Annotated in this window: 48 protein-coding genes and 2 pseudogenes (1 of these 50 cut by a window edge); 32 read left to right on the forward strand and 18 right to left on the reverse strand. The window is 70.8% G+C overall.

The features are described 5' to 3' along the window. Window positions 1-305: 305 nt before the first annotated feature. Window positions 306-1477, reverse strand: a pseudogene (locus VG296_RS32790) (lyase family protein); the annotation flags it as partial. Here VG296_RS32790 and VG296_RS11585 point away from each other — a divergent pair. The 4 genes from VG296_RS11585 to VG296_RS11600 all read left to right on the forward strand — a co-directional run bounded on the left by VG296_RS11585 (window position 1385) and on the right by VG296_RS11600 (window position 3574). After that, window positions 1385-1675 carry a hypothetical protein gene (locus VG296_RS11585; RefSeq protein WP_325565661.1) on the forward strand — a complete coding sequence of 97 codons (291 nt, stop codon included), beginning with the start codon at window positions 1385-1387 and terminating at the stop codon, window positions 1673-1675. The pseudogene VG296_RS32790 and the gene VG296_RS11585 overlap by 93 nt on opposite strands. A gap of 120 nt (window positions 1676-1795) precedes the next feature. Further along, window positions 1796-2101 carry a Gfo/Idh/MocA family protein gene (locus VG296_RS11590; protein ID WP_325565662.1) on the forward strand — a complete coding sequence of 102 codons (306 nt, stop codon included), beginning with the start codon at window positions 1796-1798 and terminating at the stop codon, window positions 2099-2101. Beyond that, a complete protein-coding gene (locus VG296_RS11595; protein ID WP_325565778.1) occupies window positions 2101-2673 on the forward strand; it encodes a Gfo/Idh/MocA family protein in 573 nt (190 codons plus the stop codon). The genes VG296_RS11590 and VG296_RS11595 overlap by 1 nt, the downstream gene beginning before the upstream one ends. Before the next feature lie 52 nt (window positions 2674-2725). Continuing rightward, window positions 2726-3574 (forward strand): bifunctional methylenetetrahydrofolate dehydrogenase/methenyltetrahydrofolate cyclohydrolase, encoded by an 849-nt coding sequence (locus VG296_RS11600; RefSeq protein WP_325565663.1) that lies wholly within the window; start codon window positions 2726-2728, stop codon window positions 3572-3574. Between the two features lie 41 nt (window positions 3575-3615). On the opposite strand, the gene VG296_RS11605 is transcribed toward VG296_RS11600, so the two are convergent. The 3 genes from VG296_RS11605 to VG296_RS11615 form a co-directional block, all read right to left on the reverse strand. Next, window positions 3616-4767, reverse strand: coding sequence for a hypothetical protein (locus VG296_RS11605; protein WP_325565664.1), 1152 nt, complete (start codon window positions 4765-4767; stop codon window positions 3616-3618). Between the two features lie 102 nt (window positions 4768-4869). After that, window positions 4870-5622 (reverse strand): DUF4239 domain-containing protein, encoded by a 753-nt coding sequence (locus tag VG296_RS11610; RefSeq protein WP_325565665.1) that lies wholly within the window; start codon window positions 5620-5622, stop codon window positions 4870-4872. Window positions 5623-5795: 173 nt separating this feature from the next. Beyond that, window positions 5796-6569, reverse strand: coding sequence for a DeoR/GlpR family DNA-binding transcription regulator (locus VG296_RS11615; protein ID WP_325565666.1), 774 nt, complete (start codon window positions 6567-6569; stop codon window positions 5796-5798). A gap of 79 nt (window positions 6570-6648) precedes the next feature. On the opposite strand from VG296_RS11615, the gene VG296_RS11620 reads away from it, so the two are divergent. Beyond that, on the forward strand, window positions 6649-7773 hold the full coding sequence (locus VG296_RS11620; RefSeq protein WP_414641087.1) for a carbohydrate kinase family protein: 1125 nt from the start codon (window positions 6649-6651) through the stop codon (window positions 7771-7773). Window positions 7774-7900: 127 nt separating this feature from the next. Here VG296_RS11620 and VG296_RS11625 read toward each other — a convergent pair whose 3' ends face one another. Next, the gene (locus VG296_RS11625; RefSeq protein WP_325565668.1) at window positions 7901-9244 is read right to left on the reverse strand and encodes a 6-phospho-beta-glucosidase; all 1344 of its coding nucleotides are present in this window, start codon (window positions 9242-9244) and stop codon (window positions 7901-7903) included. Window positions 9245-9460: 216 nt separating this feature from the next. Here VG296_RS11625 and VG296_RS11630 point away from each other — a divergent pair, with 216 nt between their 5' ends. Beyond that, entirely contained in the window at window positions 9461-10324 is an 864-nt protein-coding gene (locus VG296_RS11630) for an NAD(P)-dependent oxidoreductase (RefSeq protein WP_325565669.1), read from the forward strand. 29 nt (window positions 10325-10353) lie between these two features. Here the strand turns inward: VG296_RS11630 and VG296_RS11635 are convergent, their stop codons facing one another. Next, window positions 10354-11937: an ATP-binding cassette domain-containing protein gene (locus VG296_RS11635; protein WP_325565670.1), complete on the reverse strand. Its 1584-nt coding sequence runs from the start codon at window positions 11935-11937 to the stop codon at window positions 10354-10356. Between the two features lie 90 nt (window positions 11938-12027). On the opposite strand from VG296_RS11635, the gene VG296_RS11640 reads away from it, so the two are divergent. From VG296_RS11640 to VG296_RS11650, 3 genes are all read left to right on the forward strand, one after another. After that, entirely contained in the window at window positions 12028-13464 is a 1437-nt protein-coding gene (locus VG296_RS11640) for an aminotransferase class V-fold PLP-dependent enzyme (RefSeq protein WP_325565671.1), read from the forward strand. A 122-nt stretch (window positions 13465-13586) separates the two neighbouring features. Next, complete coding sequence (locus tag VG296_RS11645; RefSeq protein ID WP_325565672.1) at window positions 13587-14426, forward strand: alpha/beta hydrolase; 840 nt, start codon at window positions 13587-13589, stop codon at window positions 14424-14426. 33 nt (window positions 14427-14459) lie between these two features. Beyond that, complete coding sequence (locus VG296_RS11650) at window positions 14460-15239, forward strand: class I SAM-dependent methyltransferase (protein WP_325565673.1); 780 nt, start codon at window positions 14460-14462, stop codon at window positions 15237-15239. 11 nt (window positions 15240-15250) lie between these two features. Here VG296_RS11650 and VG296_RS11655 read toward each other — a convergent pair whose 3' ends face one another. The 3 genes from VG296_RS11655 to VG296_RS11665 are packed head-to-tail and all read right to left on the reverse strand — an operon-like array spanning window position 15251 to window position 18008. Beyond that, a complete protein-coding gene (locus VG296_RS11655; protein WP_325565674.1) occupies window positions 15251-16312 on the reverse strand; it encodes an ABC transporter substrate-binding protein in 1062 nt (353 codons plus the stop codon). A gap of 37 nt (window positions 16313-16349) precedes the next feature. Then, a complete protein-coding gene (locus tag VG296_RS11660; protein WP_325565675.1) occupies window positions 16350-17156 on the reverse strand; it encodes an ABC transporter permease in 807 nt (268 codons plus the stop codon). A 6-nt stretch (window positions 17157-17162) separates the two neighbouring features. After that, window positions 17163-18008 carry an ABC transporter ATP-binding protein gene (locus VG296_RS11665; protein ID WP_325565676.1) on the reverse strand — a complete coding sequence of 282 codons (846 nt, stop codon included), beginning with the start codon at window positions 18006-18008 and terminating at the stop codon, window positions 17163-17165. Window positions 18009-18172: 164 nt separating this feature from the next. Here VG296_RS11665 and VG296_RS11670 point away from each other — a divergent pair, with 164 nt between their 5' ends. From VG296_RS11670 to VG296_RS11690, 5 genes are all read left to right on the forward strand, one after another. Beyond that, on the forward strand, window positions 18173-19216 hold the full coding sequence (locus VG296_RS11670; protein WP_325565677.1) for a transposase domain-containing protein: 1044 nt from the start codon (window positions 18173-18175) through the stop codon (window positions 19214-19216). 81 nt (window positions 19217-19297) lie between these two features. Beyond that, window positions 19298-22027, forward strand: a complete 2730-nt coding sequence (locus VG296_RS11675) for a nitrate- and nitrite sensing domain-containing protein (protein WP_325565678.1) — start codon at window positions 19298-19300, stop codon at window positions 22025-22027. Between the two features lie 40 nt (window positions 22028-22067). Continuing rightward, window positions 22068-22484: a roadblock/LC7 domain-containing protein gene (locus VG296_RS11680; RefSeq protein ID WP_325565779.1), complete on the forward strand. Its 417-nt coding sequence runs from the start codon at window positions 22068-22070 to the stop codon at window positions 22482-22484. Window positions 22485-22555: 71 nt separating this feature from the next. Further along, complete coding sequence (locus tag VG296_RS11685; protein WP_325565679.1) at window positions 22556-22903, forward strand: DUF742 domain-containing protein; 348 nt, start codon at window positions 22556-22558, stop codon at window positions 22901-22903. After that, complete coding sequence (locus VG296_RS11690; RefSeq protein WP_349259527.1) at window positions 22884-23459, forward strand: GTP-binding protein; 576 nt, start codon at window positions 22884-22886, stop codon at window positions 23457-23459. Before VG296_RS11685 ends, VG296_RS11690 begins: the two co-directional genes overlap by 20 nt. Before the next feature lie 88 nt (window positions 23460-23547). Here the strand turns inward: VG296_RS11690 and VG296_RS11695 are convergent, their stop codons facing one another. Then, complete coding sequence (locus tag VG296_RS11695) at window positions 23548-24678, reverse strand: hypothetical protein (protein WP_325565680.1); 1131 nt, start codon at window positions 24676-24678, stop codon at window positions 23548-23550. A 259-nt stretch (window positions 24679-24937) separates the two neighbouring features. Here VG296_RS11695 and VG296_RS11700 point away from each other — a divergent pair, with 259 nt between their 5' ends. The 7 genes from VG296_RS11700 to VG296_RS11730 all read left to right on the forward strand — a co-directional run bounded on the left by VG296_RS11700 (window position 24938) and on the right by VG296_RS11730 (window position 33446). Further along, window positions 24938-26728, forward strand: coding sequence for a serine/threonine-protein kinase (locus tag VG296_RS11700; RefSeq protein WP_325565681.1), 1791 nt, complete (start codon window positions 24938-24940; stop codon window positions 26726-26728). Between the two features lie 270 nt (window positions 26729-26998). Continuing rightward, entirely contained in the window at window positions 26999-28240 is a 1242-nt protein-coding gene (locus VG296_RS11705; protein WP_325565682.1) for an ROK family transcriptional regulator, read from the forward strand. Window positions 28241-28518: 278 nt separating this feature from the next. Beyond that, window positions 28519-29583 (forward strand): ABC transporter substrate-binding protein, encoded by a 1065-nt coding sequence (locus VG296_RS11710; protein WP_325565683.1) that lies wholly within the window; start codon window positions 28519-28521, stop codon window positions 29581-29583. 5 nt (window positions 29584-29588) lie between these two features. Next, complete coding sequence (locus VG296_RS11715; protein ID WP_325565684.1) at window positions 29589-30434, forward strand: ABC transporter permease; 846 nt, start codon at window positions 29589-29591, stop codon at window positions 30432-30434. Continuing rightward, on the forward strand, window positions 30410-31162 hold the full coding sequence (locus VG296_RS11720; protein ID WP_325565685.1) for an ABC transporter ATP-binding protein: 753 nt from the start codon (window positions 30410-30412) through the stop codon (window positions 31160-31162). The genes VG296_RS11715 and VG296_RS11720 overlap by 25 nt, the downstream gene beginning before the upstream one ends. Continuing rightward, window positions 31159-32484, forward strand: coding sequence for an LLM class flavin-dependent oxidoreductase (locus VG296_RS11725; protein WP_325565686.1), 1326 nt, complete (start codon window positions 31159-31161; stop codon window positions 32482-32484). Before VG296_RS11720 ends, VG296_RS11725 begins: the two co-directional genes overlap by 4 nt. Window positions 32485-32498: 14 nt before the next feature. Then, a complete protein-coding gene (locus VG296_RS11730; RefSeq protein ID WP_325565687.1) occupies window positions 32499-33446 on the forward strand; it encodes a TauD/TfdA family dioxygenase in 948 nt (315 codons plus the stop codon). Between the two features lie 45 nt (window positions 33447-33491). Here the strand turns inward: VG296_RS11730 and VG296_RS11735 are convergent, their stop codons facing one another. Both VG296_RS11735 and VG296_RS11740 read right to left on the reverse strand, forming a co-directional pair. Next, window positions 33492-34745: a hypothetical protein gene (locus VG296_RS11735; protein ID WP_325565688.1), complete on the reverse strand. Its 1254-nt coding sequence runs from the start codon at window positions 34743-34745 to the stop codon at window positions 33492-33494. Between the two features lie 207 nt (window positions 34746-34952). After that, window positions 34953-35450, reverse strand: coding sequence for a GtrA family protein (locus VG296_RS11740; RefSeq protein WP_325565689.1), 498 nt, complete (start codon window positions 35448-35450; stop codon window positions 34953-34955). Between the two features lie 393 nt (window positions 35451-35843). On the opposite strand from VG296_RS11740, the gene VG296_RS11745 reads away from it, so the two are divergent. From VG296_RS11745 to VG296_RS11755, 3 genes are all read left to right on the forward strand, one after another. Beyond that, window positions 35844-36698: an acyl-CoA desaturase gene (locus VG296_RS11745; protein ID WP_349259529.1), complete on the forward strand. Its 855-nt coding sequence runs from the start codon at window positions 35844-35846 to the stop codon at window positions 36696-36698. Window positions 36699-37005: 307 nt separating this feature from the next. Continuing rightward, complete coding sequence (locus VG296_RS11750) at window positions 37006-37884, forward strand: ATP-grasp domain-containing protein (RefSeq protein WP_325565691.1); 879 nt, start codon at window positions 37006-37008, stop codon at window positions 37882-37884. A gap of 148 nt (window positions 37885-38032) precedes the next feature. Continuing rightward, entirely contained in the window at window positions 38033-38365 is a 333-nt protein-coding gene (locus VG296_RS11755; RefSeq protein WP_325565692.1) for a YciI family protein, read from the forward strand. Here the strand turns inward: VG296_RS11755 and VG296_RS11760 are convergent. Further along, entirely contained in the window at window positions 38300-38881 is a 582-nt protein-coding gene (locus VG296_RS11760) for a hypothetical protein (RefSeq protein ID WP_325565693.1), read from the reverse strand. The genes VG296_RS11755 and VG296_RS11760 overlap by 66 nt on opposite strands. A gap of 187 nt (window positions 38882-39068) precedes the next feature. Between VG296_RS11760 and VG296_RS11765 the strand changes: the two genes are divergently transcribed. Next, entirely contained in the window at window positions 39069-39542 is a 474-nt protein-coding gene (locus VG296_RS11765; RefSeq protein ID WP_325565694.1) for a carboxymuconolactone decarboxylase family protein, read from the forward strand. A gap of 229 nt (window positions 39543-39771) precedes the next feature. Here VG296_RS11765 and VG296_RS11770 read toward each other — a convergent pair whose 3' ends face one another. Continuing rightward, window positions 39772-41319 carry an FAD-dependent monooxygenase gene (locus tag VG296_RS11770; protein ID WP_325565695.1) on the reverse strand — a complete coding sequence of 516 codons (1548 nt, stop codon included), beginning with the start codon at window positions 41317-41319 and terminating at the stop codon, window positions 39772-39774. A 255-nt stretch (window positions 41320-41574) separates the two neighbouring features. On the opposite strand from VG296_RS11770, the gene VG296_RS11775 reads away from it, so the two are divergent. Genes VG296_RS11775 through VG296_RS11800 form a run of 6 tightly spaced genes read left to right on the forward strand, consistent with a single transcriptional unit; the run spans window position 41575 to window position 53821 of the window. After that, the gene (locus VG296_RS11775) at window positions 41575-44469 is read left to right on the forward strand and encodes an AAA family ATPase (protein ID WP_325565696.1); all 2895 of its coding nucleotides are present in this window, start codon (window positions 41575-41577) and stop codon (window positions 44467-44469) included. Continuing rightward, window positions 44466-45746, forward strand: a complete 1281-nt coding sequence (locus VG296_RS11780; protein ID WP_325565697.1) for a serine/threonine-protein kinase — start codon at window positions 44466-44468, stop codon at window positions 45744-45746. The genes VG296_RS11775 and VG296_RS11780 overlap by 4 nt, the downstream gene beginning before the upstream one ends. Before the next feature lie 6 nt (window positions 45747-45752). Further along, window positions 45753-50141, forward strand: coding sequence for a hypothetical protein (locus VG296_RS11785; protein ID WP_325565698.1), 4389 nt, complete (start codon window positions 45753-45755; stop codon window positions 50139-50141). Next, a complete protein-coding gene (locus tag VG296_RS11790) occupies window positions 50138-50599 on the forward strand; it encodes a hypothetical protein (RefSeq protein WP_325565699.1) in 462 nt (153 codons plus the stop codon). Before VG296_RS11785 ends, VG296_RS11790 begins: the two co-directional genes overlap by 4 nt. Further along, window positions 50583-51191 carry a hypothetical protein gene (locus tag VG296_RS11795; RefSeq protein WP_325565700.1) on the forward strand — a complete coding sequence of 203 codons (609 nt, stop codon included), beginning with the start codon at window positions 50583-50585 and terminating at the stop codon, window positions 51189-51191. Before VG296_RS11790 ends, VG296_RS11795 begins: the two co-directional genes overlap by 17 nt. Then, window positions 51188-53821 carry an Hsp70 family protein gene (locus VG296_RS11800; protein WP_325565701.1) on the forward strand — a complete coding sequence of 878 codons (2634 nt, stop codon included), beginning with the start codon at window positions 51188-51190 and terminating at the stop codon, window positions 53819-53821. The genes VG296_RS11795 and VG296_RS11800 overlap by 4 nt, the downstream gene beginning before the upstream one ends. Before the next feature lie 78 nt (window positions 53822-53899). On the opposite strand, the gene VG296_RS11805 is transcribed toward VG296_RS11800, so the two are convergent. Then, entirely contained in the window at window positions 53900-54133 is a 234-nt protein-coding gene (locus VG296_RS11805; RefSeq protein ID WP_325565702.1) for a hypothetical protein, read from the reverse strand. Here VG296_RS11805 and VG296_RS33185 point away from each other — a divergent pair. Further along, window positions 54044-54406, forward strand: a complete 363-nt coding sequence (locus VG296_RS33185; protein WP_414641088.1) for a hypothetical protein — start codon at window positions 54044-54046, stop codon at window positions 54404-54406. The two genes, VG296_RS11805 and VG296_RS33185, sit on opposite strands and share 90 nt — an antisense overlap. Before the next feature lies 1 nt (window position 54407). On the opposite strand, the pseudogene VG296_RS11810 reads toward VG296_RS33185, so the two are convergent. The 3 genes and pseudogenes from VG296_RS11810 to VG296_RS11820 form a co-directional block, all read right to left on the reverse strand. Next, a pseudogene (locus tag VG296_RS11810) lies at window positions 54408-56378 on the reverse strand (CHAT domain-containing protein); the annotation flags it as partial. Beyond that, complete coding sequence (locus VG296_RS11815; RefSeq protein ID WP_325565704.1) at window positions 56375-56809, reverse strand: hypothetical protein; 435 nt, start codon at window positions 56807-56809, stop codon at window positions 56375-56377. The gene VG296_RS11815 and the pseudogene VG296_RS11810, both read right to left, overlap by 4 nt. A 67-nt stretch (window positions 56810-56876) precedes the next feature. Continuing rightward, window positions 56877-57160 carry the end of an Fpg/Nei family DNA glycosylase gene (locus tag VG296_RS11820; protein WP_325565705.1) on the reverse strand. The gene runs 583 nt beyond the window's last position, so only the last 284 of its 867 coding nucleotides appear in the window; its start codon lies beyond the right edge, outside the window — the gene reads right to left on this strand; its stop codon occupies window positions 56877-56879.

Raw genomic sequence — 57160 nt, forward strand, 5'->3', positions numbered from 1 at the left:
GCACCCCCGTCAGGTTCCTGGTTGCCTCCGGTGCCAGGCGAGGAGAGCACCCCAACCGGCCCCACCCCACCAGCAACCAAACCCCAGCCCGACCAACCAACCCCCCTGCTCTCTGAGCCGGCCCGCCGGAGGCGCACTTGACCTTGACTTTGACGCACACCGAGCCAGGCGCAGCGTAAGGACGCCGACACGAAGCCAGCACAGCGCGAATCGGGCGGCGCCTCATCGTCACCGTCGCGAAGCGGCGAATTTCTTCACGCGAAGCGATGACTACATCGCAGACCCGACCCGCCTAAGCGGAAGCTCTAGCGGGGCATCAGGGCGCGGTCGACTAGGGCGGGGGCGGCGGTGTAGGTGGTGGGGTCGCAGAGGGCGTCTAGTTCGGCGAGGTCCATGACTTCGGCTTCGGCTGGGACGGTGCTGAAGGGGGCGCCGGTGCGGCGGACTTCGGTGGTGGTGGCGGCGATGAGGAGCTTGCGGGCCTCGGCCTTGCCTAGGACGGGCGTGAGCACGGCTGCGAGGCGTTCGGCGACGATTTGGCCGTCGGTGAGGCGCAGGTTCGCGCGCATGCGGTCGGGTTGGACGCGCAGGCCGAGGGTTAGTTCGACGGCGGTGTGGGCGGTGCCGCCGACGAGGCGGAGGCATTCGCGAGCAGCAGCCATTCGGACTGCCAGCCGTCGGCGGAGCGCTCGTCCTCGGCGAGTAGGGACTGGGTGAGGCCGACGGCCAGGGCCGGGACCTGGAGCGCGGCGGACCTTATGAGGGTACTGAGGGCGGGGGTGCGCTTCTGCGGCATCGCGGAGGAGATGCCGCGGGTGTTGGGGCCGGGTTCGGCGACCTCGGCGACTTCGGTGCGGGTTAGTACATGCACGTCGATCGCGAGCTTGCCGAGGGCGCCCGCGGCGAATGACAGTGCGCTGCCTAGGTCGGCGAGGGGGTACGGAGCGTGTGCCACGGGAGCTGGGGGACGGCTAGGGCGGTCTCTCTGGCAAAGGCTTGGGTTAGTCGATTTATGTACTCTGATACGTCGTCGTCGGAGACCTTGGCGGGGCTGGGGAAGTAGCCGTCGATGCGGGCGATCTCTAGGTAGCCGGAGAGGGTGCCCGCTGCGTCGCCCAGGGAGACGGGGAGGCTGGCTGCGACCGTTCGAGCCGCGTGTGGGCGTCCTGGAGGAGTTGGCGCCAGCCGGCGGCTTGAGGCTGAAGGTGGTTGGCACCGCGTGCAGGGCGAGGGTGCGGCCGGGCGTCAAAGTGTCGCGGTGCTGTTCGGCGAGCTCTGCGAGGGCGGCGATTGAGCGTTCGAGGTCTGAGGTGATCAGGCGCAGCGTCCTCGCGGCGATCAGCATCTCGGCGGTGGCGAAGACGTCTTGGCTCGCGGAGGCGCGGTGGACGTATTCGGCCGCGGCGGCGCCGTCCCGCGCTACGACCTCGGTGAAGGCACGGATGAGGCCGACGACGGGGTTGGCGGTCTCGCGGGCCAGTTGTGGGCCTCGATCGTCACCGACAACGGCCGGATCTCCATGTTCACCCGGGTGCTGACCGAGTACGCCGACGGCGAGCGCGTCTCCTCCCGGGTGCTGACCGACGACGCCGAGATCCTCAAGGTCTTCGAGGACACCTACGGCATCACGCTCGAGGACGTGCCGGACCTGCCGGTCACCACCGAAGGAGTATGAGATCTGTCCAGAAGGTCCGCTGGGGAGTGCTGGCGTCCGCGTCGTACGCCGACGTCGCCGTGCTCGCGAACGCGCAGTCGGCCACCGCCGAGTTCACCGCGCTGGCGAACGCCGACGGACGTGACTCGCGCGCGCACACCGACGGCTACGGTCTGCCGAAGAACTTCGACACCTACGAGGAGCCAGCTGGCCTCGGACGACATCGACGCGGTGTTCATCGCGCTGACGCCGAACAAGCACGCCGAGTGGGCGGTCAAGGCGCTCCAGGCCGGCAAGCACGTGCTCGTCGAGAAGCCGCTCGCGCTGACCGCCGCCGACGCGAACCGGGTGTTCGACGCCGCCGAGGCGCTGCTCTACCAGTACCACCCGCGCACCCAGCTGCTGCGCGACCTCGTCACCGAGAGACGCATCGGCAAGCTGAGGTAATCTACGCCGGCTGCACCGCCACCGTCCCGCCCGGCTTCTACCGCCGCGACAAGGCCACCGGCGGCGGCGCGCTGCTCGACCTCGGCGTCTTCCCGCTCAGCGCGGCGCTGCTGTACGGCGGCGCCCCGGAGCGGGTCTACGCCGAGCAGGTGCTCGGCGCGGGCGGCGAGGACGTGAGCTTCACGGCCACGCTGCGGCTGGCCGACGGCGTGCTCGCCCAGTTCGAGGCCTGGCCAGAGGTCGCCCGCGGCGACGACCTGCAGATCGTCGGCACCAAGGGCCGGCTCGTCGTCGAGGACCCGTGGTTCCACCGGCCCGACAGCGTGGAGCTGAGCCTGCAGGGCCCGCCGCCGCACGGCGAGCCGGAGAGCGAGCTCATCCCGGTCGACCCGGAGGACAAGCTCGGCATCCGCGCCCCGTACGCCGTCGCGCGCTACCCTTTCGACGCCTTCTCCACGGCCGTGGCCACCGGCGGCTCGCTGCCCTTCGGCCGAACCGACGCGGTGAACCAGGCGCGCGCGATAGAGGCGCTGTTCGAGTCCGCGGCGCAGGTGCGGCCCGTCTCGCTCTAGCTCTCGCTGTTCGAGTTCGGGGCTGTCGCGGTCTCATGGGAAGATCGTGTCTATGAAGACCGCGACACTCCTGGACGGCAAGGCCGCAGCGGCCGACATCAAGCGCGAGCTCGCGGTGCGGGTCGAGGCGCTCAAGGCCCGCGGCATCGAGCCCGGCCTCGGCACGATCCTGGTCGGCGAGGACCCGGGCAGCCGCTCCTACGTCGCGGGTAAGCATCGCGACTGCCAGCAGGTCGGCATAGCCTCCATCCGTATCGAGCTGCCCGCCGACGCCTCGCAGGCCGACGTCGAGGCGGCCGTGCTGCGGCTGAACGCAGACCCCGGGTGCACCGGTTTCATCGTGCAGCTGCCGCTGCCGCCGCACATCGACATGCACGCGGTGCTCGACCTGATCGACCCCGTCAAGGACGCCGACGGCCTGCACCCGACGAACCTCGGCCGCCTCGTGCTCGTCGCGGACGCACCGCTGCCGTGCACCCCGCGCGGCATCATCGACCTGCTGCGCCGCAACGACGTGCCGATCACCGGCCGCCAGTTCTGCATCATCGGCTGCGGCATCACCGTCGGCCGCCCGCTCAGTCTGATGCTGACCCGCCCCACCGAGCACGCCACTGTGACCCTGTGCCACGAGGCCACCCAGGACGTCGCGGCGCACGCCCGGGTCGCGGACGTGGTCGTCGCGGCCGCGGGTGTGGCGCACCTGGTCAGGCCGGATTGGATCAAGCCCGGCGCGACCGTGCTCTCGGTCGGCCTCACCCGGACGGTCGAGGGTATCCTCGGCGACGTGCACCCGGACGTGGCCGGGGTCGCGGGCGCGATGTCCCCGGCCGTCGGCGGCGTGGGGCCGATGACCCGCGCGATGCTGCTGACGAACATCGTCGAGTCCGCCGAGCGCTCGTAGGCCGAGTCCGGAGTCCGAGTCCGGAGTCCGTTCGGCGTGGCTCAGCGGTCGGAGGACCTGTTCGCGCGGGCGAGGCGGACGACGACCGGCACGAAGACCACCAGGAAGATCATCATCAGCCACGGCAGCGAGTGGCGGGCCCGCTTCAGCAGCATCGGGAAGCCCGCTCCGCTGTGCGCACTCGGGGCGCCCGGTCCGCCGCCGTTCAGCGCGAGGCCGGACTGCGGCTGAGCCGGGTTCGAGTTCGCCGCGTTCGAGTTCGCATTCGCATTCGAGTTCGAGGATGTCGCGCCGGAGTTGCCGCCGTGGCCACCGCTGCTACCGCTGCTACCGGAACCCGCGCCATGGCTGCCTCCGCCTCCGCCTCGGCTTCCGCTCCCGTGGGACGTGCCATCGCCGGAAGCACCGCCGCTCCGCACTCCGTGCGCGGCCACATTGCTCTGACTCAGCCCCAGGTAAGCCCCCTGAGCGCTCGACTCGACGGACGGCGCGGCCGCGAGCCCGCCGTCGCCGCCGAGCACCGTGATTTGGGGTGCGGCGCTGGCCACGACGTTGTCGACGTGCAGTCCGTTCGCGGCGCTTGGCGCGAGGGTGCAGACGAGTTGGCCGCCGGGCGGCAGTTCGGTTCCGGCCGAGACATCAGTGCAACCCGCGCCGTCCAGGGTGCTGTGCAGCGTGAGTCCGCCGAGCGGTACGTCGCCGGTGTTCGTGATCTGATAACTGATCTGCACGGGCGCCCCGACGGCGAGCGTGTCCGGCTTCCCCGGGTCGGTGCTGGCGCCCGCCACCAGTTCGTGCACGGTCAACGCGGCCTGATACCCGACGTAGCCGGTCGACGCGCTCGCCGAGGCCTGCGTGCCGAACCAGGCGAGCGTGCCCGTGGCGTGCACCGTGCGCACGCGGCTGCCGTCGGCGGCCGGGACCGTCGCCGTGCACTGGCGCGTGGCGAGCGGCGGCAGGAGTGCCGTGCCGCCGGCGCAGGAGATCGCGGCTGACGGGACGTCCGGATCGTTCACGTGCAAGTTCAGAATGCCGGCTTCGCTCGAGTTCACCAGCGTGTACCGAACGACGACCGGCGCGGTGGCGGGCACGTGGTAGCGCGTGGCCGTGGTGCCCGGGAGCGTGTCGGTCGCGACGCTCAGGCTCAGCGAGTGCGGTCCCGCGCCGCCGTCTCGCGGCACGGTCGCATGCACAGCAGCAGCGGCCATCATCACGGTCAAGATCTAGCAGGACTCGGTCACGGCGAGCGGTCCGACACTCTCCGCGGAGGGTGTGATCATCCGTCTGGAGCATTGTCAGGACACGATGGTCAGCTGCGCCAGCACGCTGCGCAGCGGCTCGGGGCTGACCGCGAGCAGCCCGTCGTACGGATGGAGCAGGTCCAGCACGAGCCACGCCGACGCGACGACGAGGCCGACCGAGATCGTCAGACCGATCACGCTGTGCGCGCGGATCCGGGGCCTGAGCAGGTAGGGCAGCAGCACCGTGGCCGCCGAGACGATGGCGAACGTCGCGAGCAGCGGCCCCGGCAGGCCCTCGGCGGACTTCGCGAGCCGGTCCGACCGGTTCTGCTGCACATCGGCCACCAGCGAGATCGCCTCGTCGCGCAAGGTCGTCTGCTGGTCGAGGCTGAACGTCGTGGCGAGATGCGAGATCGCGTTCTGCGACGCCTGCCACGCGGGCGCCGTGTCCGAGGCACTGCTCGCCGGCCACTCGTGCGCCAGCACGGCCGTCGTGTAGTCCTGTACCGCAGAGTGCAGCATGGTGTGGTCGGATCCGGGCAGCCGGTGCGCGATCCAGGTCAGCTGGCCGAGATCGGAGGCCTCGGAGCGCACGTCCGAGCTGATGTCCTCCTGCCGCTGCCAGAGCACCACGATGATGAACGCGACGAGTAACAGGTAGACGGCGGAGACCAGCAAGTTCACGTAGTCCGTCGCGGCGGCCTCGTGGTGCGCGTGCTCCTCGGCGCCGGCCGCGCGACGCGCCACGATCACGTGCGCGAGGATCGCCAGCATCGCCACGCCGAGGACGACCCATATCATCGTCATTCCACGGCTCCTTCCACCGCTCGCCCACGGCCACTGTGACTCACGGCCCTGTTCCGCGACGCGGTGTGCTGACCCGGACGAGCGACGTCCGCGGCACAACCACCCGTTCGGCGCACCTCCGAATGCCGCGGAAGCCGCATGCGCGTACGTCAGCGGATCGGCCCGTTTTCGGCTCAGTCCACCAGCGCGGCCGCGGTGGCCCGCACGATGGCCACGCCCGCCTCGCCCAACGCGGCGGCGGTCCGTTCGTCGACCGGGGCGTCGGTGACGACGGTGTTCAGCGCGTCGGGTCCGCAGACCGTGGCGACGCCGGTCCCCGGGAACTTCGCCGAATCGGCGAGCAGGACGACCCGGTCGCTGGCCGCGATCATGGCGCGCTTCACCGGAACCTCGACGACGGTCGTGTCCATCACCCGTCCGTCCGGGCGCACACCGCTCGTGCCGAGGAACAGGTGATCGGCGTGCACCTGTCGCAGGTTGTCCTCGGTCAGGAAGCCGACCAAGGACCGGTACTCGCGACGCAGCATCCCGCCGAGCAGCACGAGTTCGATGCCCGCGTCGTCGGCCAGCTCCTCGTACACGGCCATGTTGCTGGTCACCACCGTCAGATTCCGGCCGTGCAGCCGCCGGGCCAACCGATGCGCGGTGGTGCCGATGTCCAGCAGCACCGTCTCGCCGTCCTTGACCAGGGCGGCCGCGCGCGCGGCCACGGCGTCCTTCTCCTCGACCCGGACCGTGGCCACGTCGGTGAACGGCTCGTCCCTGTCCGAGACGGGCGACGCGCCGCCGTACACCCGCGTCAGCAGGCCCTCCTCGTCGAGGCGGACCAGGTCGCGGCGCACGGTCGCCGCGCTCACGCCGAGCCGCTCCGCGAGTGCGACGATGGTGGACGGTCCGTCCTCGCGCAGCGCGCGGAGAATCAGCTGGTGCCGACGTTCCGGAAGCATGCTGGGAGAATACCCTTTCAATCCTGTGCAGGATCCTACTCAAATATGATCGGCTTTTGCTAGGATTGCCCGACTTCAAATGCCGCGAAGGGAGGGCAGTGTGGAGCGCCCCGTGCCGCTGGAGCCGGCAATAGATCCAACGGAGCCCTTCGACGTCTTCCTCGCCGGCCTGCTGTTCTTCGACATCGTATTCACCGGGCTGGACCAGCCGCCGCGCCCGGGTGTCGAGGTGTGGACCCGCGGCATGGGCTCCGGGCCGGGCGGCATCGCGAACTTCGCGGTCGCACTCAGCCGCCTCGGCCTGCGCACGTCGCTGGCCTCAGCCTTCGGCGACGACGCGTACGGCGCGTACTGCTGGCAGGTGCTCACCGAGCAGGAGGGCGTGGACCTCTCGCACTCCCGGCGCTTCTCCGACTGGCATTCGCCGGTCACCGTCTCGCTCGCCTATGACCATGACCGCGCCATGGTGACGCACGGGCATCAACCGCCGGTGAGCGCCGACGAACTGATCGGCGATCCGCCCGCCAGCCGCGTCACGGTCGCGCACCTCGGCCCGCACCGGCAGGCGTGGCTCGAGCGGGCGCACGCGCAGGGCACGCTGGTCTTCGCCGACGCCGGATGGGACGAGGCGGACCGCTCGGCCGACGAGATCCTCAAGCAGTTGCCGATGTGCCACGCCTTCATGCCCAACGCCGCAGAGGCGATGGCGTACACCCGCACCGACAGCCCGGAAAGAGCGCTTTCTAAGCTCGGCGACCTCGTCCCCGTCGCCGTCATCACCCGCGGCGGGGACGGCGTGATCGCCGCCGACGCGACCACCGGGGAGAGCGCCTCCGTGCCCGGCCTCGTCGCCGACGTGCTCGACGCGACCGGCGCCGGCGACGTCTTCGGTGCCGGATTCGTCGCCGCCACACTCGCCGGATGGCCGCTCGTGGACCGGCTGCGCTTCGCCAACCTCGGCGCGGCGCTGGCGGTCCAGCAGTTCGGCGGTGCGCTCGCCGCCCCCGGCTGGTCCGGAGTGGCCCGCTGGTGGCGCGCGCTGCGCGAGGGGAGTGACGGGAGCGAGCGAAGCCACGGAAGCGACAGCGATGCGGCCGCCCTCCGCGCCGCCTACTCGTTCCTCGACGACGTGATCCCGGAAGACATCACCGCCGAGGTCCGTCACGCCTCCGCAACGCTCGGCGTGATGCAGGGCTTGGCGTGACGCAGATCTGAGCCGCAGTCAGGTCCGGCGCAAGCCCCACGACCATGGATAACAGGCCCACCGAAGTTCGACGAGACGGTGGTGCGAAAGGGGTCTCAGTGCGGGCGGCGAGGTTGTGGTGGTTGTGTTATCGCAGGTAGGCCAGGTCGGGAATGCGCTGCTGGTAGCCCTCGAACAGGCGGCGGGCGACGTTCACGGAGTCGACGAGCGGGTGCGTGGCCAGTGCGCGCACGGCCAGCGTCCGCGAACCGCCGGCGGCTGCGGCGATCACGTCGCGTTCCACCGCCTTGACCGCGCAGACCAGTCCAGCGGCGTGGCCGGTGAGTGGATCGGTGGCGAGCGGGCGCGGGCCGTTCGCGTCCACGTGGCAGGGTACTTCGACGATGGCGTCCGCGTCGAGTACGCCGAGCACGCCTCGGTTGCGCACGTTAAGGATCAGGGTCGTGCGCTCGTCCCTCGCGATCGCGCGCATCAGGCTCAGCGCGACCTGCTCGTAGCCGCCGGACTGAAGGTCGCAGGAATCGCGCTCGCCGGCGTCGACCGCCTCGCGGTTCTCCGCCATGTACGTCTCCTCCCGCTCCAGCCGGGTCCGGTCCCACGCGGCGAACGCGGAACCGTCCAGGTCGGCGGCGAGCCGGTCGTAGAAGCCGCGCTGCTGGTCGAGCAGGAAGGCGCCGCGGGTCTTGGCGGCGGTGCGCGCGGCGCCGACCGTTTCGCGGTTGAAGTAGTAGTAATGCAGGTATTCGTTCGGGATCGCGCCGAGCGAGCGCAGCCAGTCGGTGCCGAAGAGACGCCCCTCCTCGAAGGAGGCCAGTGCTCTCTCGTCCTCGAACAGCCGGGGAAGCTGGTCGCGGCCGCCCACGTGCAGGCCGCGCAGCCAGCCGAGGTGGTTCAGGCCCGCGTAGTCGAGCCGTGCCTCGGACGGGTCGACGCCGAGGGCTCCGGCCACCCGGCGACCGAGACCGACAGGGGAGTCGCAGATGCCGATGACGCGGTCGCCGAGGTGGGCGGCCATCGCCTCGGTGACCATCCCGGCGGGGTTGGTGAAGTTGATGACCCAGGCCTCCGGGGCCAGTTCGGCGACGCGGCGCGCGACCCGGGTCATCACCGGGATCGTGCGCAGGCCGTAGGAGATGCCGCCGGCGCCGACGGTCTCCTGGCCGAGCACGCCCTCGTCGAGGGCGACCCGCTCGTCGGTCGCCCGGCCCTCGAGGCCGCGCACGCGCACGGCGCTGAAGACGAAGTCGGCCTTCGTGAGAGCGGTCTCCAGGTCCGTCGTGACGGTCACCTCTGGCGCGTCCGGTACGTCGGCCGCCTGCTCCTTGAGTACCCGAGCGATCGCGGCCAGCCGGCCTGCGTCGAGGTCGTGCAGCGTGACGTGCGTGACCCGGCCCTCGGCGTGGTCGTCGAGGAGTGCGCGGTAGACGAGCGGAACGCGGAATCCGCCTCCGCCGAGGATCGTGAGTCTCATGTCGCCACTCTTCAAACCTAGTCACAGTCGCGCGAACATATGAAGGAATCTTGTCAGAGTCGAACATCTTGCCGCAATCTCATGCGCTGCGCGGCTGAGGGCTGTTGCGCGGCTGACGGCTAGAGCGAGCGAGAATGGGGATGAGGCACTGCGGACTAGATCAAGGAACCCGCGGAACTCGTCGGGAGCTCGCCGGAACTCTGGAGGACGAAGAGCATGGCTGCACGTGTCGCCGTCACGGGATCGAGCGGGAAGCTCGGCCGCGCGGTCGTCGGGGAACTGCTCGACCACGGTTGGGAGGTCATCGCGCTCGACCGGACGCCGCCGAGCGAGCAGGTCTGCCCGTTCACCCGGGTCGATCTGACGGACTACGGCCAGACGATCGAGGCCTTCACCGCGATCGACGACCGGCATCACGGCGTCGACGCGGTCGTGCACCTGGCCGCGATCCCGGCGCCCGGGCTGCTGACGAACTCGGCGACCTTCGCGAACAACATCACCTCCTCGTTCAACGTCTTCGCCGCGGCCCGGGCCGCCGGGATCCGCAACCTCGTGTGGGCGTCGAGCGAGACGGTGCTCGGGCTGCCGTTCGACACGCCGCCGCCGTATCTCCCCGTGGACGAGGAGTACCCGGCCCGGCCGGAGAGCGCTTACTCGCTGGTCAAGCACCTCGAGGAGACGCTGGCCGCGCAGTACGCGCGCTGGGAGCCGGAGATGAAGCTGGTCGGGCTGCGGTTCTCCAACGTGATGAACGTCGAGGACTACGCCGCGTTCCCGGGCTTCGAGGCCGATCCGACGCTGCGGAAGTGGAATCTGTGGTCGTACATCGACGCCCGGGACGCGGCCCAGGCCGTGCGCCTCGGCCTCGAGTACGAGACGCCGGGCGTCGAGGTGTTCATCATCGCCAGCCCGGACACGGTCATGAGCACGCCGACGAGCGCGTTGGCGGCGCGGGTCTTCCCCGACGTCGAGTTCAAGCGGCCGGTCGGCGAGCACGAGACGCTGCTGTCGATCGAGAAGGCGCGCCGCCTGCTGGGGTACAAGCCGCAGCACACCTGGCGGAACCACGCGCAGGCCTGAGGGTTCGCCGGCCGCTGGCTGCTAGCGGTTCAGCGTGCTCGGCACTTGCGGGCGAGGACGTACCAGGCGGCGGCCAGGAAGAGCAGGGCGAAGCCGCCGAGCCATGCCCAGCCCTCCGTCGCGGAGCCGGTGAAGGTGTTGCCGTACGAGGCGAGCAGCGGCGGGCCGAGCGGGGAGGTGCCGTGCGCCCACAGGGCGTCGAGGCCGATCCCGCGGCCCAGCGCCTCGTAGGCCCAGCGGTTCGTCATCGCCCAGCTGATCGCGGACCCGACGACGCCCATCTGCGGCACGGGCACGAACGCGCCGGAGAACAGCACCTGCGGGAAGCACAGCAGCGGGAGCATCAACGTGGCCTGACTCGGCTCGGAGACGGCCGCGGAGGCGAGCAGGCCCAGGGTGAGCGCGGCGGCCGAGGCGAGCACCGTCGTCAGGAATAAGGATCCGTAGACGCTCGCGGACGCCGCCGGGAGACGGTCCGTGGCCCGCAGCACCGCCAGCAGCAGGGCGTCGGCGGCGGCCAGTACCGGCAGCAGGAGGGCGATCTTCGAGGCCAGATACGGTCCGAGGCGCAGCACGGTACGCCGTTCCCGGCGCACGATCGCCAGCTCGGCGCAGATCTGCAGCAGCCCGTAGGTCAGCCCGAAGAAGAACCCGCCGAACGCGATCCAGAACATGATCATCGCCGAGCTGCCCGGATTGTCGTTCGCGGGGTCGAAGGCGTGCGGGCGGAAGAGCATCGCGAACATCGCGGCGATCATGACCGGCGAGCCGACGACGACCGCGGCGGACAGCCGGTTGCGGGTCAGGATCGCCGCGGAGCGCTGGGTCAGCAGCCACCATTGCCGGAGCGCGCCGGGCGCTTCGGATCCGGGCCGCGCGGCGGGCGCGGCCTCGGCGGCGCTCGCGGGCGGCAGGGAGGGCGCGGACGGCACGTCGGCGGGGTCGATGCCGTAGACCTCTTCGATACTCGCGACCTCGAACGCCGCCGCAAGTCTCCCTGGCTCGCCGCGGTAGAGCAGCTTGCCGGCGGCGAGGAACGCGACCGCGTCGGCGTGCGCGAGGTCGGCCGGATTGTGCGTGGTCAGCACGACGGTCGTGCCGCCGCGGGCCAGCTCACACAGCAGCGCCATCAGCCGAGCGCCCGCCGCGGGATCGAGCCCTGATGTCGGCTCGTCGAGGAACAGCGCGCGTGGCTGGGTCAGCAATTCGACGGCGATGCTCGCGCGCTTACGTTCGCCGCCGGACAACGAACCGACCCGCCGGTCGGCCAGCGCCTCGAGTCCGAGCGCGGCCAGCACCCGGGCGACGGCCGCCGTCACCTGCTCCCGCGTGGAATTCCGCGGAAGTCTCAGCCGCGCCGCGTATATCAGGGTCCTGGAGAGGGCAAGATCAAGGTGGACGATGTCGTCCTGCGGCACGAAGCCGATGCTGCCGGCCGGGTGCCCGGCCGCCAGTTCGCCGAGCAGGGTGGTCTTTCCGGCCCCGCTCGGTCCGGCGATCGCGAGCACCGCGCCCGGCGGCACGTCGACGTCCACGCCGTGCAGCAAGGTCCGACCGTCGGACCGTCGCGCGACCAGTCCGCGCGCCTCGATTCGCAGGCCCAGTGCGCCCATACCGGCGCCACCCACCTTTCGTACTCTGACAAACCAGCTCACACTATAGGCAAGAGGCGATTCCGCGTGAAGATCGGCGGGAGCTCCCGTATGGGCAGTGGCACGGAGAAATCAACAGGCTACGGACTACGTTCGACCCCCGAGCGCTTCGCCCGGCTGCGCGCCGACGAGTACGCGTATCTCGACGATCAGGGGCACATCTACCTCGACTACACCGGCGCCGGCCTGCCCGCCCGCTCCCAGCTCGTCGCGCACCAGGACCGGATCACCGCGGGCTGCTACGGGAATCCGCACTCTGAGAACCCGACCTCGTCGGCGTCCACGGAGCTGGTCGAGAGCACCCGGGCCCGGGTGCTCGAGCACCTCGGCGCCGATCCGGCCGAGTACGCGGTCATCTTCACCCCGAACGCCACCGGCGCCTGCCGTCTGGTCGGCGAGGCCTTCCCGTTCCGCCGCGGCGGCCGCCTCGTGCTGCCGCTGGACAACCACAACTCGGTCAACGGGCTGCGCGAGTTCGCCAGGGCCCGCGGCGCCGACGTCGTGTACGTGCCCTTCGACACCCCGGACCTGCGGATCGGCGCCGACGCGCTGGCCTCGGCGCTGGCCGGGAAGCGGGCGGGCCGCGCCGGGCTGCTCGCGTATCCGGCGCAGAGCAATTTCACCGGCGTCCGGCACTCGCTCGACTGGATCGACCTGGCGCACGAGCGGGGTTACGCGGTGCTGCTCGACGCCGCAGCGTTCCTGCCGACCGAGACGCTCGACCTGCGGCGGGTGAAGGCCGACTTCGTCACCGCCAGCTGGTACAAGGTCTTCGGCTACCCGACCGGCGTCGGCTGCCTGATAGCACGCCGGGAAGCGCTCTCCCGGCTGCGCCGGCCGTGGTTCTCCGGTGGCACGATCCACGTGGTCAGCGCGCAGGGCGGCTGGCACCAGATGGCCGAGGACGAATCAGCCTTCGAGGACGGCACGCTCAACTTCCTGTCCATCCCGGACGTCGCCACCGGCCTCGACCACATCGCCTCCGTCGGCCTGTCCGCCGTCGCCGCGCACGTCGCGGGCCTGACCGGTCGCCTGCTCGACGGGCTGCGCGGGCTGAGGCACGCGAACGGCGCGCCACTGGTCCGGGTCTACGGGCCCGAAGACACCGACCGCCGCGGCGGAACCGTCGCGCTCAACGTCCTCGACCCCGCCGGCCGCGTCGTCGACGAACGCGCCGTCGGCCGCGACTCCGCCGCCCGCGGCATATCGCTGCGCACCGGCTGCTTCTGCAACCCCGGCGCCGGCGAGGAGGCCTTCAAGATCTCCCGCCGCCTGCTCCGCGGCTCTACCGGCAAGATGGGCGGAGCAACCCTCGACGACTACCTCGCCGCCCTCGGCATGCCCTCCGGCGGCGCGGTACGCGTCTCCCTCGGCATCGCCTCCTCACCCGAGGACCTCGACGGCTTCCTCGCCTTCATCGAGGGCGAGTACCGCAACCGCCCCGCCGAAGCCTCCGCGACTTCTCTCGCGCCGAGGCTGCGCTGCTAGGGGCGAGCACCAGGGGGGACCGCCACGTGTATACGTCAGATGACGGATGCGACGTACATGAAACGGTCCTTAACATCCTCCTCATGCAGGTACGTCACAGGTGCCGGACATAAGGAGCCCCCATGAGTACAGATGTTTCCCGCCGTCGGGTACTGACGGCGGGTGCGGCGCTGGCTGGGTCGGCGGCGCTCGTCGCCAGTCCGTTGGAAACGGCCGCCGCGTCCGCGGACTCGAGCGGCGGTGGGAAGACGAAGCCGACGATCGTGCTGGTGCACGGTGGCTACGCGGATTCGTCGTGCTGGAACGGAACCATCGCTGAGCTGCAGTGCAAGGGCTACACCACGATCTGCGGGTCGAACCCGCTGCGGGGTATCCCCACCGACGCCCCCTACATCGGGAGCCTGCTGGACTCCATCGACGGGCCGGTCGTACTGGTCGCACACTCCATGGGCGGAACCGTCATCACCAACGCCGCTGCCGGAAAGGCCAACGTCAAGGCCCTGGTCTACATCGCCGCGTTCGTGCCCGATGTCGGCGAGACGCAGGGGGAGCTGATCACCAAGTTCCCGGGCAGCGAAGTCGCGGCCGTGAGCGTGCCGGTCCCCTACACCAAGCCCGACGGCACTACCGGAACCGACCTCTACCTGAGCCAGGACGGCCACGCGGCCTTCGCCGCCGACGTGCCCACGGCGACGTTCCGACTCATGCAGGCCACTCAGCGGCCGTTCGACGCGGACTCCTTCGTCTACCCGACCACGGCCGCCGCCTGGAAGACGATCCCGGCCTGGGGGCTGGTCGCCGGCCGGGACAAGGCGATCCCGCCGGCGTGCGAACGATGGATGTACCAGCGTGCGAACGCCCGCGAGATCGTCGAAGTGCCGACTTCGTCCCACGTCGCGATGATCAGCCACCCGATGATCGTCGCCGAACTCATCGAAGCGGCTGCCGAGGCGACCAGCTGACGCGGGTACGCCGCCGAACCGTACGATGCGTGTATGAATTCTGCGAAGGCGCGGGCGACGTTGTTCGGGGCGGCGGCGGGGGAGTACGACCGATACCGGGTAGGAGTGCCGGACGACGTGGTCGACCGGCTGCTGCCCACTGGCGCCGAGGCGGTGTTGGACCTCGGCGCCGGCACGGGGGCGATGACGCGGCGGCTGGTCGGCCGCGTGGAGCGGGTGTACGCGGTTGACCCGGACCCCCGGATGCTCTCCGTGCTCGCGGAGAGCTGCCCGGGAGTCGAGGCGCGGGAGGGGACGGCGGAGCGCGTGCCGCTGTCGGACGCGTCGGTGGACGCGGTGATCGTCGCCTCGGCGTGGCACTGGATGGACCCGGACGCGGCGATTCCGGAGCTCGCCAGGGTCCTGCGACCCGGGGGGAAGCTGATCATCGTGTGGAACCGGCGGGACCGTTCCGTGCCCTGGGTCGCCGACCTCGAGGGCGCGCGTATGCGGGTGACCGGCGGGGACGACTACGTCGAACAGCGCATCCGGCATTACCTCGACGACCCGTGGCTGCCGGAGAGCGCACTCTTCGACCGTGTCGAGATCGAGGACCTCGGCTGGAACGCGTCGATGACCAGGGAGGACGTGGCGCGGATGCTGACCACGTACGGCGCCTACATCTCGGCGCCCGAGGACCGCAAGCTCGAGATGCTCAAGCAATTGATCGAGCACGTGAACGGCGACGAGCGCATCACCCCGTCGGAGGACGGAGATGATGCGCTCGTGGACGTGCCTATGGTCTGTCACATGTGGCGCGCGGCAAGGAACTAACTGAGACCGCCTCAGTTGCTCGCGGACGCGGCTGCCTGGACGAGCGAGTCGGTGTAGGTCTGGGACAGGTCCACGTTGTGGCCTTCGACGTTCGGGTCGAAGGAGGAGAGCACCCGGTCCACGCTCTGCGGGCCGTCCGCGGGCATCAGGCCGGTCGGGCTGAACATGCCGATCTCGTTCGCCAGTGACTGCTCGTACGCGGTCTTGCCCGCCGAGCCGTAGTTCGCGGCCGGGACCACGGCGGCGATCTGCGCAGCCGAGTGCGTCTGGATGTAGTTCAGCGCCTCGACCAGCGCGTTCACCATCTTCTGCACGGCCGGCTTGTTGCTCTGCACGTATGAGGTCTCGAACGAGAGCGCGGTGCCGGGGTACGGGCCGCCGAGCGCGGCCTCGGTGCCGCTGACCGAGCGCATGTCCACGATGATCTTCGCGGCCTTCTTCGCGAGCAGCGTGGAGACCGTCGGCTCGGTGCTCACGCCGACGTCCACCTCGTCGTTCTGCATCGCGGCGACGAACGTGGAGCCGGCGCCGATGTTCACCGGGTGCAGCTGGTTGACGGGCACGCCGTTGTGCACGGCCAGGTAGTCGGCGACGAACTGGGTCGAGCTGCCGAGGCCGGTGATGCCGAGCTTCTTGCCGGACTCCTGGGCGGGCGAGGTGATCGAGGCGGCCTCGTCGGTGCGCACCAGCTCGACCATGCCAGGGGCCTGGTTCAGCTGGATCACCGACTCGGTCGAGACGCCCTTGGCCCGCAGGTCGATGTTGTGGTCGTAGAAACCGATCACGCCGTCGACCTGGTGGGCGAGCATGTCCTGCCAGTTCTGGTTGCCGTTCACGGTGCTGACGACCTTCACCGTGACGCCCTGCTTCTTGAAGTACCCGAGCTGCTGGGCGAGGACCAGCGACAGGTACGTCTGGTTGGTCGCGTTAGATACGGCGACGGTGATCGTCACCGGATCGGAGGTGGAGGCGGCGTTCGACTGAGGGCTCGAACTGCTGGAGCAGCCGGCGGCGGTCAGGGCGGTCGCGGCGAGTACGGATATCGTCAGGTTTCTTACACTTCTGCGGTGCATCGGTGGGCTCCGATTTTCTCGACAGGTGGTGGGTTCGTCAGGTGGCGGGTGCGGGAGACGGCCGGCCGCGCGGCTTCCACCGCAGCAGCCGCCGCTCCAAGAGCGTGATCAGGCCCTCCGCGACCGCGGCGAGCAGCGTGGTGACGACGAGCCCCGCGTACACGCCGTCCGGGTCGAAGTTGCCCTGGGACTGCTGGATGAGCAGGCCCAGCCCCTGGGTGGCGCCGAGGATCTCCCCGACCACGGCGCCGGTGATGGCCAGCCCGAAGGCGACGCGCAGGCTGGCGATGATCCAGCTGAACGCGGAGGGCAGCACGACGTTCAGCAGCACCGAGGCGCGGCCCGCGCCGAGGATCTTCGCGTTGGCGATCAGCCCGGCGTCGACGTCGCGCGCGCCCTGGAAGGCGTTGAAGAACACGGTGAAGAACACCAGTACGACGGCGAGCGCGATCTTCGAGCCCATGCCGAGGCCGAACCAGATGATGAACACCGAGCCGAGCACGATGCGCGGCACCGAGTTCAGGGTGCCGATATAGACGTTGAAGATGCGGGCGAGCAGCGGGATCCGGCCGAGCACCATGCCCAGCAGCACGCCGAGCACCACGCCGATGCCGAAGCCGATCAGCGTCTCCTGCAGGGTCACCCAGGCCTGCTGCCAGAGCGGGCCCTGCACCGTGCCGCGGCGGATCCACTCGTAGAGCTCGCGGAACGTGCCGGTGGGCGAGCCGAAGAAGAACTCGCTGATGCTCTTGGTGTCCACCGCGAGCTGCCAGGCGCCGAGCAGCGCGACGAGGATCGCGATCTGGATGACCGGGACCATGGAACGGCGAAGCAGAGTACGCATGTCAGATCAGATCACTGTCGTGGCTCGGTCGTAGGCGATCTGCACCTCGCCGCTGAGGCTGGACCAGATCTCCTCGTGCAGTTCGACGAAGCGCGGGTGGAAGCGGATCTCGCGCGGCGAGCGCGGCCTGGGCAGGTCCACGACGAACTCCTCCTTGACCGTGGCCGGGCGCGCGGTCAGCACGACGACGCGGTCGGCCAGCGCGATGGCCTCCTCCAGGTCGTGCGTGACGAAGAGCACCGAGGCGCCCAGCGCCTCCCACAGGCCGAGGAGCTCGCCGGCCATGATCTGCCTGGTCTGCGCGTCGAGGCCGGAGAACGGCTCGTCCATCAGCAGGATCCGCGGGTGGTTGACGAACGTCTGGGCGAGGGCGACGCGTTTGCGCATGCCGCCGGAGAGCTGGTGCGGGTAGTGCTGTTCGAAGCCGCTCAGCCCGACCCGGCGGATCCAGTCCAGGGCCCGGTCGCCCGCCTCGTGCCGGCCGGCGCCGCGGAACCGGGGCCCGGCCGCCACGTTGCCCAGCACGGTCTTCCACGGGAAGACGGCGTCGTTCTGGAACACGAAGCCGGTGCGCGGGTCGGTGCCGGTGAGCTCGGCGCCGTCGGCCAGGATGATTCCGCCGCTCGGCCGCTCAAGACCCGCGATCATGGACAGCACGGTCGACTTGCCGCAGCCGGTGGGCCCGATCAGCGCGCAGAACTCGCCGGGTCGCAACTCGAGATCGAAGCCCTCGACGACGGTCCGCGCGCCCTGTTTGGGGTCGGCGAACCGCTTCGTCAGGGACCGGAGTTCGAGCAGCGGCGGCGCGTTTCCCGAGGCGGGCGCGTCCCGGGCCGCGATGGAGGAGCGCATCGCGCCATCCGCCTCCCATCGTGAACGAAATTCCCGACCCCGTACGTACGAGTGATGAGAATGCCATCCCCTCGTCGGAGGCAACAAGAGTGTTCGACGGGACGCTACTAACTTAGGGCTCTTTGTTGGTGACCATTCATTCCCGGTGCCCTAAAGTACGGGCCATGCGGTCGGGAGACCGGATGACCCACCATCCGGATACGGGGCTCCCGCAGCGCGTCGCCCTTGGTGTCCTGCTGCGGTCATTTCCGCCTGCCCACGTCGATCTGGTGCTGGACGCGGCCGATCGCCGTGAGCAGCGGCAACGCCTGCTGCCCGCGCGGCTCATGGTTTATTTCACGCTCGGAATGTGGATCTTCAAGGCGCTTTCCTACGAGCAGATCCTCGGGGAGATCCTGAGCAACGCGCCGGGTCTCGCGCTGCCCGGGGCCGTGGACGAACCGGCCAGCGCCGCCGCGATCGGCCGGGCCCGCCGGCGGCTCGGCGTGGAGCCGCTGCGGCTGCTGTTCGAACAGGCCGCGGGCACCTTCCCGCTCCCGGCCCCGGCGAGCTTCCGCGGGCTGCGGCCGCTCTGGCTGCGCCGGGTGGAGGTGGGCGTGCCGGCGACCCCGGCGAACCTCGCGGGCTTCGGCGGCTCGGCGCGCACCCGCATGAGTGTGCTGATCGAGGACTTCACCGGCCGGGTCATCTCGGCGGACGTGGCGGACGCGTCCGACCTGCCGGAACGGGTGTTCTCCGGCGTCGCGCTGGACGACAGCATGCTGATCATGGACGAGCGTCCGCTGAGCGCGCGGCTGTGGACGGCCGTGGAACGGCTCGGCGTCGAACAACTCTGGCCCCTCGAGGAACGACAGAAACCCGCGTCCGCCGGACGGCTGCCGGACGGCTCGACGCTCGCTAAGCTGACCGCGGACGACGGCTCGGAGCTGGTCGCGCGCGTCTTCGCCCGGCCGGGCGGCAGCCCGGCCCGGCTGGCCACCTCGATCCTCGACCACCGGCTCGCCCCGGCCGCCGAGCTCGCCGCCCTGTACGATGCGCGGCCGGCCGGCGCCGACTTCGACGCCATCGCGGCGCGCCGCGTCGGCGACGTGCTCGAACTGAGATCAAAGGACCCTGAAATGGTCAGGCAGGAGCTTTATGCAATGCTCTGCGTTCACCACGCGATCGGCGATCTCGTCAACAGCGTTCCGCCCCACCTAAGTCAGTAGTCGCGCGGTCTTGGCCGCCTATCTTCCCCTGTGCTCAAATACCGGTTACCCACACCGCCGAATTGTTTGCGAGGACTCACAGTGCGCGAGTCAGGCACCGCGGCGCGACGGCGGCGATGGAGGCTGCGCGACCTTCGGCTGCGCGCGAGGCTGGTCCTGCTCGTGCTGGTCCCGCTGGTCGCCGGCGTGGCGCTCGCCTCCGGGCGCGTGGTCAGCGAGAACGCCACGATCCGCTCCGAGAACGACCTCAACGGCCAGGCGCACGTCGCGCTGGCCATGGCAGGGCTCATCTACGCCGTCGAGGACGAGCGCGACCTGGTCGAGGTCTATCTCACCGACGGAGAGCAGAATTCTGATTTCACCGCGCTGACCAAGGCCGAGGCCGCCACCCAGGCGCGGATCTCCGACATCTACGCCCTTGTCGGGTCCAACTACACCTCCTCGCTGGCCGCGCTGCCCGACGCGACGCAGACCCTGATGCTGCGGGCCGAGGCCCGGCTCGGCGACCTGCCCACCCTGCGCACGTCGGTCACCAGCCTCGGCACCGGACGGCCGATCTACCAGGCGTACACGACGATCATCAGCGACCTGCTGAACTTCAGCGGCCAGCTGGCCACCGACACCACCGACCACGCGCTCGCCTCGTACGTCAGCAGTCTGGCTCTCGTCGAGCAGGTCGGGGAGCAGGCCTCTCAGGAGCGCGGCTACCTCGTCGGCATCCTCGGCGGCGGCGGGCAGCAGCTCGCGCAGCAGGAGGACCTGGTCCAGGCGCAGGCGCAGTACAACGGCACCCTGGCGACGATCAACGCCCAGGCGCCCGCGTCGATCGTCGACCTCTACCAGGCGGACGTCGGCGGCAACGCGACGGGAGCCGCCGACAGCACGGTCCAGCAGACCATCGACGCGGCGCTGCAGGACTTCCCGGTCAGCCAGATCGGCGCCTCCGACACCACGGCCTATGCCGACACCAGCACCAAGATCAATCAGATCCGCGCGATCGAGGCCGTCGTCGGCCAGGACATCATGGCCCGGACCTCCGCGCTGATCGCCTCCGCGCGGGACGACCTCTACCTCAACCTCGGGATCATCGTCGCGGTGCTGCTGCTGGCGTTCCTCGCCACGGCTGTCATCGCCCGCTCGATCAGCCGCCCGCTGCAGGTGCTGCGCACCTCCGCGCTGGACATCGCCGACGTGCGGCTGCCCGCCGTCATCGAGCGGCTGCGCGGCCCGGCGCGGGGGGAGCAGGCGACCGAAGTGCGCCCGATCCCGATCGACAGCACGAACGAGGTCGGCAGCGTGGCCCGCGCCTTCGACGAGGTGCACCACGCCGCCGTCCGCCTGGCGAGCGAACAGGCCATGTTGCGGGCCAGCGTGAACGCGGTCTTCACGAACCTGTCCCGGCGCAGCCAGACCCTCGTGGAACGGCAGCTCGCGCTGATCGACGACCTGGAGAGCGGCGAGCGCGAGCCCGGCCGGCTCGCCCAGCTGTTCCGGCTCGACCACCTCGCCACCCGGATGCGCCGCAACAACGAGAACCTGCTCGTGCTCGCGGGCGAGGAGTCGGCCCGCCGGTGGACCGAGGCGGTGCGGCTGGTGGACGTCGCCCGCGCCGCGGCCGCCGAGGTCGAGCACTACGAGCGGATCATCCTCGGCGAGGTCCCGCGCGTCGGCATCGTCGGCCAGGCCGCGCCCGACATCGCGCACCTCGTCGCGGAGCTGCTGGAGAACGCCACCGCCTTCTCCGCCCCGCACACCAAGGTCTGGATCGCCGCACGTGCCGCCGAAGACAACGGTGTCGTGCTGCGGATCGAGGACGCCGGCATCGGCATGAAGCCCGGCGAACTCGACGAGGCCAACGAGCGCATCGCCAACCCGCCGGTCGTCGACGTCTCCGTCGCGCGCCGGATGGGCCTCTACGTCGTCGGCCGGCTCGCCGCCCGCTACGGCATCTCGGTGCGGCTGGCCGAGTCGCAGGCCGGCGGAGTCGCGGCCCTGATCCACCTGCCGTTCCACCTGCTCACCCAGTCCCTCGGCGAGACGCTGAACGGCCGCAGCCAGGTGGACGACGAGTTCTACGCGCTCTCCCGGCAGTTCGCCCGCGCCGCGAACCAGGGCACGAACGTCGTCCGCGACCTGTCCGCGCTGCCGCTGCCCGAGCTCGAGGCCGAGGACACCGGCTGGTTTCAACCCTCGGAGGATCGCAAAAACGAGCCGGCCGAGGCGGAGCCGGTGCCGGAGCCGCCGCGGCCCGCGCCGCGGACCCAGTTCCCGCAGCGGCACGCGCGCCCCGAACCGCCGCCCCGCGTCGAGCCGCCGCCGGAGCCGGCGCCGCCGGAGCCGACGCCGATCTTCGAGGCGATCGAGTCCGAGTGGTTCCGCCGCCGCGAACAGGCCCGCGCCGCCGCCGAGGCCAGCCGCCAGGCCCCGCTCCGGCCGGAACCCTCCCCGGGGCCCGCCGCCCCGGCCCCGATGCCGCAGCGGCAGCCCTCAGCGCCCGCCGCGCCGTACGCCGCGCCCTTCCCGGCGCAGCAGCCCGCCCCGGCCCCGCCGTCCCCGTCTCAGGCCCCTGCCGCGGCGCAGCCGGCGCCGGCGTCCGCCGCGCCCGCCGACTGGAGCTCTCCGGCGGACGAGGGATGGCGGGCCGCGCGGGCCCTGGCCAACCCGGCCCAGGACGGCGTGACCCAGGCCGGGCTGCCGCGCCGCACCCCGCGCGCGAACCTGGTACCCGGACGGGCGGGCGGCACCGGCGCCGCGCGCGCCGTGCCCCCGCACAATCTGCGCCGTGACTCGTCCCCTGGCGGCCGGCCGTGACCAAGACCTGCCTCGAAACGTGGAGTGACGCATGGAAGAGCTGAGCCAGGCGGCGAAGGACCTCAACTGGCTGATCAACAATTTCGTCGACCAGGTGCCGAAGGTGGCGCACGCCATCGTGCTCTCCTCGGACGGCCTGGTCATGGCGTACTCGGACGGCCTGGCCAGGGACCGCGCCGACCAGCTCTCCGCCGTCGCCTGCGGGCTGGCCAGCCTCACCGTCGGCGCGGCCAAGATCTTCGACGGCGGCCCGGTCACCCAGACCATCGTCGAGATGAAGCGCGGCTTCCTGTTCGTCATGCAGATCAGCGACGGATCCGTCTTCGCGGTGATGGCAGCGCCGGAGTGCGATATGGGCCTGATCGGGTATCAGATGACTCTGGTCGTCGAGCGGACCGGGGACGTGCTCACCCCGACGCTGCGCGAGGAACTTCAGGCGTCGCTACCGAAAAGATAACCCGCGAGTCACTGTGCGTGACTGCGTCTGAACGATAATGTGACCACCGAGGCGGAGAGGGGAGACGGCCAGTGAATACGGACGGGTCTTCCCCCTTCGTACGCCCGTACGCGGTCACCGGCGGACGCACGGAGTCGTACGGGCCCCTCGCCATCGAGGCGCTGGTGCTGACCACCGCGCGCGGCCGCGAGGTGATGCACACCCTCGTGCCCGAGTACGAGGCGGTGTGCCGGACCTGCGCCGAGGTGAAGTCGGTGGCCGAGATCGCCGCCCTGCTCGGCGTGCCGCTCGGTGTCGCCGGAGTGGTCGTCGGCGACCTGGCCGAATACGGGCTCGTGGTCGTCGAGCCCACCGACGGGGACGCGGTGCCCGACATACAGTTGCTGGAAAGGGTGCTCAGTGGACTCGAGAACCTCTGAGGTGCGGATCACCTCGTCGAAGATCGTGGTGGCCGGCGGCTTCGGCGTCGGCAAGACCACGTTCGTCGGCGCGGTCTCCGAGATCGATCCGCTGACCACCGAGGCGGTGATGACCGCCGCCAGCCACGGGGTCGACGACCTGAGCGCGATCCCGGACAAGGTGGCGACGACCGTCGCGATGGACTTCGGCCGGATCAGCCTCGCCGAGGACCTGATCCTGTACCTGTTCGGCACCCCCGGCCAGAACCGCTTCTGGTTCATGTGGGACGACCTCTGCCGCGGCGCGATAGGCGCCGTGGTGCTCGTCGACACCCGGAGGCTGGCCGACTGCTTCTCGGCCATCGACTACTTCGACGACGCCCGGCTGCCGTACGTCATCGGCGTCAACGCGTTCCACGGCCTGCAGCCGCACGACATCGAAGACGTCCGCGAAGCTCTCGCCGTGCCCGCCCACGTCCCCGTGCTGCCCTGCGACGCGCGCAACCGCGAGTCCGTCAAGGCCGTCCTCGTCAAGCTCGTCCGGCACGCCATCTCGTCCGTCGCCGTCCAGGCCTGAGGCCCGGAGCCGCCGCGTTGCGTCGCGCGGCCCCGGGCCTCGTGGTCTGATCTCAGTGCTCTGTCTGACCTCAGTGCTCGACGAACAATCAGTGCTCGACGAACAACAGGCCGTGCGGGTTGGCGAAGCCGGAGCCGAAGGCGGTGACCTGGCCGGTGCTCAGGTTGACGGTGGCGAGGTTGCCTGGGATGACGGTCGAGTCGTTCGGCACGGCCGCGAAGGCCTCGCCGCGCTGGAACGGCCCGGTGACGGTGAGGATCTCGCCGAGGCCGTTGTCGACCACGAGGAGGGTGCCGCAGGGCTCGGTGGCGAAGGCGGAGTCGTCCACCTGGGTGCTGATGTGCAGGACCGTCGCCGTCTGGTGGCGGGAGTCGGGGTGGTGCAGGAAGATCAGCTCGCCGTCGCCCTGGCTGTCGAGCAGCACGTCGTTGCCGAAGCGCGGGACGGCCTGCGGAACGACCTCGCTGGAGTCGGGGTCTGACAGGTTCAGCGTCACCTGCTTGCCGGTGACGGCGTCGACCGCGGTCGAGTTGTCGTTCAATACGGGCTTGACCACCGCGGTGCCGCCGTCGAGCTCGGCCGTGTAGAGCGCCGGACCGCTGAAGGTCGTGCCGTTGGCGTCGGCCGACGGGTTCGAGGCGCTGAGGTAGATCACGCCGTTGCGGACGATGACCGAGTCGGTGCCGCCGCCGTGCGGGAGCGGGTTCTGGCTGTACTTGTAGTGCTTGATCTCCACTCTGCCGTCGCCGAGCGGCTTGATCGTGGAGAGGCCGCTGCTGCTGTCCTCGTTCGTGGTCGCGATCACGAAGTGGCGCTGCGCGTCGGCGCCGAGGCCGTCGACCTTGCCGGTGAGGCTCCAGCTGCCGAGCACCTTGCCCTGCAGCGTGTACTCGACGACGGCGCTCTTCGTGTTGCCGGTGGGCGACGGCTCGCCGTTCGGGCCGACGCCGTTCTGGTAGCCGACGAACACGTGGCCGTCGAGCTCGGTGATGTCGTCAGGGCCCGTCAGCTTGCCGCCCTTGGCGAAGACGGACGCGTGGAACCCCGCGGGCAGCTTGATCCCGGGGGCGGCGTTCGACGTGCCGGCGTTCGCGGTCGCGGCGCTCGCGCCCGTCGCGCCGGTGACCAGCGCGGTGGCGGAGAGCAGAGCGGTCGCGGCACCCGCGGCCGCGATCCGGGTACGGCGGCGCGCGTGACGCGCGGAGGTTGTGGAGGACATTCGCCCGACTCCTTCGAGAGTCCTTCTACAGCTTTGTCATAGGTGACTTCCGCTCGAACTCTGCTGCGCCGAGATGGCGGGCGGGCGCACGACACGGAAACTCCGGGCGGCCGGCTCGCCGGACTCTGGAAACGGATGCCGGAACCCGAACCCGGGTGAGCGCCCCGCCACCCTTCGTGGCCGTACGGTGTTCTTCCCCGCTGCGGTAGGGTGGCGGCCCGAACGGGGCAACGGGAGTAACGGGCGAAGGGCGCGAGGGATGGCGGACGCGGGGGAGCGGAGCGGCGGCGGAGACCTCGCGGTCATGGGCGGGCGGCCGTTGGGGCCGCAGGACCCGGCGATGGTCGGCCGCTACCGGATCCACGCACTGCTCGGCATCGGGGGCATGGGACGGGTCTACCTCGGCTGGGCGCCGAACCCGGGCTTCGGGCCGTCGCGCTCGGGGGCCTGGGTCGCGGTGAAGGTGATCAGGCCGGACCTGGCCGACGATCCGGAGTTCCGGCGCCGCTTCGCACGCGAGTTGGAGACCGTCGGGCGGGTGCGCACGCCGTACGCCGCGGCGCTCGTCCAGGGCGAGGCCGAGGCGCAGCAGCCGTGGATGGTCACCGAGTTCGTGCCGGGCATCTCCCTCGCCGACGCCGTGCAGCCGAATCGTCCGCTTCCCGCGGCCTCGGTCTGGCGGCTGGCCCACGACCTCGGGAACGCGCTCGTCGCCGTGCACCAGGCGGGCATCGTGCACCGCGACGTCAAGCCCTCCAACGTGATCCTCGGCACCGGCGGCGCGAAGATCATCGACTTCGGCGTGGCGCACGCCTCGGACCTGAGCCAGCTCACCGCGACCGGGATGAACGTCGGCACGCCAAGCTATATGGCCCCGGAACAAGCCAAGACGGGCGACGTCTCGCCGGCCTCGGACCTGTTCTCCCTCGGCGTGCTGCTGTATTTCGCGGCGACCAGCCGGCTGCCGTTCGGCGAGGGCGGTACCGCCGAGGTGCTCTTCCGCGTCGTGTACGAGGAGCCGGATCTCAGTGGGCTGAACAACGTCGAGCCGCAACTGCGCGACCTGGTGCTGCGCTGCATGGCGAAGGACCCGCTGCGGCGGCCCAACGCCGCCGGCGTGGTCGCGATGGCGCAGGCCGCGGCGAGCACCGGGGCGTGGTCGCCGAACGACGCAGTCCAGTGGCCGGAGGCGCTGGCCGCGCAGATCCACGAGCGGACCCTCGCCGCCGGACGCACCCTGCCGGACCCGTCGCTTCCCGAGCCGCCGGTCCTGTCGTCGGCCGACTCGGAGCCGACGGTGTTCACGGGCTCGGAGTCAACCGAGGGTAGGAAGCGGCACGGCGTGCTCGTCGCGACGATATCGGCGATCGCGGTGCTCGCTCTCGGCGTGACAGGTTACATCGTGTTGGAGCCGGGCTCGAGCACGTCGGTGAACGCGGAGAGCGCTCACCAGACGGGCAGCGCGACGGGCACGGTCTCGGGGACGGCGAGTCAGAGCGCTCGCTCGAGCGGCTCGGCATCGTCGTCGGCGTCCGGCAGCGTGTCAGGGTCGGCATCGTCGTCGGCGGCTACCGGCAGCCCTTCGGCGACGTCGGGCGCGTCCTCCGGCTCGAACTCGGGCGGGGGAGTCGGCAGCACTGGCAGCGCCACGCAGCAGACGACGGCCGCGACCACGACCAGCGCGCCGGCCTCCGCAACCACGTCGACGAGTTCCGCGGGCACGCCGAACAAGTACACGGCCGCCCAGGTCTGCGGCAGCGGATTCGTTTCCGTAGCCTCGCACGGCATCAGCGGCGCGACGGTCTACCTGCTCTACAACAACTCGACCGGCTACAACTGCGTGACCACGCTGGCGACGACCGTCAGCGGCAAGGTCTCCATGAGCGCGACACTCGATGTCCAGGGCGGCAGCACGGTCACCGATTCCGGAAGCTACACGTACTACGCCGGGCCGGAGAGGAAAGCCGCGTCCGGCAAGTGCGTCATGTACGGCGGCAGCTACAACGGTCAGTCGTGGAGCAGCGGTTCCTGGAACTACTGCGGCAGCTGAGAGAGCGCGCGCCCCTGCGCTCTCGCACCGCATCGTGGACGTGCGTTGACAGGCTGTGGCCGGGTCGTTTAGCTTCCTGAACAATCGGAGGTCACGGAACCCGGGGTGAACTGATGGAGCGTTTGACCTGCCGCAGGCACGTCGACTACGCCCGCGTCGAGAGCGCGCTCTGTTCGGCCTGAGGTCGTTCCCGAACGACTCGCGCCGCACGGTACCCCGGCGATTTCGAACCAGCCCCGCAACGCTCATGCTCTTCAGCGGAGACCTCCCATGCCCAGCCCTGCCTTGCCCACCTTGTCCCTGCGCGTCGCCGACGGCGGCCGACGGAGCGCGAGTGCGGCCGCCGTGCTGCGCGCGGTGCTCGAGGACGGACCGATCGCCCGCAGCACGGTCGCGCGTATCACCGGTCTGTCGCCCGCGTCGGTGACCGGGCACTGCAACGAGCTGACCGAGCTCGGTCTGCTGCGTGAGCTGCCGGATCAGGTCCGCTCGAACGGCGCCGGCCGCCCGCACATACCCGTGGACATCGACGTGACGCGGCACGTGGCAGCCGCCGTGCACATCGCCGTGCGGCTGACGACGACCGCGCTGCTCGATCTGCGCGGCCGGGTCATCGCCCGGCAACAGGCTCCGCATGATGCGACCGACCCGGCCACGATCGTGGACCGCGCCGCGCGGAGTATCGCAGAGCTGTACGCGGCGCACGGTGGCGACGCGCGGCTGCTCGGCGTCGGGGTGGCGACCGGCGGTTGGGTCGATCCCGAATCCGGCGTCGTGATGGACCATCCGCGGCTCGGCTGGTCGCTCGTGCCGCTGCGGGACCAGCTCAGCGAGCGCACGGGGCTGCCGGTCCACGTGGACGGTCACTCGCGCGCGCTGCTGCATGCCGAGGTGCTGTTCGGCGAGGCGAGCCGGGTCGGCAGCGTGCTGCACGTGTTCGTGGGCAACGTGGTCGACGCGGCGTTCGCCACGCGCGGAGAGGCGCACCACGGCTCGCGCGCGCAGGCCGGCGCGATCGCGCACTTTCCGGTCGAGGGCAGCCGCGAACCGTGCGCGTGCGGGCGGCTCGGCTGCCTCGAGGCCACCGTGTCGGAGCAGACCCTCACCCGCCGGGCGCACGAGCAGGGGATCGTCGACACGCCCGATATCAGGACCCTTTTCGAAGCCGCGCGGGACGGGAACGAGGCCGCGGTCGGCCTGTTCGTGGACCGCTCGCGGCTGGTCGGCCGGGCCGTGGCGCTGCTCATGGACGTGTTCGGGCCGGAGCGGGTCGTGGTCACCGATCCGACGCTGCCGTACCTGCCGCGCGCATTGAATGCTCTGCGCACAGCCGCGCGGGAAAACGTGCGCACGGTATGCGACGTCGACAGTGTATTGATGCCGACGAGTTTTCCCGGGCGGGTATTGGAGACGGCGGGCGGCGCGGTGCTGCTCGACGCGCTCTACCGGAATCCGCTGGGCACCATTAATTCAGAAGATTTGAATGTTGACATCGCGGGGCGGTTCCGGTGACCATGGAAAGCATGGACCGACACCACGTCAACCTGGTCAAGCGCCGGGTCATCGACCTCATGCGCGTGGGCCGCTCCTTCTGTTGCCGGTAGCCGACCGGATATTCCCGGGCCCGTCATCCGGGCCCTTCCCCCGCGTGTGATCCGCGTGTGATCCGCATGCGATCGAAGCGAAGTAAACGATTCATTCGCTCATAGCAGTTGCTTTCGCGCGCCCATTTTCGCCTATTGGACGCGTCGATGGCGGCTGCCCGGCTACCGAAGAATGAGGAACCCGCCGTGCCTGCCATTTCCAATCCCCGCATCGATCGAAGACTGCTGCTGCGCTCGGTGCTCGCCACCGGCGCCGCGCTCGGGCTGGGCTCCTGCGCCGCGCCGGGCTCGGGCGGCGCCAAGCTCGCGGCCGACGCGTCGCTGCCGAAGTCCATTCCCACCGGGACGAGCCTGTCCATCGCCTCCGCCCTCGGTGCCGAACAACTCCAACTGCAGCTCTCCGGCCTGATCAAGACCATTCCGTTCACGGTGTCGGGCTGGCCGAACCTCGGCGCGGGCCCGGACGTGCTCGCCGCGTTCCGCGCCGGCTCGCTCGACGTCGGAATCAATGCCGGAATCCCGCCGATCGAGGCGCACAACCAGGGCTACGAGACGCGGATCGTCGCGATCAACCTCACCCGCACCCCCACCTACGTGTTCGCGACGAAGCCGCACAGCACGATCGAGTCGGTCGACGACTTCCGCGGCAAGAGCCTGGCGTTCTCGCAGGGCCAGGCGCAGGGCGTCGTGCTGCTGCGTGCCCTGCAGAAGGCCGGAATCTCGTACAAGGACGTGAACCTGGTCAACCTGACGAGCGATCAGTTCCTTGTCGCGCTCGAGGCCGGCCAGGTGGACATCGCGCCGCTTGCGGTCAGCCAGTTGCCCAACTACCTCAACAGCTACGGCAAGGACGGCGCGCACTCCATCGACACGGATGTGGTCGACTACCTGACCCTGCTCTGGGCGCCGCTCTCCGTGCTCCAGGACTCCGCGAAAGCCGCCGCCATCGCCGCGTTCGTGCCGATCTGGGCCAAGGCGACCGTCTGGGTGCACGAGAACCCGGCCGACTGGGAGCAGGACTATTACGTCAAGACCCAGAGCATCTCCGCAGCGCAGGCCGAGCGCGTCGTCCAGCTGAGCCCGAAGCCCTGGTTCCCGACGAGCTGGGACTCCGCGATCGCCTGGGAGAAGCAGACCGTCGAGCTGCTCGCGGAGGGCGGCTTCATCAAGTCCTTCGACCCGACCGAACTGTTCGACCGCCGCTTCGAATCCCTCGCGGCGGCCGCGGTCCCGGCGACCTACCGGAGCTGATGGACATGGCAGACGTAGCACTCGACACCCGACTGGATACGCGTCCTGACACGCATCCGGACACCCGCCGGCGGGTACGGCGGCTCGGACCGGGAAAGCGCATCCCGTTCAGCCGCGGCATCGGCCCGCTGCTGCTGATCGCGGTCTGGGCCCTGGCCAGCGCGGCCGGACGGCTCGACCCGCGGGTCCTGCCCGCGCCCTGGTCCGTCGTCGACACCGGCTGGCAGCTCTGGCAGGCGGGCACGCTCGGGCCCGACCTCGCGATCTCCCTGCAGCGCGCGGCCGAGGGCTTCGCGATCGGCCTCGTCGCGGGAGTCGTGCTGGCGCTGCTGGCCGGGCTCAGCCGGGTCGGCGCCGCGATCATCGACGGCAACGTGCAGATCAACCGGGCTTTGCCGATCCTCGGCATGATCCCGCTGTTCATCCTCTGGCTGGGCATCGGCGAGACATTCAAGATCTCGATCATCGCCATCGCCGTCTACATCCCGATCTACATCAACACCTCCTCGGCCCTGGCGGCGATCGACCGGCGCTTCGTCGAGCTCGCCGAGACGCTCGGCCTCAGCCGCTGGGAGTTCCTCCGCCAGGTCGTCATCCCGGGCGCGCTGCCCGGCTTCTTCACCGGGCTGCGGCTCGGCGTGACCAGCGCCTGGCTGGCGCTCGTCGTGGTCGAGGAGGTCAACGCCACCAGCGGCCTCGGCTACCTGATGTACCAGCAGGCCACCTACGGGCTGATCGACAGCGTCGTGGTCGGCCTGGCCATCTACGGGATCTGGGGCTTCGCCTCGGACCTGATCGTCCGTCTCATCGAAAGGAGGGTCCTGTCATGGCGGCGCACCCTGGCGGACTGACCGTCAGCAGGCTGACGCGCGGCTTCGGCGAGCGCACCGTGCTGCACGACATCGACCTGGAGATCCCGCAGGGCCAGTTCGTCGCCCTGGTCGGGCGTAGCGGCTCCGGCAAGTCCACGCTGCTGCGGGCGATCGCCGGGATCGACCACGAGGTCCAGGGCGACGGCCGGATCCTCGCCCCGGAACGCGTGTCAGTGGTCTTCCAGGACTCCCGGCTGCTGCCGTGGCGCCGGGTGCTGGCGAACGTGCTGCTCGGCCTGCCCAGGCGCGGACCGCGGGGCCGCGCGGCCGGGGACCGGGCCGGCGCGGCGCTCGCCGAGGTCGGACTCGCCGGCCGGGAGGACGCGTGGCCCAACCAGCTCTCCGGCGGCGAGGCGCAGCGTGCGGCGCTGGCCAGGTCGCTCGCCCGCGAACCGGAACTGCTGCTGGCCGACGAGCCGTTCGGCGCGCTCGACGCGCTGACCAGGATCAAGATGCACGCGCTGCTGCGCGAGCTGTGGGAGCGCCACGGGCCGTCCGTGCTGCTGGTCACGCACGACGTGGACGAGGCCGTACTTCTCGCCGACCGAGTGCTCGTGCTCGAAGAAGGCCGGTTCTGCCTGGACCTGCCGATCGACCTGCCACACCCGCGGTCGTCTCGCGACGAACGCCTGGCCGCGTACCGGGAGCAGCTGCTGACCGCGCTCGGCGTGGAGCAGGAGCCGGTACTCGAGGAGATCACTTCATGACCAGAACCCTGCATCTCAATGCCTTCCTGATGAGTACCGGCCATCACGAGGCCTCGTGGCGGCTGCCGGAGAGCGATCCGCGCGCCAACACCGACATCGAGCACTACAAGGCGCTCGCCCGCACCGCCGAGCGCGGCACCTTCGACTCGCTGTTCCTCGCCGACAGCCCGGCGCTGTGGGGCGACGTCTCGCACCGCCCGGCCGGGGTGATCGAGCCGCTCACGCTGCTGACCGTGCTGGCCACGGTCACCGAGCACGTCGGCCTGATCGCCACCGCGTCCACCACGTACAACGACCCGTACAACCTCGCCCGGCGCTTCGCCTCGCTGGACCACGTCTCGGGCGGCCGGGCCGGGTGGAACATCGTCACCACCGCCGGTCCCGCCGCCGCGCGCAACTTCGGCCTCGAGGACGCGCCGGCCCATGCCGAGCGGTACGAGCGGGCCGCCGAGTTCACCGAGGTCGCGCTGCGGCTGTGGGACAGCTGGGCCGAGGACGTGTACGTCGGGGACAAGGAACTCGGCGTCTGGGGCGACCAGCGCAAGATCCGGCCGCCGCAGCACACGGGTCGGTACTACTCGGTCGAGGGCGCGCTGAACATCCCGCGCTCGCCGCAGGGCCATCCGCTGCTCGTGCAGGCGGGATCGTCCGAGGACGGCAAGGACTTCGCCGCCCGGCACGCGGAGGCCGTCTTCACCGCGCAGCAGACCCTCGCCGAGGGCCGTGCGTTCTACGCCGACCTCAAGGCCCGCACGTTCGCCGCCGGCCGCGATCCCGAGCACATCAAGATCCTGCCCGGCCTGGTCCCGGTCATCGGATCCACCGAGGCCGAGGCGCGCGCCCGGGACGCCGAACTCGCGGAGCTCATCACCTACGAGCACGGCCGACGGCACCTGTCCGCGCTGCTCCAGGTGCCGGTCGAGCAGCTCGGACTCGATGCGCGGCTGCCCGCGGACCTGCCGCCGGTCGAGCTGATCAACGGCGCGCAGAGCAGGTACGAGCTCATCGTCGAACTGGCCCGCCGGGACAGGCTCACCGTCCGGGAGCTGATCGGCCGGCTCGGCGGCGGACGCGGCCACCGCACCTTCGCCGGCACGCCGGAGCAGATCGCCGACGAGATCGAGTCCTGGTTCACCGGCGGCGCGGCGGACGGCTTCAACATCATGCCGCCCGTGCTGCCCTCCGGCCTCGAACTGTTCGTCGACGAGGTCGTGCCGATCCTGCGCGGCCGCGGCCTGTTCCGCACCGAGTACGTCCCCGACCAGACCCTCAGGGCCCGCTACGGCCTCGAGGCCCCGCACCGCACCCCGGTCAGCGTTTAAAGAAAGGTATTGTCATGTCTGTCAGCAGCGAAGTCACCACGCCCGTTCAGCTGGGCATTCAGAAGGTCACCGCCCGGATCGGCGCCCGCGTCACCGGCGTCGACATCGCGCGGGAGCTCGACCCCGACACGGTCGCCGCGATCCGCGCCGCGCTCAACGAGCACAAGGCGCTGGTCTTCGACGCCACCGGCCTGGACGACGAGGGCCAGCAGCGCTTCGTCCGCCACTTCGGCGAGCTGACCACGGCGCACCCGACCGTGTCGTCCGTCGAGGGCGCGCCGAACATCCTGCCCGTGGACAGCGAGCGCGGCGGCCGGGCCAACCACTGGCACACCGACGTCACCTTCGTCGTCAACCCGCCGCAGCTCAGCACGCTGCGCAGCATCACCATCCCGCCGTACGGCGGCGAGACGCTGATCGCCAGCTCGGCCGGCGCCTACCGGGACCTGCCGCAGCCGCTGCGCGCCTTCGCGGACACGCTGCGCGCCGTGCACACCAACGTCTACGACTACGCCGTACCCGACGAGGCCCGCGGCGACCACTACGCGGAGCAGCGCAAGCTCTTCCAGCGCATCAAGTTCGAGACCGTGCACCCGGTGGTGCGCGTACACCCGCTGACCGGTGAGCGCGGCCTGTTCATCGGCGGCTTCGCGCAGCGGATCGTCGGTCTGTCCGCGACCGAGTCCCGCAAGATCCTGGACATCTTCCAGGCCTACGTCACCAGGCCGGAGAACATCCTGCGCTGGCGCTGGTCGCCGAACGAGCTCGTGCTCTTCGACAACCGCATCACCCAGCACTACGCCGTCGACAACTACGACGACCAGCCGCGCCGCCTGCACCGCGTCACCGCCGCCGGGGACATCCCGGTCGGGATCGACGGGCAGCGCAGCTACTCGATCGAGGGCGACGCCTCGCACTACACGAGCGTCACCGAGGTCGAGGCGCTGATCGCGGCCGGCTGACCTGCAAGGGCGCCGCGAGCTAGCAGCTCAGGACGCGTCAGGCCGTCACGCTCTGGTGGCCCGGCGCGCTCCGGCCTTTCTGCGCCGACCGAGCCCGCGCCGGGCGAGCGGCCCGATCTCGTACGCGGGGGAGAGCAGCAGCACGGCGCTGAAGACGATGACCAGCCAGAGGCGTATCTGCCCGAGCATGGTCGCGTTCGAGATGAAGATCGGGGATATCGCGAGGGCCGCCCCCGTGATGAGCGTCCACATCGGCCACGGTCTGCGCAGGCCGAGGGTGTCCCACATGAGCGCCCCGAGCAGGACCCCGGATGTGTAGTACGCGTACACGCCGGGGTCCAGCACTATTCGCGCCCCGACGCCGAGCAGGATGATCGCGGGCCAGCGGTGCCGCCACACCGCGATCCCGCCGAGAAGGCAGCCGAGCCCGATCTGCGCCATCCGGTCCCACTTCGGCGTGCCCGCGTCGGCCACGCCGAGCGCGCGCAGCGAGGAGGACGGCTCGTTGGGGATGGTGAACGCCGACGCGGCCGTCAGCATGTGCGGGTTCGCGATGACGAACGGCAGCCAGGCGACGAGCACGGTGGCTCCGGTCCACACCGCCACGTGACCCCGCATGAACCGCGGAACCGTGAGGATCAGCGCCAGGAACACCAGCGCCCAGGGCTTCGAGTCCACCGACAGGCCGAGGCAGAGCCCGGCGAGCGCGGGGATGTTCGCGGTCAGCGCCCACACCGCGAGCGTGACCAGGGTCAGCGCCAGCACGTCGTCGAGGTGGCCGATGCCCACGCTCAGATCGGTCCAGCCGATCATGAAGATGCCGCCGCCGATGAGCATCGTCCGGTCCAGCCGCCTGGTGTGGACCAGGTCCGGCCGCATCGCCTCGGCGATCCGCTCGAGGCAGTAGAGCACGACCAGGCCGAGCACGGTCATGAACGCCTCGGCCGCGTGCACCCCGTTCCCCCCGCCGAGGTGCCGCAGCCCCTCGGCCAGCGCGAACGTGAACGGGCCTATCTGCAGCTGCGGATAGTTGGCGTAGAGCTCGAGGCCGCCGGCCGGCTGCCCGGCCTTGGCGCCGTGGAACAGCAGCGTGCTGCCCTGCACGAAGTAGTGCCAGGAGAAGCCGCCCGAGACGCTGAAGTACAGCCCCCAGAACCCGCTCCATACCGCGAGGATCGCCAGCCGCCGCCGCCGGCTGCGCCCGTTGCCCTCGGGTTCGTCGTCCACGTCCACCGGCGGCTCCGCAAACGGTCCGGCACCCGAGCCTTCCGGCGCGAGCACACGCGAGCTCTGCGACAAGACTCCGGCTCCGTTCCCTTTCCCGGCACGCCGCTTTCGACGCCCACGATCACCCTAGACGATGAGAGAACGCTGAAGGGAACCTGATCTGCTCCCGCTTCTGTCATGAATGCGTTACGGTTCCGTGCTGGAGTTGTCTCCGGGTAATGGGTTGCTCAAGTCCGGCGCGGCCGTACCCGCGGCCGCGGTAGCGGCTGCGACTCCGGCTCAGCCGACGTCGCTGGTCTCGGGGGCGTCGGCGGCTTCGGCGGTCTCGGCGGTCTCGGTGGATGCGTCGGCCAACGACGCGTCGGCCGCGGAGCCCTTGAACACCCACAACGGGAACGCGAAGTAGCTCGCGATGCCCACCACTCCCGAGGCGAGCGCCTTCCCGATCCGATAGTCGATGCCGATCGCCTGCAGCGCGGGCACCAGAGTCGCCGTCACCAGGAGCCCGATGACGACCACGACGACGTAGCGCACGAGGGCCACCCGCGGCCGCGCCCCCTCGGACGCCTGCTCGAAGACCCACTGCCGACTCGCGACGAAGTTCACCAGGGCGGCGACCGCGTACGCGATGGCGGTGTCGATGCCCAGCGGCATGCGGGTCGAGGTGCGCAGCAGTATCAGACAGCCCTCGTCCAGCGTGAACGTGCCGAGACCCACCGCGCAGAAGCGCGCTATCTCGGCGAGCCGCTCGCGCGTGGCCCACCCCGTGACGTTCATCGCCGCAGCCTTCCCTCCGCCGAACCCACCGTTCGGATCCTATGCGACGAGGGACACCTGAGGCGTTCCCGCGGAGTTCACGTTCCCGCTGTTCACCGAGTCGGCCGATCTTCGCGTCACGCCGTTCACGGGAACGACCCGCGCCGTGCCCGACACTATGCTCAGTCCCCTGAGCCATCGCAGACGGGTACCGTCTCAGCTCCCCAGCAAGGATGGAGCGACATGTCCCTCGCTGCAGCACCAGCCGACTTCCCCGACCGCCCCGGCGCGCCGGTCGTACCCGGGGTCCCGGACGGCCCTGACGTGCCCGGCGTCGTCGGCGTCCCCGGCGGGCAGCCGCTGTCCCCCAAGCCGCTGCTGGACGCCCCGCAGAATCTGGCGGCCGCGATCGCCATGTGGGTCTTCGTCGTCGGCCCGGTGGCGTGCCTGCTGATCGTGGTGCCCTTCGCCTGGGGCTGGGGTGTGACCCCGTTCGACATCGGGCTCGCGGCGGCCTGCTACGTCGTATCAGGCCTCGGCGTCACGGTCGGTTTCCACCGCTGCTTCACCCATCGCGCGTTCAAGGCCAAGCGCCCGCTGCGCATCGCCCTCGCGGTCGCGGGCTCGCTGGCCGTCGAGGGCTCGCCGGTGCAGTGGGTCGCCAACCACCGCCGCCACCACGCGTACGCCGACCGCGAGGGCGACCCGCACTCGCCGTGGCGCTACGGCACCTCCGCGGGCGCGCTGCTCAAGGGCCTGCTGCACGCCCACATCGGCTGGATGCTGCGCCGCGAGTTGAGCAACCGCGCCAGGTTCGCCCCCGACATCGCCGAGGACAAGGACCTCAAGGTCGTCGGCCGCCTCTTCGGCCCGCTCACCGTGGTCTCGCTGCTCGGCCCCGCCGCGCTCGGCTGGCTGGTGACCGGCGGCTGGCAGGGCGCGCTCGAGGCGTTCTTCTGGGCCGGCATCATGCGCATGGCGCTGCTGCACCACATCACCTGGTCGGTGAACTCCGTCTGCCACGTCGTCGGCAAGCGCCCCTTCGCCGTCCGCGACCGCGCCACCAACTTCTGGCCCCTCGCCATCATCTCCTTCGGCGAGAGCTGGCACAACTCCCACCACGCCGACCCCACCTCCGCCCGCCACGGCGTCCTCCCCGGCCAGATCGACCCCTCCGCCCGCCTCATCTGGGTCTTCGAGCGCCTCCGCTGGGCCCACGACGTCCACTGGCCACGCACCGACCGAATGAGCGCCAAGCTCCAGGCCTGATCAAGGTATTCGAGGCCTGCGGTTCGGTGGGGTAGCCGCTTCAGCCCGGTGGTTCGGCTGTGGTGTGCGGGTGGTCGGTGCCTCGTGCCGCGGGGTCCGGTTGGCGGGGGAGGGCGAGGTGTCCGCGCCCCACCCACCCACCCGCCCCGCGCCCGGCTATCAGCGTGGTGGGGTCGCGTCGGCGGCTCCGCGGGCCGCTACTGTGCCGCCATGACCAGTGGGCCGTCGCGTCCGACTACGCCCGAGCCCGCGTGCCGTCCGGGAAATCGATGGTCGGGTGCTTGGGTGAATGCCTAGGGTGTCGTTCATGGCGACACCTTTGCTGTTCTGCTGTGATCCATTGAATCCGCGGCGGGTAGACGAGCATTTCGCGCCAGAGGCGCGGGAAGTGCGGGAGCGCGGGGGCGTTGTGGCTTTGATCGATCACGATGCCTTGCTGCGTGGAGAAGTCGAGCGTGCGGTCGAACGTGTTCCGGTCGGGTTGGGCCCGGCCTGGTACCGCGGCTGGATGATTCCTAGTGACCTCTACGCTGCCCTGGCTCTGGCTCTGGATGACCGGGGTGCTGGCCTGCTGGTCGGTTCCGACCAGTACCGGACCGCCCACGAGCTGCCGGGCTGGTATCCGCTGTTCGCTGAGCTGACGCCCCTGAGTGCATGGAGCGCGTCGGGAGCAGGACAGGTACCGGAAGGGCACGTTCTCGCCTCGCTCGCCAGCGGGTTGCGGCCGGGGCCGGGCATCGTGAAGGACTATGTGAAGTCGCGCAAACACGAGTGGGATGAGGCATGCTTCATTTCTGATCTCTCGGACGCGGCGGTGGTGGCCAGGATCGTGTGCAGGTTCGTGGAACTGCAGGGCGAGTATCTCGCTGGTGGCATCGTGCTGCGCGAGTTCGAACCGTTTGCAAGGCCGCAGTCGGTTTCCGCGGAGGTGCGCGTGTGGTGGCTCGATGGGCGGGCCCGGCTGGTGACGCCGCATCCGGACAGCGCGTACCGACGTGGTCTGGTTCCCGAGCTCGGCCATGTCGAGGAGGCGGTACGGAGTTTGGGCTGCCGCTGGGTCACCACGGATGTGGCACTGCGCTCCGACGGGGTGTGGCGTGTCGTCGAGGTCGGGGATGGTCAGGTCAGTGACCTGCATGCCTCGATTGACCCGGGAGACCTGGTCAGCTTGCTGCTGGCGGCGTGACTTCACAGGTTTCTGAGATACCGCGTGCTGCTGTGGATCACGTCGCATCTGAGTTGGTCAGGCCTGCGCGTCACCGGGCGGACTGGGGGTCGGGGCGCGATGATGGTGTTAGTGGTGAACAGTTCCTGCTAGGCGAAGGAGACTGGGCATGCCGAAATTCGTCACCATCGGGTACGGGGATCGGGACGGGTACGAGCGCACCGACGCGGCGGTGCGGGACGCGGCGCATGCGCATGATGCTCGGCTGCGTGCGGCGGGGGCGGAGATGGGGATCGCGGAGGCACCTGTGCAGGTGCGCAACCATGATGGCGCTGGTGTGAACGTGGAGGGCGGAGCGTTCATGTCGTCGGCCCTGCCGGTTGCCGGGTTCATGGTCGTCGAGGCGGCGACGCTGGAGGAGGCTGTCGAGCTCGTGTCAAAGTCGCCCTGTGCCGTCGCTCAGGGGGTTGTCGAAGTCTGGCCGCTGCGGGAGACGCCGTGAGGGAGTTTCGGCGTCCGTTTGGGTGGAGATCTCGAGCTTGCGGGTGAGGCGGTAGGCGGCGTAGAGGGGGATCGCGCCGATGACGCCGAAGGAGCTGTCGACGGCGATCCACCAGAGGGGGATGTGGCGCAGCGGGGCGCAGATCAGGGCGAGGGGGATTACTCCGGCGCAGGCGATGAGGCCGAACTTCAGGACCCAGATATTGCGTACGGGCTCGCGGTAGGGGCCCCAGAACGCGACGGCGATGGCGAGGTGGCCGAAGGCGAGCCAGTCGGTGCCGTAAGCGACGTAGGGGTGGCGCGCGTACGTGTCGGTGAGGCCGACGGTGACCTCGTCGATCCAGGTGGTCAGGAACGTGAGGTGGCGGGCGACGGGCCAGGCCGCGCCGTGCAGCAGGCGGTCGAGGGCGCGGGCCTCGATGCCGAGGGGGAACGCCGTGACGCCGCTCAGGATCAGGCCGACGACGAAGACGACGATCAGGGCGCGGATTCTGCGCAAGGCCGCGGATTCGGTCATGGGGTGATGTTAAGGACTGCCGTACGTTCCTAGAGGGTGGTGGGTTCAGGGTCTTCACCAGCTCTTCACGGCGTTCACCGTGTGGGTGACGGCGGTCACATGCGTCGGTGTCACAGGGGGGTCGGCCGCCTCGTCTCGTGAGTGAGGCGCGGCCGGCGGGGCCTCGCACGGACGAGAGGAACCGACAATGACCACCACGCAGACTCAGCTCTCCGGCGAGCAGCGCATCACCTGGGCGCGGGTGAACCCTGAGGCGTTCAAGGCGATGCTGGCACTGGAGGAGATCGGCGGCGTCTCGCTCGATCCGACCCTGCGCGAGCTGATCAAGTTGCGGGCCTCCGGGCTCAACGGCTGCGCCTACTGCCTCGACATGCACGCCCACGACGCCGCGAAGAACGGCGAGACGCTGCAGCGGATCGTCGCCGTCGCGGCGTGGCACGAGGCGAAGCACCTGTTCACGGCGCGCGAGCAGGCCGCACTCGCGCTGACCGACGCCGTGACCAAGATCGGCGAGCACGGCGTGACGGACGAGGTCTGGGACGAGGCCGCGGCCCGGTTCGACGAGAAGGAACTCGTTGAGGTGCTCGTATCCATCTCGACGATCAACATGTGGAACCGGCTGGGTATCGCCGCGCGGGCGCACACGAAGGCGCGCGCCTGAGCTCGTCGGATATCGGCGTTCGCGAGACGAGCGCCGGTGCGCGGCCTGCGTAGCTGGCCGGCTGGCTACCTTGGCAGATCGCTGAGATCGGAGCGGGTGTCGGACTTCCGTGGCTGGGTGATGACGCGCTCGTGACGTGGGGTCTCGGGTGCGGACTGCTTCTTGACGTTCTTCACATGCCTCTCGGGCTTCCAGATCTCGCGGCGGCAGTACCGAAAGTCATTGAGGATCACGAGGTGGCGGGGCCGAACCACTTGGTGAGCGCGTTGGAGAAGCCTGCGTCGGCGGCGAGGTCCGCGTTGATTCCGTTCGCGCGCCCGACCCAGGCGACGTGGCCGTCGGGGCGGATGAGCACGGCAGCGGGGGCGGGGACGTCGCCGAGGACGGGGAGTTCCCACGGGCCGTCATATGTGGCGTCGACGAGCTGGACTCGGTCCGCCCACGGGGAGAGAGCGCGCTCTCGCGTGCCGGGGGCGCCGAGGTTGAGCAGCACCGGGCGGGCCGTGTGCAGCAGAGTGAAGACGCGCAGCGGACCGTCCGGCATCATGAGGTCGAGGTCGGGCATTCGGCGGCCGACGAGGGGGTGCGCCTCAGAATCAACCGCTTCAATGACTTCGACGCCGTCGGCCGCAACGTCGGCAGGCGCGCCGAAGTCGTAGTGGATGTCCAGGCCGCTGATCATCCCGGCCACGTGCTTGCGCGGCTCCTCCATCTGCAGCAGGTCGGCCACGATCTCGCGCAGCGCGTCGGTGCGCTCGTTCACGCGGCTGAGGGCAACCTGGGCCATGGTGTTGCGCAATACGCGGGCGGCGACGGGGTGCCGCTCGGCGTGGTAGGTGTCGAGCAGCGTGTCGGGCGACGTGCCCTTGACGACCTGGGCCAGTTTCCAGCCGAGGTTCACCGCGTCCTGCACACCGACGCCGAGACCCTGGCCGCCCATGGGGGAGTGGATGTGCGCGGCGTCGCCGGCCAGCAGCACGCGGCGATCCCGGTAGGCCGCGGCCTGCCGGGTCACGTCGTTGAACCTGGTGATCCAGGCGGCGCTGCGCAGCCCGAAATCCGTGCCGTAGAAGCGGATGATCGCCTTGCTCAGGTCCTCCAAGGTCGGCTCGCCGGTCGGTCCCGCGCCCTCTTCGGCCGCCTGCGCGCGGATCCCGCCGTTCGCGTCCGGCTTGGAGAACCCGGCGATGCCGTGTGTGTCGCGGCGCATGCCCCACTCCGGCTCCTCGTCGAACTCGGCCTCGGCGATCAGGCTGCTTCCCGTCGCGTCCCAGCCCTGGAACTCGATGCCGGCCGCCTTGCGGATCACGCTGCGGCCCCCGTCGCACCCGACGAGGTATTCGGCCCGCGGCGACGTGCCGTCCGACAGCTCGACGCTGACGCCGGCCTCGTCCTGCGCGAAGCCGGTCACCTCGATTCCGCGCAGGGTCGGCACGCCGAGTTCGTCGACCCAGCCCGCCAGGATGCGCTCGATGTGCTTCTGCGCCAGCCCGAGCCCGTAGTTGTGCCGGGTCGGGAAGTCGCCGATATCGCGGATCGCGCCCGCGAAGCTGGTGGTCTGAGTCACCAGCGCTTCCTTGATGAACCGCTCGGCGATGCCCCGCTGGTCGAACACCTCGATCGTGCGCGCGTGGAAGCCGAGTGCGCGCCAGCCGACGAGCTCCTGGTTCGTGCGCCGCTCCAGGATGGCGACGTCGACTCCGGCCAATGCCAGTTCCCCGGCCAGCATCAGCCCCGTCGGACCGCCCCCGGCGATCAGTACCGTGTGATCGGTCATAGCCATGTTCTCCCCATTTCCGCAGGTTACGGCCTTGGCCCGATGATTGTGCGGCATCACGGGGGCCTTGCCGCAAGCCCTGGGGTGTGTTATATCTTTACCGTGGCGGGGAGTGTGTTCTCCTTCTCGGCGTAATCCCAGGTAAGCGCCGCCTGAGGTCAGTGCGGCGGGCGCATTGGGGCGTGTTGCCCTCCGGATCGGGTCGTTTCTGACAGAATTTCAGGTCGGTACCACGATCAACCCAGGGGAGGGTTTGTGTCGCCTGTCGATCCATCCGGGCCCACATCCATATCCGCGGCACCCGCGTCCACGGCGCCGTCCCTGTTCTTTCCGGGCGGGATCCTCGACCCGCACGGGGCGGGCGACGGCGGCCGCGTGGGGGAGGCGCTGGACGGCGCGGTCCGCCGCTTCAAGGGCGCGCTGCGCGGCAGTGACGTGCTGCACGTCGTCGTCGAGGCCTGCGTCGCCGGGCGCGAGCCGGGGATCCGCGCCGCGCTGGAGCCCGCGCTGGTCCCGGGCACGCGGCTGGAGGACGTGCGCGACGTCATCGACGTCTACAACCCGGTCGGCGCGGACAGCTACGGCTTCGACGGCACGCCCGCGCACTTCGCGCCGGAGCTGCTCGCCGCGCTCACCGACTTCGCCGACGCCTTCGCGAAGGAACCGGCCGCGTTACGCCCGGTCGGGCTGGAACTGCTGCTCGCCTGCGTGCTCGACCACCCGGACGCGCCGGACCGGGACTTCCTCCGGGTGCTCGACTTCGAGGCGGCCGCCGCGGCGCTGCGCCGGCGGGTGCGGCTGCGTCTCGAACCGCCGCCGAGCCTGTGGGACGAGGCCTCGGGGCGGCTGCGCTCCGAGGAGTTCACCGCGGACGCGTGGGCCGTGCTCGAACAGGCGGCGCGGATCGCCGCCGACCTCGGCTATGACACGGTACTGACACCGCACTGCCTGCTCGCGCTGCTCGCCGAGACCGAGGGGCTGGCCGACCGCGTCGTGCGCCGTCAGCTGTCCCCGCAGGTCGGCGTCGCACGGGCGGCGGCGCACGTCGCGGGCGCCTTCCGCCTGCTGGAGCGCGGGCTCGAGACCGCGCCCGCGCTGCGCGGCGACGAGATCGGGTCCGGGCTGCACGAACGGCTGCGCGCCGCGCAACTGGAGGCCGCGGCCTGGGGCGCCGAGCGGGTGGACGTGCCGTATCTGCTGCTCGCAGTGCTCGAATCCCCGCCGGAACGGCTCGTCGCCGTGCTGCGCGCCGAACCGCTCAGTCTCGACGTCGCACGCATGCACGAACACGTGCTGGAGGCGATGCGCGAGTCCCGCGCGGACGCACCCCGCGAGGTGGCGTACAAGCTGCCCGCCTCCCTGCCGCCCGCGGAGGACCTCACCTGGCTCGCGCACTCCGGCGCGATATCCGAGGCCTGTCACGTCGACCGGTACTTCGACGCCCTTTGCCGCGCCCTGCACCGCGGCACCGACCGGCATGTGCTGATCACCGGCCTGCCCGGCGTCGGCCGCACGACCCTGCTGCGCGAGCTGGCGCGTCGGGCCGACGCCGGTGAGATCCCCTTCCTGCGCCGACGCCGCTTCGTGCGGGTGGACTGCCGCGACGTCGCTCCCGATCGGAGCGCGGCGCAGCTGATCAGCCTGATCAGCCACGTCGGCGGACGCACCGACCTGGTCCTGTGCGTGGACGGGCTCGGTCCGCTGCTGCGCGGGCCGAACGGCGCGCGCAACAACCTCCTGCTGCGCAGCGCGCTCGAAGCTGGCCGGATCCACCTCATCGGGGTGCTGACCGGCCACGACTACGAGGACCTGATAGCCACCGACCACGAACTGCTCGAACTCACCAGCCGCGTCGAGGTCGCCGAGCCGGATCAGGCTGCTGCGACGGACATGGTGCGGCACGCGGCCGACGAGCTGGCCGGGCGGTTCGACCTCGAGGTCTCGGACGCCGCCGTGCACCGCTCCGTGGTGCTCGCCGGGGATTTCATGCCGCGGCACCGGCTGCCGCTGTCCGCCGTCAAGGCGCTGCAACGCGCCTGCGAGAACCTCGACTACACCCGCAACCACACGACGGAAGACGCCGCGCCGCAGGTCGGCGCCGAACAGGTCGTGCACGCGGTCTCCGAGCTCACCGGCGTGCCGACCGGTCAGCTCGGCGGCGCGGAACGGGACGCCGTCGACTACGAGGGCCTGCTCAGCATCCGCGTCGTCGGCCAGGAAGTCGCCCTGCGCACGGTCGCGAAGGAGCTGCGGCGCATCAAGTCGGGCCTGGCCGGAGTGAGTTCGGGCCCTGCGTCCGTACTGCTGTTCGCCGGTTTGACGGGCGTCGGCAAAACCGAGCTGGCCAAGGCGGTCGCCGACCTGTATTCGGCCTCGAAGCGGCTGCAGACCTATCCGATGGAGAACTTCACCGAACCGCACAGCGTCTCCGCGTTCCTGGGCCCGCCGCCCGGCTACGTCGGCCACGAGGCCGGCGGACGGCTGATCAACGAGCTCAATGCGGACCCGTACTGCGTGTTCCTGCTCGACGAGGCGGAGAAGGCGCACCCCGAGGTGCTGCGCCCCTTCCTGAACCTCTTCGACGAGGGCTGGATCGTCGACCAGCGCGGGGTCAAGGCGTACGGCGACCGGGCGATCTTCATCCTGACCTCGAACGCGGGCCACGAGGTCATCGCGCAGATGTCGCACGACTCCACGGACGAGGAGATCGGCGCCGCGGTCCGGGAGCGGCTGCGCGAGCTGCGCACCCGGCGCGACGAGCCCGTCTTCACCGCCGAACTGCTCGCCCGGATCCGGCGGGTCGTGGTCTTCCGGCCGCTCGATCTCGCGGCGATGGAGGGCATCTGCCGCAAGGTGCTCGACCGGCAGCGCGCGTTCTGGCGCGAGAAGCGGGAGAAGGAACTCGTCGTCGCCGAGGAGGTCGTGCGCTACGTCGCGATGACGGGTAATCGACGCAATATACACGCAGGCGGCGGGGAGGGGGGCCGGATCATCGCGAAGATACTGGGCGACATGGTGGAAGACCCGGTGACGATCGCGGCGAGGGACAGGCCCGCCGAGTTCGAGGCATGCCGCACGATCGAGGTCTGCTTCGACCCCTCGGCCCCGCACATCGCCGTTCGGCTGCACGCCGCGGAGGACGCGCGGTGACTCAGGGCGCGGATACCGACCTGCGCGGACTGGCGGGACGGGTGGTCGACGGACGCTACGTGCTGCGCGAACTGCTCGGCTCCGGCGGCTTCGGCGGGGTGTTCCTGAGCGAGCAGTACGTGCTCGGCCGCCCGGTGCGCCGCGTCGCGTGCAAGGTCTCGCGTGCGACCGGCGTCACCGAGCAGACGGCGGGGGAGCTGTTCTCGGATGTGCTGCAGCAGGCGGGCGCGATGGAGGGCATGACGGACGCCGCGGCGCGCGCCCACCTCGTGCACGTCTACGACGGCGGCATCGCCCGCGAGCTCGACCGGCGCGCCTTCCTGGTCATGGAGTACGTGCCCGGACACTCCCTCGCGGACGAGTTCAAGCAGTACCCTGACGGCCGGGTTCCGCGCGGCCTGCTGCTGAAGTGGGCGCGCCAGATCTGCGTCGCGCTGCGCGGGCTGCACTCCCAGGTGCCGCCGCTGCTGCACCGCGACCTCAAGCCGGACAACGTGCTGCTCGGCGCGGACGGCACGGTCCGGCTGATCGACTTCGGCCTGGCCGCCCGGATGATCGAGGGCGGACACGTGCCGGGCGCCGTGGGCACGATCCACTACATGGCGCCGGAGACGGCCGAGGGCGCGAGCATCCCGGCGTCCGACGTGTACTCGCTGGGCCTGTTGATGTACCTGGGGCTGACCGGCGAACACGCGTACGCGCACCTCGCGCCGCCGGTCGGGCTGCCGTCCGCGGTCTATCCCGAGTGGCTGGCCGAGGCGAGGCGCGATACGCCGCCGCGCCGTCCGTCCACGATCGACGGTTCGATTCCCCGGTGGCTCGACGAGCTCATCATCGGCTGCCTCGAAGCGCGCCCGACGGACCGGATCGGCAGCGCCGAAGCGCTGCTCGCCGCGATCGCCGAAGGAGAGCTGCGCGGCGACGAGGCGGGCTCCGGCGAATCAGCACTCGACAAGGCGCGGCGGCTCCGGGAGGCGGGTGCGGCGGCGGATGCCGTGGCCCTCGCCGAGACGGCCGTGCGCGACGCGCGGCTCGAGCAGAAGGACCGCTACCTGTTGCTTTGCGAACTGGCGGAGGCGCACACGGCCCTGGCCGCGCACGCTGAGGCCGCGCGCCGCTTCGCCGAGGCGTACGAACTCCTCGGCCGCCTCCGCGTCACCCAGACAGAACGCTGCGACCTGCTGGCCCGCACCGAACAGGCCTTCCGCGGTGCGGGGAACGCTTATCAGGCCGAGCGGTTCGCCAAGCTGCGCCGCGCCGAGTGCGGTGGGAGGTGACGGCCGATGGCAGCTCAGCCAGAACGATCCTTCGGACGGAGCTTCAACCGGCTCGGCCGGCTGGAGAACGCCTGGGCCGCCGCGCTCGCCCAGGAGGAGGCACCGCGCGCCCTGGAACGCGTGCGTCGGCTATATCAGCGCTTCGCGGATCTCGGCGTGGAGGCGGCGCCGCTGTGGCTCGACTTCCAGGCATCCGTGCTCGAACCGCGCTTTCTCCCGCACCTGCTGGACGAAGACCTTGACCGGCTCCGCGACGTCGGCGCGAGCCTGGCCGCCGCGGGCGCATTCGAGCTCGCACAAACCTGGTGGCCGCTCGTCGAGGCCTCGGCTGTCCAGGGCGCGGCCATCGACTATCAGCGCGCGTACCGGCTGCTGACCGATATCTACAACGCGCCGTCGTCGCGCGACGAGATCAAGCTGCACGCCGCCGCCCGGCTGGCCCGGTTCGAAGCCGTGGGCGAGCAGCAGTTGGCCGTGTACGCGGACGTGGTGACGCGCCTGCCGCAGCCGCCCGCGGAGGTGGCGGGCGTGGTCGGCGGGATCCTGAACGTCGGCTTCGACAGCGAGAACGAGCAGCTGCGCCGGGCGTACCAGCTCGCCGGGCGGATCGGTGGTCGGCCGCGCGCGGACACCGCGTTCGCCCTCGGCCTCGGTGAACTGCTGCTGTTCGAGCGGCCCGAGGTCGCGGCGCGCATGTTCGAGACCGCACTCACTCGTTCAGCCGCTCACGCCGAGGCGACGCGCGGCCTGCTCTCCGCGCATCTGCACGCCCGCGACTTCCGGATGGCGGTCGCCGTCGGGGCGCGGACCGCGATCTCCGACCCGCGCGGCGCCGACCTGCTGGTCCTGTGCCAGGCGCTCGCCTGGTTCGAAGTGCGCTGGAAGTCCACCACTCCGCTGCTCGCGTCCCCCACCCCGCCCGCGACCGCCGCGCGACTCGCGGCGATCAACCCGGGGCGCGACACCGGACCGTGGCGCGACTACGCGCTCGGCCGCGCGTACCTCCTCGACGGAGACGCCCGGCAGGCTCAGCAAGCGCTCGCCAAGGTGCCCGAGGCGGGAGTGACCGACCCGGACGTGCACTACCACCTCGCCTGGGCGCACCTGCTGTGTCAGAACCCTGAAGGCGTCCGCGCGGGCTACGACGCGTTGTCCGACGGCGCGGGCAGTTGGGCGCTCGGCTGTCTGCTGAAGGACGCGGAGCCCGGCCAGCCGCTGCCCTCGACGCCGGCCGTCCCCGAACCGCTCCGGACGGTCGCGGCGGCGCGGAAGGCGCTCATCGGAGACGGGCCGATCCCCACCGAGATCGACCTCGGTTGGCTGGTGACGCCGAGTGCCCTTCAGCCCGATCTCTTCGAGGCCCTGCGCACGGCGCTCGGCGTGGCCGTGGCACGCAGACAGGCCTCTGAACTCAAAGCCCTGCTTCAGCAGGCGCTGTTCAACCGGCTTCCCGCCGCCGAGCGGCTGATCTGGACCGCCCTCGCGCTGCGCACGTCGGATCCCGAACGCAGCCGCCAGATGCTCGGCCGCGCCCGCGACCTCGGCCGGGACCGCGCGGCCGTGCTGCTCGCCCACGACGCGCTGCAGAACGGACGGTCCGGCGAGATCCACGAGCTGCTGCGCGACGTGCGCGGTCCGAAGGCCGAACTGCTCACCGCCTGGGCGGACGCGTACGCCGGAGAGCACGACACCGCCGTGGATCGCCTCGCAAAGCTCTCCGATCGAGGGCTCGCCCAAGCCGGGTACGCGATGGCGCTGCTCTCCCTGCGCACCGCGGCCGACGAGTGGGCGCGCGGACGCCTCGACCACGCGCGAACCGCGGCCGTGCGCGCCAGCTCGCAACTCAGGGTCGCGACCACGCGCGGCATGGGCCGCTTCGAGGTCTCGCTGCTCGACCACGCGGCCCGGCTGCTGGCCTCGGCCCCGAGCGCGGAGGAGCTGAGCTGGCAGGACGTGGCGGACCAGCCGTGGACCGCGCGGCTGCTCGGCCTCGTCCGGCTCGTTCGCGCGCCCGAATCGGTGGACGCCCAGCTCATCCAGTCGTTGACGGATTGGCCGCGCAACGGCGCCGAGGCCGCGGCGGCGGTCCACGCCGTGCTGCGCGTCGCACTGCTCGCACGGGACGTGACGGCGCGCGCGGAGGCAGCCAGGTTCCTGATTCAGCTCGACAAGCGTTCGCCCGGCACCGAGACCGGTCGCGCCGCACGATCCGCCGCCGCATGCGTCGCGCTGAGCGGCGGTGACGACGACGGACTCGACGCCATGCCGGAAGATCCGCTCTCGGCGCTCGTCGGCGCCGGCGTGGCGCTCGACGAGGCGGACCGCGAGGAGGCCGTGCGGCGGCTTCGTGCCGCACACGCCGAGAACGCGGCGCCACGGCTGAGCGCGCTCGTCGCCGTGCTCGCGGACGCCTTGGAGGGCGCGGGACTCCCGAATCAGCTGCCGTTCGAGGCGCCCACGACGGTCGAGGCCGCGCTCGCCGCGGCCGCGGCGGCCGGACAGGTGGCGACCGGAAACACCGCCGCGGCAACGGATTCGATGCTCCGCGCGTCCGTCGAGCGCGGCACCAGCGGCTTCGTGGATCTCCGGCGCGCGCTGCCGTTCCTTGTGCAGCACGCCGCCAAGCGCGGCCGCAAGGACGCGTTCGCCACGGCGCTCGCGCCGATCGTGCGGCAGGCCACGGCGAGCGCGGACAGCGAAGGCGGCATCGGCAGTCTCGCGGCCGCCCGATACGCCACCGTCATCGGGGATTTCGAGACGGCGGAGACGGCCTGGCGTCGTGCGTTGGACCAGACCCCCTCGGACGACGATCGGTTCGACGAGCTGCGCGGCGAATACGGCCGCTTCCTCTGCCACAAGGCCGCCCTCGCCGAACTCGACGGCGACCACGCGGCCGCGCTGGCGAGCGTCCGCACGGCCGCCCTCTACCAGCCCGAACGCGCCCGCCGGATCCTCGAGGACCTCGAAGCCGAGAAAAACGTCAGCACCCTGCTGCGCGCGCTCTTCCCCGGCTCGCCGATCGCCGAGCAGCAGCGACCCGGCCGGCACCGTCGGCTCGCCGAGCTGATCGCCGCGAATCCGGAGCTGCGCCGCGCGCTCTGGGCCGAGGCGGCAGGCAGGATTCTGGAGCAGTGGACGCTCGCGACCGCGGCGGCCGGCCAAGACATCGAGCTCTGGCATACGCTCGCCGTCCTGGCCCGCGAGGACGCGCTCGCCCGACCGAGCGGGCAGCGCGCGACCGACCACGCCCGCGCGGCGGCCACCGCGCTCTGGACGGTCCTGCTCACCGAGCCCGCGCTGCGTACGCACTTCGAGCAGCGCACACTCCCGGGCGAGGCCGATGACGAGCTCCGCCGCGAGCTCATCGAGGACCTGCTCGTCGGCCAGAAGGCGCGGTTCACCCAGGCGGTGGCCGAGGGCGACCTCGATACCGCGCGGATCTGCATGCGCTGCCTGGATGCCATCCGCCAGGGCCTGGCCGCCACGCGGAGACTGCTCGAAGGCGGGCCGTTCTCGGCGGTGGCCGCCGCGCAGGCGGGCGGCGAGGCCGAGTTCGCACCGATCGCCGAGCGGGCCGGGAGGCTGATAGACGAATGGGGCGCCGATCTGGTCGCGGCGGCGGAGGAGACGCTGACCGACCGGGAGGCGATCCGGGCGATCAACGCGAATTCGAACCTTGACAAGAACTACGGGCCGGCGATCGAGGAGCTCGAGATCGTCGTGCTGCTCGGCTGCCCGCAGAAGCTGGCCCTGCGCAGCGCGCTGCGCTGGGGATACGACTGGTGGGTGTGTCTGCACAACCAAGGAGACATCGAAGCGGCCATCGCGGCGATCGACACCGTCACCGAGTTCGCCGAGCTTCTCGGGCCGCATTGCACGCAGGGTCAGGCGCACGTCGCCGAGAACAAGGCCCTGTGCGACTACTACTACGGACGCGGCCTGTCCCGGATGCGACTCGCGAGGACGACCGGCAAGTCCAGGAGCTTCGAGCTGCTCGACGAGTCGTGCGTGGCCCTCGAACAGTCCTACGCCTGGAATCCGGACGAGGACGCGGCCCGCCGCGAGCTGGCCCGGGCGCGCGGCCGGATCCTGTTCAAGCGCGGCGACTACGGCGAGGCCGAACGCGTGCTGCGCGACCTGCGGGACAACAACCGCGAGCTCGCGGTCCTGTTCCACAACTACGGCATCGAACGCTACGACGAAGCCAGGGCCCTGCTTCGCATCGCGAAGACCAGGACACAGCTCGAAGCCGTGTACGACCCGGCCGACGAGGCCGAGCGCATGCTGCTGCAGGCGCTGCGCTTCGATCCCGGCGACGCCAAGATCCGCGAGAACCCCGATCTCATCGAAGGCCTCACGAGAGACATCGACAGCAAAAGGCTAGGACTCGCATGACACCGTCGAACCACCGGCGCAATCCCTTCCACGAACTCGGGCTCCCCGTCGACGCGACGAACGCGCAGATCGTCGAGCGGGCCGAGGAGCTCGTGCAGACCTGCCGCGACGAAGCGGAGCGGGACCGGATCGTCCGGGCCAAGGACGAGCTGATCACCCATCCGCTCACCCGGGCCAAGCACGAGCGGACCGAACCGGCGCGCACCGACTACCCGCGGGAGGAGCGCTGGGCGGACTTCGTGCACGGCAACCGGCGCGCCCCGGTCGCCGCCCGCGCGCTGACCGACGGCGCCGCGCTCTCGGCGGCCGACTTCGACCTCGCGTCCGCCGTGCGGGTGCTGACCCGCTGGTCGGTCGACGCGGAGTTCGCCGACGCGGGACCGCTGCGGCTGGAACTGCCGTCGACCGAGGCCGACGGCGTGGCCCGCGTGGAGGTGCGCGATGTCCTCTTCGGCTGAGTCCCCTTCCGCTGCGACCGAGCTCGGCGCGGAGCCGCCGCTCGACTGGTACGCGTTCTCCGGGCGCGAGGTGCCCGGCGGCGCGGGCGAGTTCGTCTCGCCGGAGAGCGAGCTGATCAGCGCCGCCAGGCGCTCGGCGGAGGAGCTGCGCGCGGCCCGGGCCGAGGGGCTGGCCGCCGCCGGCGAGGTGCGCGAGACGCTGTTCGACCTCGCGGTCTTCGTCAGCAGGCTGGACCAGCTGGTCGGCAGGGCCGAGGAGCCGCTGAGAGCGCAGGGCGGCGGCAAGCTGTACCAGCAACTCAGGATCCTGAAGAACCAGATGCTTGAGGTGGTGACCGGCGGCGGGATCGAACTGCGCGATCCGACCGGGCTGCCGGCCGCCGAGGTCCTGGACTGGGTGAACGTGAACGCGTGGCTGCACCGGCCGGAGTACGAGGCCGAGGTGGTCGCGCGCACGGAGGAGTGCGCCGTCTTCCACGGGGGCCGGGCCGTGCGGCTCGCCCGGGTGCAGATGGGCGCGCCGGTGGAGGCCGGACTCGATCAGGGCACGGACAAGGACAAGGACGAGGACAAGGACCGGGAGGGCGTATGAATCAGCTGACGCAGGTGGTGAGCAAGGCGGTCGGCATCGACCTCGGCACCACCAACAGCGCGGTCGCGGTGATGAATCCGACCGACAGCGACATCGTGATCCACCAGGACCCGAACACGAAGTCGTACACCACGCCGAGCTGCGTCTGGCGCGGTTCCGGCTCGGCGGAGACGGTGGTCGGGCGGCGCGCGTTCTCCCGGAAGGGCAGCCGGCCCGAGCCGATCAGCTCCGTCAAGCGGCTGATGGGCACCCGGGCCGCGGTCGGCCTCGGCGGCGAGCAGCTCAGCCCGCAGCAGGTCTCGGCGCTGATCCTGGCCGAGATGAAGCGGCAGATCGAGGCGGACGTCGCCGCCTTCGACGGCGGCTCGAGCCGCTGGATCGTGGACCGCGCCGTGGTGACCGTGCCCGCCTACTTCGACCAGCCGCAGATCGACGCGACCCGCGAGGCGGCGGAGCTGGCCGGTCTCGAGGTGCTCGGCCTGCTGCACGAGCCGACCGCCGCGGCCAGCTACCACTGCTGGCGCACCGCGACCAGGGACGGCACGTTCCTCGTCTACGACCTCGGCGGCGGCACCTTCGACGTCAGTATCCTGCGTTGCACCGCGGGCAGCTTCGAGGTGCTCGGCATCAGCGGCAACAACCGGCTCGGCGGCGACGACATCGACGCGGCGCTCGCCCGGCGGCTGCAGTCGATGCTGCAGGCGGACGGCTGGGCACTGGACCTCGACCCGGAGCACGACGAGGAGGACCGCGCCCGGTTCACCCGGCTCACCTCGCTCGCCGAGGGCGCGAAGAAGGCCCTGTCGCAGAACTACGAGTACGTGCTCCGCGACAGCGGCCTGCTGATCGACAAGGAGGGCGAGCCGGTCGTCGTCGAGTCGATGCTGGAGCGTCCCGAACTCGAGGAGATCGCCCGGCCGTTCATCGACCGCACCTTCCTGTACTGCGACGAGGCGGTCGCCCGCGCCCAGGAGCGCGCCGGGATCAGCCTGGCCGACGTGGACGAGGTCATCCTGGCCGGCGGCTCCACGCACATGCCGCTGGTGCGCGAACTGGTCCAGCGCGAGCTGTGCGGCGAGCCGGAAGCGGGCTCCGCGCGGCGCGAGCGTGCCAAGTGCGCCGAGCCGGTCTACGAGAAGGTCGACACCGTCGTGGCCCTCGGCGCGGCGGTGCGCGCGGCGGCGGTCGGCGGCATGGTCGTCTTCGACGAGGACCGCACCGTGAAGATCAGCCTGCGCGGCGCGGGCAGTACCGGCTCCTCCCGGCTCAGCGTCGGCGGCACGGTCGAGGCGCTGGTGCCCGAGGTGGACCTGAGCGGCGGCCGGGTCGTGCTGAACGCCGGCGACTACGAGGACGAGACCGACCTGACCGCCGAGGGCTCGTTCAGCTTCACCCGGATCCCGCTGCAGGCGGACGCGGAGACCGAGTTCGCCTTCGAGGTCTACGACGGCGCGGGCGTGCTGCGCGGCGCGGCAGGCCGTTCGCTCGCGCACAGCTCCGAGGACGTCAAGCCGCTCGGCGGCGCGGCCAGCGGCGCGCAGAACACCAAGCAGATCACGCTCGAAGTACGCGGCGCGAGCGGCGACGTCGATCAGTTCCCGATCGTCAAGGTGCTGCAGACGCTGCCGTTCGCGAGCGACTACGACTTCCGCCACCCCGGCGGCGTCGAGACCGTGGAGCTGCGGCTGTTCCAGGAGGGCCGCCCGATCCAGGTCGTCGGGGTCCAGGTGCCGCGCAGCACGCCCAAGGACACCCCGATCCGGATGCACGTGGTGATGCACGAGAACTACGCGATCACCGTCGAGGGCACCATCGGCGAGACCCCGTACCAGGCCACCGTGCGCCTGCCGATGGAACGCGGGATGCCCAGCGCGGAGCAGGCCGAGGATCTGACGCGGCGTTTCCAGGAGAACCTGCCCGGGCTGCCGGCCGGCCGGCGCGCCACGCTGGAGGCCAGGGTGAAGATGGCGCGGCAGGCGTTCGAGCAGGCCCGCCAGCGCGGGGACGTCGGGCAGGCCACGCACGAGTACGACGAGATGCAGTCGCTCGTCGAGTCGCTGCCCAAGATGGAGAACGAGCTGCGCCCGCCGAAGGCCGACTTCGACAAGCTGGTCGAGGACTGCCGCGAGCTGCACACCTACTACCTGCGCGACGGCGTCCCGGACGGCCGGCCCTTCGACGCGGAGGAGATCGGCCGCACGATCGAGGAGTACCGGCGCGGCGGCGAACGGGCGTACACCAACCGGGATCAGCGTTCGTACACCGAGGCCGTGGAGAAGTTCCGCGAGCTGCTCGAGTACCTGCGCGGACTGCGCCGCGGCGCGCCCTCGAACCAGCCGGTGATGAGCCAGGCCGACCGGGCCGAGGCGACGCTCAACAACGTCGTGGCCGCCGCCCGGCAGCTGAAGTACATGGCGCAGAACCTGCACAACGAGGAGGCGGAGCGGGAGATCGTCAAGATCGAGGAGCTGGTCCTCGGGCTCGAGCAGCAGCTCGCGGTCAACCCCTTCCACGTGCTCGAGGAGGGCAGCAAGCTGCGGGTGCGGCTGCGCCAGATCCAGGCGGGTCTGGTGCGCACCGGCGAGGCCTCGGCCGAAGCCCTCACCGGCGTCCCGCTGCTCGACATCTGATTCGCGAGGAGGATGCCCGCCATGACCGAGACCGAGACCACGCCCGCCGGGTCCGCTGCGGCCACAGCGCCCACCGCGTCAGCTCCGGAGGCCGAACTCGCCGAGTCCGCCGCGCGCGGCCACACCCGGATCAGGGCGCACGCGGCGCGGCTGTTCAACGACGGCCTCGCGGCCGCCCGGAACGGCCACCCGGCCCGCGCGCGCGACCACTTCGCGGCCTGCGTGTACTGGTACCCGCACGACCTCGAGGCCCGCAGCGCGCTCGCCCTGGCCTGCCTGGAATCCGGCGACCTGGACGCGGCGTGCGAGCACTGGCGCATGGTGCTCGACCAGCGTCCGAACGACCGCAAGGCGCAGCGCGGCCTCGCCCTGCTGGACGCGGACGCGACTGCGGCTAGTCCAGGTCCTCCGCCGGTTCCTTCGCCAACTCCCCGGGAGGCTCCGGAGACTCCGCCGATTCCGGAGACCCGGCTGGCGCCGGAACCTCAGCCGATTCCGGGGACCGAGCCGGCTCCGGATTCGACTCCGGCTCCGGCTCCGGCTCCGGATTCAGCTCCGCAGCCGGAGACCGTGACAGGTCCCTGACGAGCCGGTCGGGATCGACCCCGAGCCGGATCAGGGTCTTCCAGGCCGAGGACTGCGGGTCGGTGAGCAGCGCGAGCAGCAGCTCCGCCTCACCGGCCCGCCCCTCGCCCTCCTCGCGGGAGTTCGCGGTCTGCAAGGCCTGCGCGACCCGCGTCGACAGCTCGCCGGCGCGCGGCGCGCCGACGGCCGCCAGGCGCTGCATCGCCCGATCCACGTCCAGCCCCTGCGCCTCGATCGCGTCGCTGAGCGCCTCGCTCCCCGTCACGGCGAACGCCTTCAGCAGCGCGTGCGAGCTGATCATCGATTCGGCCCGCGTGGCGGCGAGCAGCCGGGCGCACAGCACGACGCCGAACGCGCGGGCGTCGAGCCCGTCCAGCGACACCCGCTGCCGGAGCGCGGCACCGCGGCCGATCTCGATCTCCGCCCCCGGCGGCGCGAGCAGCTGCTCCATGGAGATGCCGTGCAGGTCCAGCAGCTCCTCGCAGGCGCTGCCGCCCACCCTCAGCAGCGCCGCCGCGATGTCGTCTATGGTCAGCGCGCCGCGCCCGGCCGACGCGACGGCCTCGTCGGCGAGCGCGAACACCCTGGCCACGGTGTCCGAGAGCTCGACCTCCGGACGATGGCCGTTGATCTTCCCGTCGGCCTCGATGGAGGTGGTGGACGCGGTCGGCGCGGTGCCGGCCGTGTCCTGCGGCTCCATCGATCCGGCCGGCGCGGGCGGGGTCCGCAGATTCCTGCGCAGCGCCGTCAGCCGTTCCTGGCCGATCCTGGGCAGGCTGCGCTCCTGGATCTCCTTGGTCTCCAGCAGGCCGGCCAGCAGGTCGAGCGAGGTGATCAGCCCCGCGGCCGCCGCGCTCCTGCTGATGTACCTGATGAGCGCCCGCGCGTCCGGGGCGAAGGGCAGCGTCTCCCGCTGCTTCGAGCCGGTGCCCTGCGACGTGGCGGGCCGCTGCTCGTGGGTGATCCGCGCGTTCGGGTCCCCGTAGAGCACGAACGAGGCCCAGGAGTCGTCCTGCTGCTCGCTGAGCTGCAAGCGGGCCTTGCGCACCGCCGTGCCGGCCGCCTCCTGCTCGCGCAGCTCGCTGTAGAAGGCCTCCGCGAAACGCAGGGCACTGTCGTCGTCCACGACGGTCCGGGTGCCCACGACCGTCTTCGCGCCCATCATCATGAACAGCCGGCACACGCTCATGGTCAGCCCGGCCGAGGCGCAGCCGTTGATGAACACGACCGGCGGCGCGCCCCGGCCCGCGAGCGTGCGCAGCGCCGGCTCGTCGACCAGGTCCCGGCGGTGCACGAGCAGGCCCATCGCGTCGGGCGCGTTCGAGACGTGCCCGGAGAAGTGGAACAGGTCGTAGGGCTCTGATTCGTCGGTCAGCTCGAGGATGATGCGGCCGAGCTCGGCCTCGGCGCCGAGCAGCACCGTGCACTCGATGCCCTGCTCGGCCAGCCAGCGGCCGATCCGATCCGCCTCCTCGCGGGCCTTCGGCAGATCGCTCAGCGTGTCGCCGACCACGAGCGCGCGCCGTACCGGGCCGATGTGCCGTCCGCCGAGCACCCGCGCATTCACCTTGGAACGGCGCCCGATGTCGGCCTTGAGCCCGAGGAAGTCCTCGCCGTCGTGCAGCAGCTCCCAGGGCACGGCCGATTCGTTGGAGTTGACCAGCAGCGGCTCGGTGGACTCCTGCAGCTGCCGGACGAGCTCGAGGACGGTGCCCTCCGGAGGCTGCAGCAACTGCCGGTAGAGCAGGCGACCCTGTGTGCGCAGCGTTCGGCGCAGCAGCTCCGGGTCGCCCGCCGCGGTCTGCAGGGCCTTGTCGATCTTCAGGCAGGAGGCGTCGACCAAGGCCTGGTTGACGTCGATGGTGTACTCCTGCTGCAGCGGCCCGGCGGAGCCCTCGCGCGTGGTGAGCGAGTACGAGTACTTCGTCCGGCCGGGCTTGGGCATCGAGACCGTGACGTCCAGCGTCGTCATCGGTCGTCCCGCTCCTGGCCGTGCGCGCGGAGGAACTCGTCCACCGCCTGCGACTGGATCCAGTCGGCCGGATACGTCAGGACGATGGTGCGGTCCCCGGAGGTGATGGTGACGGAGGGGATCTCCGGCTCCTCCTCGGCGGGCACCCGGTGCTCCTCGCCGCTGCGCGTGCGGTGCAGGGCGAGCCAGTGGTAGACGGTGTCCACGATCGCGACGATGTTCGCCACGCCGCCGACCGCGATCGTCACCACGTCCAGGATTCCCGCGTCCCGCTTGCCGGGCTCCGGCTTCGGCACGCGCTCCTCGACCACGCGGTCCGCGCCAGCCTCGCCGAGCTGCTCGAACAGGCCGGGCAGCGCCTCCCTGGGATCCGGCCCGTGCAAGGCGAGTTCGAGTTCGAAGCCGTGCTCGGGAGCCTCTCGCACTGCCACCCCTGCTACCTCCGCTCAGAGCCCGCCCCGAGCTCACCAAGTTCTGACGCTGAGTTAGATCTTATCTTCATTTGAGTAGGCGCGAGAGCCTTCTGTCGGCCAAAGGTTTCCCACCGGTTTGACAGGTCGGGCAGTACTGCAGGGCGGAGTCGCTGAACGAGACCTCGCGGATCGTGTCGCCGCAGACCGGGCAGGGCTCGCCCTTCCTGCCGTGCACGCGCAGGCCGGACTTCTTCTCGCTCTTCAGCTCGGTCAGCGGCAGTCCGCGAGAGCGCTCGACGGCCTCGGTGAGCGTGCCGACGGCGATCGCGTGCAGGTCGGTGACCTCGGCCGGGGTGAGCTTCGCGGCGA

The organism is Actinospica sp. (assembly GCF_035552695.1).
Taxonomy (GTDB): domain Bacteria; phylum Actinomycetota; class Actinomycetes; order Streptomycetales; family Catenulisporaceae; genus Actinospica.

What these genes read in the sequence shown, in the direction of transcription:
- VG296_RS11600 (WP_325565663.1), top strand. Translation starts at nt 2,726, where the DNA reads ATGAAGACCGCGACACTCCTGGACGGCAAGGCCGCAGCGGCCGACATC.
- VG296_RS11610 (WP_325565665.1), bottom strand. Translation starts at nt 5,622, where the DNA reads ATGACGATGATATGGGTCGTCCTCGGCGTGGCGATGCTGGCGATCCTC.
- VG296_RS11615 (WP_325565666.1), bottom strand. Translation starts at nt 6,569, where the DNA reads ATGCTTCCGGAACGTCGGCACCAGCTGATTCTCCGCGCGCTGCGCGAG.
- VG296_RS11620 (WP_414641087.1), top strand. Translation starts at nt 6,649, where the DNA reads ATGCCGCGAAGGGAGGGCAGTGTGGAGCGCCCCGTGCCGCTGGAGCCG.
- VG296_RS11625 (WP_325565668.1), bottom strand. Translation starts at nt 9,244, where the DNA reads ATGAGACTCACGATCCTCGGCGGAGGCGGATTCCGCGTTCCGCTCGTC.
- VG296_RS11630 (WP_325565669.1), top strand. Translation starts at nt 9,461, where the DNA reads ATGGCTGCACGTGTCGCCGTCACGGGATCGAGCGGGAAGCTCGGCCGC.
- VG296_RS11635 (WP_325565670.1), bottom strand. Translation starts at nt 11,937, where the DNA reads ATGGGCGCACTGGGCCTGCGAATCGAGGCGCGCGGACTGGTCGCGCGA.
- VG296_RS11640 (WP_325565671.1), top strand. Translation starts at nt 12,028, where the DNA reads ATGGGCAGTGGCACGGAGAAATCAACAGGCTACGGACTACGTTCGACC.
- VG296_RS11645 (WP_325565672.1), top strand. Translation starts at nt 13,587, where the DNA reads ATGAGTACAGATGTTTCCCGCCGTCGGGTACTGACGGCGGGTGCGGCG.
- VG296_RS11650 (WP_325565673.1), top strand. Translation starts at nt 14,460, where the DNA reads ATGAATTCTGCGAAGGCGCGGGCGACGTTGTTCGGGGCGGCGGCGGGG.
- VG296_RS11655 (WP_325565674.1), bottom strand. Translation starts at nt 16,312, where the DNA reads ATGCACCGCAGAAGTGTAAGAAACCTGACGATATCCGTACTCGCCGCG.
- VG296_RS11660 (WP_325565675.1), bottom strand. Translation starts at nt 17,156, where the DNA reads ATGCGTACTCTGCTTCGCCGTTCCATGGTCCCGGTCATCCAGATCGCG.
- VG296_RS11665 (WP_325565676.1), bottom strand. Translation starts at nt 18,008, where the DNA reads ATGCGCTCCTCCATCGCGGCCCGGGACGCGCCCGCCTCGGGAAACGCG.
- VG296_RS11670 (WP_325565677.1), top strand. Translation starts at nt 18,173, where the DNA reads ATGCGGTCGGGAGACCGGATGACCCACCATCCGGATACGGGGCTCCCG.
- VG296_RS11695 (WP_325565680.1), bottom strand. Translation starts at nt 24,678, where the DNA reads ATGTCCTCCACAACCTCCGCGCGTCACGCGCGCCGCCGTACCCGGATC.
- VG296_RS11700 (WP_325565681.1), top strand. Translation starts at nt 24,938, where the DNA reads ATGGCGGACGCGGGGGAGCGGAGCGGCGGCGGAGACCTCGCGGTCATG.
- VG296_RS11705 (WP_325565682.1), top strand. Translation starts at nt 26,999, where the DNA reads ATGCCCAGCCCTGCCTTGCCCACCTTGTCCCTGCGCGTCGCCGACGGC.
- VG296_RS11715 (WP_325565684.1), top strand. Translation starts at nt 29,589, where the DNA reads ATGGCAGACGTAGCACTCGACACCCGACTGGATACGCGTCCTGACACG.
- VG296_RS11720 (WP_325565685.1), top strand. Translation starts at nt 30,410, where the DNA reads ATGGCGGCGCACCCTGGCGGACTGACCGTCAGCAGGCTGACGCGCGGC.
- VG296_RS11725 (WP_325565686.1), top strand. Translation starts at nt 31,159, where the DNA reads ATGACCAGAACCCTGCATCTCAATGCCTTCCTGATGAGTACCGGCCAT.
- VG296_RS11730 (WP_325565687.1), top strand. Translation starts at nt 32,499, where the DNA reads ATGTCTGTCAGCAGCGAAGTCACCACGCCCGTTCAGCTGGGCATTCAG.
- VG296_RS11740 (WP_325565689.1), bottom strand. Translation starts at nt 35,450, where the DNA reads ATGAACGTCACGGGGTGGGCCACGCGCGAGCGGCTCGCCGAGATAGCG.
- VG296_RS11745 (WP_349259529.1), top strand. Translation starts at nt 35,844, where the DNA reads ATGTGGGTCTTCGTCGTCGGCCCGGTGGCGTGCCTGCTGATCGTGGTG.
- VG296_RS11750 (WP_325565691.1), top strand. Translation starts at nt 37,006, where the DNA reads ATGGCGACACCTTTGCTGTTCTGCTGTGATCCATTGAATCCGCGGCGG.
- VG296_RS11755 (WP_325565692.1), top strand. Translation starts at nt 38,033, where the DNA reads ATGCCGAAATTCGTCACCATCGGGTACGGGGATCGGGACGGGTACGAG.
- VG296_RS11760 (WP_325565693.1), bottom strand. Translation starts at nt 38,881, where the DNA reads ATGACCGAATCCGCGGCCTTGCGCAGAATCCGCGCCCTGATCGTCGTC.
- VG296_RS11765 (WP_325565694.1), top strand. Translation starts at nt 39,069, where the DNA reads ATGACCACCACGCAGACTCAGCTCTCCGGCGAGCAGCGCATCACCTGG.
- VG296_RS11770 (WP_325565695.1), bottom strand. Translation starts at nt 41,319, where the DNA reads ATGACCGATCACACGGTACTGATCGCCGGGGGCGGTCCGACGGGGCTG.
- VG296_RS11785 (WP_325565698.1), top strand. Translation starts at nt 45,753, where the DNA reads ATGGCAGCTCAGCCAGAACGATCCTTCGGACGGAGCTTCAACCGGCTC.
- VG296_RS11790 (WP_325565699.1), top strand. Translation starts at nt 50,138, where the DNA reads ATGACACCGTCGAACCACCGGCGCAATCCCTTCCACGAACTCGGGCTC.
- VG296_RS11795 (WP_325565700.1), top strand. Translation starts at nt 50,583, where the DNA reads ATGTCCTCTTCGGCTGAGTCCCCTTCCGCTGCGACCGAGCTCGGCGCG.
- VG296_RS11800 (WP_325565701.1), top strand. Translation starts at nt 51,188, where the DNA reads ATGAATCAGCTGACGCAGGTGGTGAGCAAGGCGGTCGGCATCGACCTC.